The following is a 57,671-nucleotide window of genomic DNA, read 5'->3' as shown; positions in this document are numbered from 1 at the left end:
GTTGGTTAGTTGAAGGAATAAACAGCGTAAATTGTGCTGCGCATTTTGTAGCGGTAAGTTCTAATATTGAACAAGCAGAGGGATTTGGAATTGCAAAGGAAAACATTTTTCCCATGTGGGATTATGTTGGTGGACGATTTTCGCTGTGGAGTGCAGTAGGTTTATCGATCAGCTTGGCGGTGGGCTATGATCATTTTGAAAGACTTTTGAAGGGGGCGAACCAAATGGATCAACATCTTAGAACAGCGCCTTTAGAAGAGAATATTCCAGTCATCATGGCTATGCTGAGCATTTGGTATAATAATTTCTATGGATACCAAACGGAAGCATTAGTACCTTATTGCCAGTTTCTAGAGAAATTTCCAGCTCATTTACAACAAATGATTATGGAGAGTAACGGTAAAAACCGAAACAGAGAGGGGTATCCAGTCAATTATCAAACCGGTACCATTATCTGGGGCGAGGTGGGTGTCAATGCACAACATGCCTTCTTTCAGTTGTTTCACCAAGGTACGAAAATTATACCGGTAGATTTTATCGGATTTGTTAAACCGTATTCTACTCAGAGGGAAAATCACGATGTATTGATGTCTAACTTTTTTGGCCAGACCGAAGCTTTACTCAATGGAAAGGTAGGAGCTAAATATCAAACGGCATCATCGGATGATCGACTACAGCCTTATAAAGAATTTGGCGGTAATAAACCGACCAACACTTTTCTGATTGAACAATTAACTCCCGAAAATCTTGGAAGTTTAATCGCGATGTATGAACATAAGGTCTTTGTGCAAGGTTTTATCTGGAATATTTTTAGTTTTGATCAATTTGGAGTGGAATATGGAAAAAAACTTGCCTGTAGTATACAATCTGAACTAGAACGCGGTGAAATCAACAACCACGATGGCTCAACGCAGTTTTTGCTGGAGTATTACTTATCCAAAAGATAAGAGAATCTTCCAAAAAGTGCAAATTGTCTTAAAAATTAAACTTCCCTTAACATGGATTGATTCTGTTTTTGTAATTTTGCAGTGAAAAATAAACTTATCACTTAATCAAAATGAAAAAATTGAAGAACTGGATGTTAATGGTTGTATTTATTTTTACTTCCATATCCGCACTTTCACAAAATCAAATTACAGGGAGTGTAATTGATGGAGCTCTTAATGAAGCATTACCCGGAGCGAGTATTGTTCTAAAAGGTTCCACCAACGGTACCTCCTCAGATGTTGACGGTAAATTCACACTAAGTACTGCTGCAGAGTCAGGGCATTTGGTGATTAGTTTTGTCGGATACACTACAAGAACGATTCCTTTTTCCTTTACTGCAGGAAAAACACTAAACTTAGGTAAGGTGGCTTTAGCAGAAGATGGAAATGTATTGGGAGACATTGTTATCATGGGTGTAGCCGATGTAGCAAAAGATCGTAAAACACCGGTTGCGGTTTCTACCATTAAAGCTGCTGAAATCCAAGAAAAATTAGGATCTCAAGAATTTCCAGAGATCTTAAACACTACCCCATCTGTTTTCGCTACTAAAGGTGGTGGTGGATATGGAGATTCAAAGATTAATATCCGTGGATTTGATCAAAAAAACATTGCAGTGATGATTAATGGTATGCCTATCAACGATATGGAGGGTGGTAGTGTATATTGGTCAAACTGGTCTGGATTGGCAGATGTTACTTCTGCTATGCAAGTACAAAGAGGATTGGGATCATCCAAATTAGCGATTTCTTCTGTTGGAGGTACGATAAACGTTTTAACAAGAACTGCGGATGCCAAAGAAGGTGCTGTAATTTCTACGGGTGTAGGTAACAACGACTATTTTAAAGCTTCGGCTTCTTATTCTACTGGATTATTAGATAATGGACTTTCAGCCTCCGTATTATTGTCTCAAACTATGGGAGATGGGTATGTGGATGGAACCAAATTTGAAGGGACTAATTATTATTTAGGTTTAGGATATAGAACCAAAGATGCACGTCATAACTTTCAGTTCACTTTTACTGGAGCTACACAATGGCATGATCAAAGATCGACCAACAGTAGTATCAACGACTATTTACAATACGGTTCAGATGGAGAGCCAAATCGCAGATATAATGCAGATTCAGGTTATTTAAACGGAAAAGAGTTTTCTTGGAAGAGAAACTATTACCACAAACCAGTTGCCTCTTTAAACTGGGATTTTAAGATTAACGACATCATGAAGTTGAGTTCTGTATTTTATGGATCTTGGGGTCGCGGGGGAGGAACAGGAGCCATTGGACAAATCAACAAAGTTAGTGGAGAACGTTCGGCTACTTTTAGAGATGCAAATGGAAATGTTCGTTTTGACGATATCGTAGCATGGAATCAAGGGAGTCATATAGCTGATTTTGGAGCTGATAAAGTTATCAATAATGGTGAAAACCTGAATTCATCTTCGAATGGACTTTCTAGAAGATCCAATATTAATTCACACGATTGGTATGGTGCCGTGATTAATTTGAATACCAAAATTTCCAATACCTTAACATGGGATATTGGACTTGATGCAAGAACCTATAAAGGATACCACTATCAAGTCTTAACAGACTTATTAGGTGCTGATGGTTATGAAGATAAAAGCAATAAAAATTATCCAGGAAGTACTTACGTTTACCAAACGTATAATGCTAAACCAAGCTTCAACCCATTCGAAAGTATGAGTGGTAGAGAAAAAATCGGTTTTGATAACGACGGTGAGGTAAACTGGATTGGTGGATTTACTCAATTAGAGTACTCTAAAGACAATTTAACCGCTTTTATTCAAGGTGCTGTTTCTAATCAATCTTTTAGAAGATTGGATTACTTTAGTTATAATCAAGCGAACCCAAAACCAAATGAGCCAAACTATATCACCGACTGGAAAGATATCGTTGGTGGAAATGTTAAGGGGGGAGTTAACTACAACATCAATGAATACCACAATGTATTCGCTAATGCAGGGTATTACTCGAGACAACCTTATATGAACGGTGGCGTTTATTTAAACAACAAAAATGATGTCAATCCAGATTTAAAAAATGAAAAAATCATTGGGATTGAAGCTGGATACGGATTGAGAACAAATAAATTCAATGCCAATGTGAACTTATATAGAACAACTTGGAAAGATAGAATTTTAAGAACTAAAGCTACGTTTACAGATCTTATTGATAATAAGAAAACAATTTTCGGATTTGCTAATATGTACGGTGTTGAACAAGTACATATGGGTGCAGAGGTTGATTTTGTTTATTATGCTACAGATTGGGCTACCATTACCGGTTCATTCTCTTACGGAGACTGGAAATACAAAGGTAATGTAACGGCAACTTATTTGGATGAACAAGACAATCAAGCGATTGTAGATATAGATGGTAATCCTTTACAAAACACCTTGTATTTAGACGGAGTTAGAGTAGGTGAAGCCCCACAAACATCAATGAATATCGGAGCTGTTATTAAAGTGACTGGTGGTTTAAAAGTGGATGGTAACTTTAGATACAACGACCGTTACTATGCAAACATCAACCCAGAGAATTTTACAAAACCAGACCATAAAGGATCGTTAAGATTACCAGCTTTCGGATTGTTAGATGCTGGGGTTTCTTATAGAATGGATGTAGGTAAAGCAAAACAAAATGCCTTTACTATGCGTTTAAACGTAAACAATGTTTTGGATAGAGTATATGTTTCGGAATCAAGAACAAACAATATCGCTTTGACAGAAGCAGAGTTTAAAGGTCTTGTAGATTCTAAAACCAAATTACCAACAGGTCAAAATAAAACTTATAATGAAGATTATCAAAGCTATTTAGCTAATGGTTTTTATAAAGGCTTAGATAAAACGAATGAAGTATACTTCGGAGTTGGAAGAACTTGGAACTTTACGATGCGTTTCGAATTCTAATTCGACATTAGAATATATTAAAAAGGAGTTGTCTATGGCAACTCCTTTTTTTTTGAGCGAAACTCAATTTGTGATCAACGCGTATCGCTAATTACTAGCCATAATGAAATCTAAAGAGGTGCTGTTAACAATAGTACCTCTTTTTATTAATACTCTGATCTATATGGTTTTTTCTTTTTACGAGAATTCTTGAAAAACCAATAGACTGCAATCACTACAGCTAATACAACAAAGTGTGGAATATAATCATCAATCGGTACCGGTGGTGTATCTGGTTCACCAGTGGGATAGCCGGGTTGGGCAAAAACATTGAAAGTTGTAGCGGTAACAAAAAGTAGTAGGACTATTTTTTTTGGGTAGTTTTTCATAGGGTTGTATTTTAAAAACCCGCGGTAGCAAAGTACAACGGGTGTGGATTTAGTTTTTAATTTTTTTGTATAAGGTTTGATTCTCCATTGTTTGGAGTTTGATAATCAAAATTTGTTGATTATTGATGAGTGGTAATACATAATTTTTAGCATTGATTTTTGGAGATTTAAACAATCGTTTTCCCAACATATCATAAACTTCAACATATTGTATGTCAAAACCAATACTCTCAATTTGTAAGAGGTCACCTTTTTTATAAGCCAGCCAATCGTTAATATCTACATCTTTTGGTTTCTCAGTGGCCAGTTTCTGCGAATTGTAAACAATCTCAAAACGTTGATTATATAAACCACTTTCACTGGTAAACAGGTAGTCTCCCTGGATCAGATCATGTTCTATATTCAATAATTTATCAATTAAGATGATAGGCTGATCTTGTTCGAATAAGCCGTCGCTTTTATTGATTTTTATCGTGAAATTCCCCGTTTCTACAGCCTTAAATCCAAGTGTTACTTTGTCGGTAGAGACAAAAGGTAAACCCTTACCTTGAATGATATAGCCGGTTTGATCATGGTCAATTAAAGAATATAAAGTAGTTCCGTCATGACCCAATAACTTAGCGTCTTTTCCATCGTCAAAACCGCTGGTAGCGCCTTGTAAATAGCCGACCAATATCTGGTTGTATAATAGTTTGGTTTTAGTATCTACAAGGTCGATCCAATACCTGTGACGCTCTATGATATTGGGTTTCATCATAGCTCCACCGGTGTTTACACGCATGCTATTGTTGAATTCTATAGCAGAAGTTGGTGTTTCAATTATAAAGCCTTGTCCCTTTTGTACCACTCCTGTAGGAACTATTCCATTGCCTGAACTCGTTGCACCAGTGCTGTTATAGCTGGCATAATTATTACCCGCATACGCTCCGTTGATATATTCGTAAGAGTTGGTATAGAAATATACCGTTGCACTATAATTTGTCACGATATCAGATAGATCTAAAGCAGACGGATAGGGGTTTCCTACAGAGGTAAACTGTGAACCATAAGTATTCACCACTAATGCGCCGTTATTTAAAACCCCTCGAAACTTCCCTTCGTATACTGCTGAATTTGGCAATTGGGAATGGTACGTATTGGGTGCTCTAAAGAAATATCCATAACCAATTTCCATAACTGATTGGTTAGATAATAGCGTACTGTTTATCGGAGACTGATTCACGGTTTGTAAATTCCCTTTATAAGTAAATATACGGGAGCTTACGGTTTCTGGTGAAAAGTCAAATACATTTTGACTGGAAACTGAAGACGACCAGATGGTGTAATCCAACCATTTCATCGGTGAACTTCGACTGATTACGGTTGCCATACCCGAATTGGTGTTGTCTTGTATTTGCAAGAGATTGGCTTGATCTTCTATGATTAAATCGGCGCCTACTTCAATAGCTACTTCGTGATTAACGGTCAGGGTATTTCCTGACTTTATAACAACTTTGGCGTTGTTCTCCACAGAAATGGAGCATGCTTTTATGTTTGTATCAATAATAAAGTCGGCTTGAAAGATAGCACGAGTATCCAAAGAATTCGGGCTTCCGTTACTCCATGAAGTTCCATTCCACAACGTGATAACGGTCTCTGAAATAATGACTATGTCCTGAGTTGCAGTACAACCTTTCGCATCCGTGACCTGCACGGTATAAGTTCCCAAAGTGAGGTCGATTGCTTGGTTTAGCACAGCGTTAGGAGTAGTCCAAATATATGTATATGGAGCGCTACCACCAGTGGTTTCTATGGTTGCCGTTCCATAAGGATTACCACTACAACTGATATTGGTTTGTGTGCTAGTGATAACCAAAGGTTCTGGTTGTGCAATAGTAAAGGATTCGGTGGTTGTACATCCTTTTGCGTCGGTAATTGTAACGGCATATTGTCCTGCTTGAAGTCCTGTAGCAGTTGATTCAGATCCACCAATTGGCGCCCAAGAGTACGTATAGCCGGAAGCTCCCCCACTTACAACGACTGTGGCTGATCCTGTAAATGATCCATAACAAATAACATCTGTCTGAGATGTAACGACTTCCATTTTTGGATATTGAAGAATGTTAAATTCTTTAGTTATACTACAGCCTTTTGCATCTGTAATAACAAGCTGGTGATCGCCCATGCTCAATCCAGTTACTCCTTGCGTTGTTGCGCCGTTTGACCATTTGAAGCTGTATGGAGCAGTTCCACCTGTGGGTGTTGCAGAAGCAGAAGCAGTTGCGCTGCCAAAACAGGCTACATTTTGTTGGGATGTATTTGCATTTAAAGCTGTGGGTTCTGTTATCTCATAGGAATGATTGATCACACAACCTTTCGAATCCGTTACGGTAACCGTGTAGGTTCCTGCAGTTAATCCAGTAGCGGTTTGTGTCGTACCTCCTTTAGGTGACCAAGAGTAAGCATACGGGGCTGTTCCTCCACTAGCAGTTGCAGTGACTGTTCCGTTTGAAGCACCGTTACAAGTGACATTGCTTTGACTGTCTACGATCGTGATGGCTGAAGGTTTAATGATGTCGAAAATCTTGGTATTGATACATCCATTTGCATCTGTAATCACTACACTGTATGTAGCTGCAGTTAGATTGCTAATGCTGTCGCTCGTTTCCTTGTTGTTCCACAAATACGAATAAGGTGCCGTTCCTCCAGTTGTGCTTAGGGCAATTTTAGCTGTATTACCGCCTGAGCAGGAAAGTTCTGTGATTTCCGAATCAACGATTAAAGTAGGAATGCTTAGTAGTGCTGTTTGAGTAATTGTAGGTGCGGAACTTGCCGATAGAAATACGCGATATTTATAACCGTTCATAGCTATAGTAACGCCATTAATTGTCAGTGTAGCACTATTGGTTCCAACATAGCTGCTATTGTCTATTAGATCGTAATATCCTAGGCCTTCGTCGAGTTGCCATTGATAGTTTGTTACTCCTGTCGCTAGAACGCTTAACGAGGCATTGTTACCCGGGCAAGCCGTTATGTCTTGAGGTTGCTGTTGAATGAGGATACCCGATTGGACTGTTAACGCAGCGCTATCAGAATAACTGTCTTTACCGTTGTTGATTACTACTCGATACAAATAGCCGTTCATCGAAGCGTTTGCATGGTTAAGATTTAGTATTGAGGTCGTAGCTCCAGTATAAACACTTCCATCAGTAATTGGGTTAAAGGTTTTTCCTTCATCAGTACTGATTTGCCATTGATATGTCGGAGTGATTGCCGTAGTGATTACGCTAAACTCGGTAGATTGAGTAGCTAAAACGTTTTGATCAGTGGGTTGTTGAGTGATGGTTGGAGCTGCTGCAAGGAATTTCATCACAGTCATTTTTCCACCATAGGCTTGATCTGTATAAGCTACAAATGGGTTGGAATGGAGATCAAGCGCAATACGTGGATAATTTACCGCAGCTTGAGAGAAACTAGCTTCTCCCACAAGTACCCATTCATTTCCGTTCCATTTCATTACACTGGCTTGATTGGTGTTGTTTTTACCACTGTCAATAAAGGTCACATAAGGATCACCTAAGCGATCTATGATAAAAGTTAACATGGTGGAGGCGTTTTCCGAAAAATGTGGAGTTCCTACTGATTGCCAGCTAATTCCATCAAATTTCATGACATTTGCCTTGTTGCCATATTTTCCAACTCGAAACGCGACATAAGGTGTTCCAGTAGGGTCTAAGGCCAAATTCGCATCATTGATTCTTTCGGGATAGAATGCGGGACTACCCACTACGGTCCAGCTGTTGTTTATAAAGGTCATTACGGTGATATTCGGGTTTAAAAAATCCTTGGAATCCACATAACCTACATAAGGAACTCCCGATCCGTTAAAAGCCAAATTAAGGGAAGTGCATCCGCCATTTGAAAAACCGGAAGTTCCGAAAATCTGCCAAGTTGTTCCGTCAAATTTCATCACAGAGGCTTTGTTACCTACAGATCCATCGGAAAAGGCTAAGTATGGATGTTCCGTTTGATGGAAGGCCAAGGACAAATGATAAGCCTTGCCGGCAGAAAAACCAGCAGATCCGACATTTACCCATTGACTACCATCAAATTTCATGACTGTTGCCTTGCCCAAGTTTACATCATCCATAAAAGCGACGTATGGGACACCTAAAGGGGAGATTGCTATTTTGACATGATTGGCCATTCCTGCAGAGAAACCGGATAATCCTACTTTCTCCCAACTAGAACCATTCCATTTCATTACAGAAATTTTTCCCATTAAGCCATCCATGTAGGCGACGTAGGACGTGCCGTTTGGTGCAAATACGATATTTGCGTAACTCGCAGTGGGTTGCTCTGAAAAGCCCGCACTACCCTGTAAATCCCACTGCGCAGAGCTATTGGATGGAAATACATTTAGTATGGCTTGACGGGAAGTTAACGATTGCCCATTAACGACTGTAGTTAGCTGATAGAAATTCCCATTCATGGCAAGACTCGCTTTACCGATGTTAAGCGTTGTTGTTTTACTACCGCTATAGGTGTTGTCATCAGTAATTGATTTGTAAGTTAAACCGCCATCGCGACTAACTTGCCATTGGTATGCCGAGACAGTGCCGTTCACGACAACGTGGAATGATGCTGCTTGGCCATCATTTTTTGTCAACGTTGTGGGATGAGTCGTAATGCTCTGTGCCCAGGTTGAAAAAGTTATAAAGCACAGTAGTACTAGTGCGATAGGAACTTTGAATGGTGTTAATAAATAGTTTTTTTTCATAAGCCTGAATGCGGATTAAATAGTCGTTAGTAATTCACTACAAAACTGATTGATAAAAAAATAATATCATACAAGGGGAAACCCTATATTTTTAACAAAAACATATTTATTGGATAGAATAGGATACTTTTGTTTAAAAATAATAATTGATGTTTGTGAATAATAAAATAAGTATTGGTTTGCTGATGGCTTTGATATCGGTAATATTCTTGGGTAGCTGCCAACAATATAAAGATCAATCGATAATCTATAAAAAGGACCATTCGCAACAGTTTGACAGTATCACCACCTGGTTAGAAGAACCAAATAACTATCATCAAGAAAATTATCAGACAACCTTTTACAAGTATTACAATCAAAAAATTAGAGAGAAGAACTATAAAGATGCTGCTAAAGCTATGGAGTTTGTCAGTTTGAATAATTCGGGCTTCTTTTACTTTGACCAACTGTTTTTGGAAACCTTAACTTCTTTCGCGACGCTCTATAAAGACAAAGTGGCTCCGATCAACAGTACTTTTGTTTACACCTATTTAGGAGACTATTATTACGATAAAGGAGATTTTACTAAAGCCATTGAAAATTATCGACAGATCACCTTACTTGAAGCTACAGACTATCTGAGTTATTATAGAATTGGGGATTCTTACCGAACCATTTCGACTTGTTATTTTTGGATGGGAAATCAAAAACTAGCCTTGGAAAACAACTTTAAGGCCTTAGAGTACATCAGTAAAACAGATAATATATCGGCTTTATTGGGTATACATCTCAATTCGTCTAATATTTATATGGGATCCAATGACGCAGATAATGCGATTCGAAGCATTAATGCGGCTTTGAAATATGCTGTTTTAAACAGAAAAGTCAACCAAACAAATGTTTTTATCTGCCTTTTTAATAAGATTAATATCTACGATCACACCAAGCAATTCGATAAGATGTATCCCCTGATAGATTCCACTTATCGAGCCTTTAAACAAAGTGGTCTTAACGATACTTCTATAAAAGTGTCTTTAGCGTCGTACCACAACGTCAAATTGCTAGATGAAGGTAAATTTGAGGACGCGAAGTTGGTTTTAGATGAAATTAGACCCGAGATCATAGCCTTAGATTCCAAGATTGCTAATTTAGAATACGACGTGATGTTGGCCACCTATGAAATAAAAGTAAATAGGGGAATTAAAGATACCCAGTTTATCGAAAATATGATTCCAGGTTTTTTGGAAAAGCGGAACTTCTCCAAGGCACGCGACTTTTATGCCACCTTGTTAAATGATGCGATTGCGAAGAAAAATTTCGAAAAAGCCTTGGACTACCGGACCGATTTTGAGATGATGAAAGACAGCATCGGTAAAGAGGAAATGGTCAACAAGGTTGTTGAATTGAACGCTCAATATCAGACCGAGAAAAAAGAACAACAAATTGCTTTTCAACAAAAGAGCTTGATCAATAAAAACACGACGATTGCTTTATTGTTTTCGGCATTGATTGTTTTCGTACTTCTGGTTTTGGCGGTGATTTTAAGACAAAAACAAAGGAAGTTAAAAGTAGAAAAGGCACATGCGCAAATGTATACCAAGCAACTTTTGGAGAAAACAGAAGAAGAACGCAAGCGAATTGCCAGTGACCTTCACGATAGTGTGAGTCACGAGCTACTGAGTTTGAAAAATTCTATGGAACAAAAATCCAGTCAAACCGACCAAAAAATAGACAGTATCATTAATGACATCAGAAGTATAAGCAGAAATCTACATCCGATTATGTTTGATAAAGTAGGGCTTAAGGCGACGATCAATCAATTGGTAGAGCGAGCACAAACCACTAATGGATTTATGGTAACGGCTGAGATTGATTACCAAGCTACCTTATCCACGTCTGTGGAACTGCAGATATATCGAATCATTCAAGAAGCGCTATCCAATATCATTAAATATGCGGAGGCCGTTGCAGCTAAAATTTCTATTACTGAGGACAGAAATAGTATTTATATTGAAATTAAAGACAATGGTAAGGGATTTGATGTCAATGAGGTGTTGAACAATAGTAACTCTTTCGGACTACACAACATCATTGAACGAAGCCGGGTGATTGGTGGATCAGCTAAAATATATTCAGATAAGAAAGGAACTATAATCACTGTCGAAATAAAGAAAATCTAATGTATATACTGATCGCTGATGACCACCCGTTTACCTTACAAGGAACTAAGAGTTTTGTTGAATCCTATGGTTATAAGGTTTCGGATACTTGTTCTAATGGTATTGCCGCTTTAAATTTAATTAGATTACATCATCCAGATATCGCAATTTTGGATATTAATATGCCTGGATTAGACGGTTTAGATGTAGCAAAGAAAGTACAGGAAGCCAAATTGAAAACCAAGATCATTTTATTGACGATGCACAAGGAAATGACCGTATATAAAAAAGCAAAAGAATACGGCATATATGGTTATATTTTAAAAGAATATGCGCAGACCGAATTGCAAAAATGTTTGGATGAAGTAAAAATCGGAAATCGGTACTTAAGTGCTTTCTTAGAAGTTGATTTAATTGTTGACAACTCGAGGCTCGACCATGCTCTATTTGCATTAACGCTATCTGAACGTAAGATCATCGAGTTGATTAGCCAACAAAAAACCAGTAAGCAAATTGCAGAATTGCTTTTTTTGTCGGAAAAAACGGTAGAGGGCCATCGTTCCAATATTATTGAAAAGCTAGGATTGCCCAAAGAGAAAAACACCTTGCTAAAATGGGCACTTCAGAATAAATGATGACCAAGTTCGCGTAAAATTGATGTTTCGAACCAAAAAATTCGCAACGCTAAGTATGATCCAAAATTGTACTTAGATCGCTTTCGGCATGTAGCGGTATTCCAATCGATATTTATCAAAAATTACCATGAATATCCTTTTTAATAACTATTTTTGATAATCTTTTTATTAATCTATCAAATCTTTTTATGATAAAGAAATTACTGATAGTGGGATTATTATTTTCTGCATTTACGATACAAGCACAATTTAAAACAATTTCCACTAAAGACTCTAACGGTTATGTTTACGAGTCTGTTGAAAATGATCCGTCGAAAACGCGGATTTATACCTTGAGCAACGGATTAAAAGTTTATTTGGCACAGAATAAAGATGAGCCGCGTATACAAACTTATGTACCGGTTCGTACCGGTTCAAATAACGATCCTGAAGATAACACAGGATTAGCGCATTACCTTGAACACATGTTGTTTAAAGGCACCTCTAAAATGGCATCGAGTAACTGGGAAATGGAGAAAGTGCTTCTAAAACAGATTTCGGATTTGTATGAAGCCCATAAAAAAGAAACGGATCCGACTAAAAAAGTAGCGCTTTACAAACAAATTGACCAAGTTTCTAAGGAAGCCTCAAAATATGCGGTTGCTAATGAATACGATAAATTAGTCGCTTCTATTGGTGCTACCGGTACCAATGCCCATACTTGGTTTGATGAGACGGTCTATAAAAACAACATTCCATCTAACGAATTGGAGAAATGGTTGGTTGTTGAAAATGAGCGTTTTTCCGAATTGGTTTTGCGTTTGTTTCACACGGAATTAGAGGCGGTATACGAGGAGTTTAACCGCGGTCAGGACAATGATTATTGGGCAACTCACGAAGCCATGATGAAATTGTTGTTTCCAAAATCGCACTATGGAACTCAAACGACGATTGGAACTTCAGAACATTTGAAGAACCCATCGATGTTGGCGATTCACGATTATTTCCAAAAATACTATGTACCCAATAATATGGCTGTAGTCTTAGTAGGAGATTTGGAATTTGAGCCAACCATTCAATTGGTAGATCGTTATTTGGGTAAAATGAAAAAAGGGGTACAACCCGAGCAATATGTAGCTAAGGAACCTGCTTTGACAAAAGTGCAAACCAAAGATATATTTAGTCCGTCTTCAGAGCGTATTGAAATTGGCTATAGATTGGGCGGAGCAAACACAAAAGACGCACAATATTTGACTTTAATAGATATGTTGCTGAGCAACAGAACAGCGGGTCTAATCGACTTAAATATCAACCAAAAGCAAAAAGCATTGGGTGCACAAAGTTCGCCAATGATTATGAAGGATTTTTCCGTTCATCAATTGGGAGCTTATCCAAACGAAGGTCAATCTCTTGACGAATTAAAAACCCTGTTGATGGGGGAGTTGGATAAAATCAAGAAAGGACAGTTTGACGATTGGTTATTAGCTGCAGTGGTTAATGATTTAAAGAAACAGGCTATGAAGTCTTTGGAGAGTAATGATGCATTGGCTACTGAAATGTATGGTGCTTTTATACAGGGCAAGCCTTGGAATAAAGTAGTATCGGAAATTGATGAATTATCTAAGATCACCAAAGCTGAAATCGTTGATTTCGCCAATAAAAATTACAAAGATAATTATGTAGTTGTTTATAAAAAACAAGGAGAAAACAAAGAATTGGTTCGCGTAGAGAATCCGGGTATTACACCTATAGATTTAAATCGTGAAAATGAATCGCAATTTTACAAGGATTTCAAGAAAATCAAAGTAAAGGACATCGCGCCGGTATTTGTTGATTTTGACAAAGCGATTCAAAGAGAAACCATCGGTAAAAAAACACCCTTAGCGTTTATCAAGAACAACACGAATCAACTGTCTACGGTAATGTATATTACTGAGGTAGGGTCTAATCACGATAACAAGCTGGCTTTAGCCATCAACTATTTGGATTTCTTAGGTACGAATAAATACTCACCAGAAGACATCAAAAAAGAGTTTTACAAACTCGGAGTGGATTATGGTGTGAGTGCTGGTGAAGATAGAACTTATGTATACGTAAGTGGTTTACAAGAGAATATTCCTGCGGGTATCAAATTGTTTGAGCATTTAATTGCGGATGCTAAAGCAGATCAGCAGGCATATGATAATTATGTCGATCAAATCTTAAAAGAGAGAACAGACGCTAAAGCGAGTAAAAGTGGTATTCAACGCGCATTAAACAGTTATGTGATGTTTGGAGCTAACAGCAAATTTAGAGACATACTAAGTGAATCAACTCTAAAGACGATTAAACCAGAAGAATTAGTGAATATTATCCATGAGTTTTTTAACTTTGATCAACAAATATTCTATTACGGGACTGACTTAACAACTACTAAAAAAGCCTTGGTAGCGGACCATAACTTAGGAAAGGGAAAAACCATTCCGACACCGAAGAAATATGAAGAGCCTGCTACAGACGGAACGGTGTATTTTGCTCCCTATGATATGGTACAGGCGGAAATCTCTTTCCGTGCTAGAGAAGAAAAATTTAATAAGGAAAATCTGGTTTCTTCAGGAGTTTTTAATGAATATTTCGGATCAGGATTGTCTTCTATTGTCTTCCAGGAGATCAGAGAGTCCAAATCTTTAGCGTATTCGGCTTATTCTTATTATGCCGATGCTTCCAAGAAGGATAAATATAATTATGTAGTGGCTTATGTAGGAACTCAGGCAAATAAATTGCCACAAGCTGTTGATGCTATGATGGAATTGATGAATGACATGCCACAGGCAGAAAATCAATTTCAAAATGCTAAGGCATCTGCTTTAAAGAGATTGTCTACTAAGCGTTATAGTAAGTCCGATATTTTCTTTTATTGGTTGACCCTACAAGAGAAAGGATTTAATTACGATATCAATAAAGACTTATATCCGCAAACTCAAAAAATTGAGATGAAGGATTTAGCCAGTTTCTTTAATAAACACGTAAAAGGAAAAAAATTCAACGTGGGATTAATCGGTAAAAAAGACAATTTGGATTGGGAAGCCGTTAAGAAATTCGGTAACATCAAAGAATTGACATTAGAAGAATTGTTTGGATACTAAATTGATCGGAACATAATAATTAAGAAGAGCTGCCCTTTTTTTTGGGTGGCTCTTTTTTTATAGTAAAAGAAATTAATTAAGAATTAGATTAGTGCAGTGCTGACTAAATCATTATGAAAGGCATTCGAGAAATGGTATGGTATTAAGGTGTTTTAAAAACATCAAGGTGTAATAAGTTGTTTATTTAAGCCCTTAATTTGAGGAAAACCAATAATTTAACGTCTGAATTTAAGTATGCTTAAAAGCATAAAAAAGTTTTTTATTTTTAATCAAACCGTGTATTTTTGATCTTTTAACAGCATATTAAATAAAATTGTGATTCATATTTTTATGAAATAGCAATTTACATTATAGTATTGCTGTAAAAGTGAATTATTAAAGTATATAGTTAGAATTAAATTTTAAAGAGATGAATATTTGGTTGTGGCAATTATTTTTAGTGGCTATGTTTTGTTCCGTCGTTTATAGCCTGTACAAGCTTATCAGGGCTGAAGTGCCCATTGGAAAGAAAATTATTTGGTGCTTGATCATTTTATTTCTACCTGTTTTTGGTGGAGTATTCTATTTGTTACTGAATAATAAACTTAAATAGATGTTGTAAATGCCTTTCTTGTGTTTTTATAGGTGAATGATGATCGAACAAAGCTAGTTTTAGGGGCTTTAAAAGGATTCTTTAAAACAGTACAATGCTAGTGATTGAACTGTGAAATTTCGAAGTAAGCTTAAATTTTTATATGATTATAACTTTACCATATAAGTTTGGAAATGTAGAGGAAAAAAACAAAAGACCAAGTATACTGGTCTTTTGTTTTTTAATAGATTGTATTTGTGATTTTAGAAAAAAAACCTAGTTCTCTTTATAAATCTCTCTAAGGGTTTCTAAAAAGTAATCCTTTGATTGGGCTCCTTTAAGCGCGTATTTTTGGTTTACGATAAAGAAGGGTACGGAATTGACTCCGATGCTTCTGGCCATGGCCTCATCCTCTTCTACGGCACGGGTGTAGGCATCTGTAACCAAGATCTCGCGAATCTTGTCTGCTTCCAATCCGGCTTGAGTACCTATTTTAACCAATTCTTCGACATCGTCTATATTAATGGCATTGGAAAAATGCGCTTGAAACAAAGCTTCCTCTACTTCGTTTTGCAAACCTTTTGATTGTGCGTAATAAGACAATTGATGTGCCTTAAAACTGTTGGCGGTAATCGATTGTTCTAAATCCATAACCAAACCTTCTGCTTGAGCCATTTGAGTGACCTGTGCAAACATCTGATCAACCTGTTCCAGCGGCATACCCTTTTGTTGCGCCAAATACTCTTTGGTACTAACGGTTAAATCCGTTTTTATAGTCGGATCGAGTTCAAAAGCTTTCCAGTTAATCGTTACTTCACTACCGTGTTCGAACTCTGCAATAGCTTGCTCTAACCGCGTTTTGCCGATATAACAAAACGGGCAACGTATATCACTCCAAATATCTATAGTCATTTTTTATTTATTTGCTTATCGGCCTATTCGTGTAATTGGCCTAGTACTGATTATAAGTAAAGATAGAAAGAAAATATTAAAATTTCTAGGAATCAAAATGAATTTGACTACTGACCCAGGCGAATTAACGAATGGGCACATTGGCACATCGGTTTCAAAAAAAATTAAATCAATTGAATCAGCTCCAGCGCTTTATTGACGCTTTTTACATTTTCAAAAGTCAATAATAATCGCAAACCGTTTTTGGTTTCTTTTTCCTTCATCTTGCAGATATTTCCATGTTGCTGTACAAACAGTAAAACCTTTCTAAAACGCGGTGATTGGTAATAATCCGACTGTTGATTGCCCAAAAAGTAACCGACCATTTTTCCGTGTTTGAGCACTAATTTTTCGATACCAGCATTGGCGGCAAACCATTTGATGCGCAAACTGTTTAACAACGCCACGGCTTCTTTGGGTAAGGCTCCAAATCGGTCAATCAGTTTTTGTTCGTAGGCCAGTAACTCCGTTTCATCTTTGACATTGCTCAACTCGTTGTATAAGTTCAAACGTTCTGATACGCTATTGACGTAATTATCGGGAAACAGTATTTCGAAATCCGTATCGATTTGGGTTTCCTTGACAAAGGTTTTGGTCTCTATATTATTTTCGTCGGCATATAAATCTTTGAATTCGTTTTCCTTTAATTCATCGATGGCCTCATTCATGATTTTTTGATAGGTTTCAAAACCGATTTCATTGATAAATCCACTTTGTTCCCCACCGAGTATATCACCGGCACCGCGAATTTCCAAATCTTTCATCGCAATATTAAAACCACTGCCCAATTCGCTGAATTGTTCGAGGGCTTGAATTCGCTTGCGCGCTTCCTCGGTCATGGCCGAATAGGGTGGACATATGAAATAACAAAAAGCTTTTTTATTACTTCGGCCCACGCGCCCTCGCATTTGATGTAAGTCGGACAGCCCAAAGTTATTGGCATTATTGATTAAGATTGTATTGGCATTGGGTACATCTAAGCCGCTTTCGATGATGGTAGTAGCTACCAATACATCGAAATCGCCGTCCATAAACGCCAACATCAGTTCTTCGAGTTTTTTTCCTTCCATCTGACCGTGTCCAATCCCCACGCGGGCATTGGGAACCAAACGCTGAATCATTCCAGCGACCTCTTTGATGTTTTCAATGCGGTTGTTGATAAAATATACCTGACCGCCGCGTTCTACTTCATAGGCAATAGCATCGCGAATCACCTCTTCATTAAAACCGACAACATGGGTATCTATCGGATAACGATTCGGTGGAGGGGTGGTTATTACCGATAAATCTCGAGCGGCCATCAACGAAAACTGTAGGGTTCTCGGTATAGGCGTCGCTGTTAAGGTTAAGGTGTCAACATTTTGTGCTATCGTCTTTAACTTGTCTTTTACTGCAACACCAAATTTTTGCTCTTCATCGATGATTAGAAGTCCTAAGTCCTTAAAAATAACATTTTTACTGACCAACTGATGGGTTCCGATTAAGATGTCTAAACGTCCTTCACTTAAATCCTTGAGGGTTTCGCTTTTTTGTTTGGCCGTGCGAAAACGGTTGATATAATTAACGGTCACCGGCATGTCTTTCAGACGTTCGGTAAAGGTTTTGTAATGTTGAAAAGCCAATATAGTAGTAGGCACAAGTATGGCAACCTGTTTTCCGTTATCGACGGCCTTGAAGGCTGCGCGTATGGCTACCTCTGTTTTTCCAAATCCAACATCACCACAAACCAAGCGGTCCATAGGGCGTTCGCTCTCCATGTCGTTTTTAACGTCTTGAGTAGCGGTAATCTGATCTGGCGTATCTTCGTATATAAATGAACTCTCTAATTCTGCCTGCAAATAACTATCGGGCTGATATTGAAATCCTTTTTCCAAACGACGTTTGGCATAGAGTTGAATCAAATTAAACGCAATGTGTTTAACCCGAGCTTTGGTTTTTTGTTTTAAGTTTTTCCAAGCGCTGGAACCCAATTTGTATATTTTGGGGGCCGTACCGTCCTTGCCGTTGTACTTGGATATTTTGTGTAAGGAATGTATGCTGACATAAACGATATCGTTATCGGCATAGACCAATTTAATCGCTTCTTGCATTTTGCCTTCCACATCAATCTTTTGTAAACCTCCAAATTTTCCAATACCGTGATCGATATGTGTTACATAATCACCTACGGATAAAGTAGTCAATTCCTTTAAAGTGATGGTTTGCTTTTTGGAGTAACCATTTTTAATCGAAAACTTGTGATAGCGTTCAAAAATCTGATGATCGGTATAACAAACGATTTGATTCTCTTCATCAATAAAACCTTGGTAAAGAGGAAATACAACCGTCTTGAATTGCTTTACGGCTACTTCGTTATTTTGGTCTTTTAGACTTTCGAAGATCTCGTGAAAGCGCTTTGCCTGCCCCTCGTTGGCGCAGTATAAATAGTTTTTGTAACCGTCGTCGGCACGGTCGTTTAAATCTCGGGCCAACAGCTCAAACTGTTTGTTAAAAGAGGGTTGAGGTAAGATGTGAAAATCGATCACCGCAGGGGTTTCAAAATAAGATTGTTGTGCCAATTCTACATACGTAAACGTTTCTACGCGTTGCAAAAAGGATTTGCTGTCGAGAAATAAATCGCTCGGCACCTGATGTTTGATGTCTTTAGACAAGGTGTCGAAAACCGACAAAGCTTTGTCAAACGACTTGTCTAATTGGCTAACGACCATTGCGGTATTTTGAGAAAAAATAACCGTTTTCTCTGAAATATAATCCAAGAAACTCTCGCGATGTTCTTGCGAAAATTTATTTTCCACATTGGGTATGATCGAAATTTTCTTTTGTTTCTCTATAGATAATTGGGTTTCGACATCAAATGAACGGATGCTGTCTACCTCATTACCAAAAAACTCGATACGGTATGGATGGTCATTGGAAAAAGAAAACACATCGATAATCCCTCCACGCACTGAAAACTCTCCAGGTTCGGCTACAAAATCCACACGTTTAAAATGATATTCAAACAAAACTTCATTGATAAAATCAATCGAGATTTGATCGCCAACAGTTAGTTTTAAAGTGTTTTTATCCAATACTTTTTTGGTCACTACTTTTTCGAATAAGGCGTCGGCATAAGAAACGATAATCGCGGGTTTCTTACGGGAATTGATTCGATTCAAGACTTCTGCGCGCAGTAAAATATTGGCATTATCCGTTTCTTCAATCTGATAGGGACGTCGGTATGATCCGGGATAGAAAAGCACATCCTCCTTATTGATGAGGTTTTCCAAATCATTGAGGTAATAGGCGGCTTCCTCCTTGTCGTGAAAAAGCAATAGAAAAGGATGTTCCGATTTTTTAAAGGCACCTTGTATCAGAAAAGATAAAGATGATCCGATCAGTCCTTTTGCATGAATCTTTTGTCCTCTTTGCGTTAATGCTTCAGCGAGTTGATTGGTTTTACTCGCTTCTCGGTATAAAGTTTTAAGATCCATGCTCTATTGATTTTCGATGAGGGTAGGGTTGGCAAGTCTAAGGGTATCTAATGCTTTCAACATTTCGGCTTCACCGACTTCTTTTGGGATTGACTTTTTCACCACGACTTCTTCCATCTGATTGACTAACGACATTAGCGCGCTATTGATTTGAGGGATCAACCACAAAATCTTTTTTTCCGGAATTTTGTCAAGGGATATATACATTTCCAAATTACTCAAATGGGTATTGAGTACGGTGATTCTACTTTTAATATCGGGACGATTGAGGTTGGCCGGTATCTCATTAAAAAGATTCAGGGATGATTTACTCAACACTTCTGATTTTTTTTGAAAAGCACTGATAGACGATATCGGCTTAATACTGAGGTCGTTTTTAAACGTACTCCAAGCTTTCCAGTCAGCAAGTTCTGCCTGTAAAGCACTCGACTGATAGGGAATTTTAAAATTCCAAGTTTTGGTGAGTATGCTGAATACGGAATCGGTTTGTTTTTGAGCCTTCAGTTGATTTTCCTGTTGCTGGGTATCCACTTTCTTGCATGAAGTGAATAAACTGATCAAGACTATTCCGATAAGCAAAAAATGCCTCATAGTTAATTGTATTTAAGCAACAAATTTACGAATGTTATGTCGAATTTTCAGACAATTAAACCAGAAAGCAATAGAAACGTTTGATATTTCATCTTGCTTTTTGGATTTAAAGTTGAGTAAGGGCATGGATCTATTGGTATAGGGGTGAAAATCGGACCATTTGAAATCCGTATTCAGCTTATAGGGATTCAAATAATAGTTGGACTGGCAAATCGTTAAATGATCAAATCTTCAATTGATAATTCTTCCATATTACCTTGAATTAAGTATATTTGCCAATTAAAATATCGCACAATGAGTACTAAAATTTTAATTATAGGAGCCTGTGGTCAAATCGGTTCAGAATTGACTATAAAACTCCGTGAAATATATGGCAATGACAATGTTGTTGCTTCCGATATTCGTGAGGGAAAACCCGAATTAATGGCTTCTGGTCCTTTTGAAGTGGTCAACGCTATGGAGTTTGATCAGGTAGCAAATGCAGTGGAGAAACATCAAATAGACGAAGTTTATTTAATGGCTGCGATGTTATCGGCTACTGCTGAGAAGAATCCAGCTTTAGCATGGGACTTAAATATGAATTCTCTGTTTCACGTGCTTAATTTGGCGAAAGAAGGAAAAATAAAAAAAATATTTTGGCCATCGAGTATTGCGGTATTTGGACCGACAACTCCAAGGGTAAATACCCCACAATACACGGTTATGGAGCCTTCAACGGTTTACGGTATATCGAAACAAACTGGTGAGCGTTGGTGTGAATACTATCACGCTAAATTTGGTGTAGATGTTAGAAGTATCCGCTATCCAGGGTTGATTTCTTGGACTACGCCTCCGGGTGGAGGAACAACAGACTATGCCGTGGATATCTATTACAAAGCTTTGGAAGATAAAAAATACACTTGTTTTCTGTCTGAGCATACCGCTTTACCTATGATGTATATGGATGACGCCTTAGCTGCTACAGTGGCTATCATGCAAGCGCCTGCTGAAGATGTAAAAATACGTTCGTCATATAACTTAGGAGGGATTTCTTTTACGCCGGCAGAAATTGCAGCTGAGATTAAAACACATATTCCTGAATTTACAATTGATTACGCTCCGGATTTCCGACAAGCTATTGCCGATAGCTGGCCAGCAAGTATAGATGATACGGCTGCTCAAAAAGATTGGAACTGGAAACACCAGTATGATCTTAAGAGCATGACTCAAGTGATGCTGGATAATTTAGCAATTAGCTTAGGGAAGTAAGTCGTATTATAACGATTCTAGACAACATAAGATAAAAATGAAGCAAGGCCATCTCAAAAGAGATGGCCTTGCTTCATTTAGTGCTTACTCTGTCTATGCCGACTAGTTACCGATTACTGTTTACTGCTTGCTATGTATATTAAAAAGTTTGTTCTTTAAAGGTGGTATGCTATTATCGAGATATTTTAAATAATAAAAGTCTTAGTACTTGTATATTGTGTGGAGGAATGATATTTTCGTTTGAGTTTTAAGTAGTGATGCAAGATGGGTGCCTTTGGGTGTTTGTCTTTTTTTGTGATTGGATATAAATAGCGGGATTATTCGTTTTAATTAGTGGTTATGGAGCAGTTGGTTGATTTTTGGAAACAGGTTTCTTTTGTTGATGTTATCGAATTCTTGGGCACGTTTGCTTTTGCTATTAGCGGTATTCGTTTGGCATCTGCAAAAAAACTGGATTGGTTTGGTGCCTTTGTCGTGGGTTTTGTAACAGCTACTGGTGGAGGAACCTTGCGAGATCTTTTATTAGGTGTTGTGCCATTTTGGATGACATCAGGTGTATATGCTTGGTGTACAGTGCTCTCTCTGCTTTTTGTTATTGTTTTCCGTAAAAAATTAGTGCATTTGAATGGACCATTCTTATGGTTTGATAGTATCGGTTTGGGCTTGTTTGTCGTTGTCGGTGTGGAAAAGGCTTTGACTTTGGATTATTCCATAGGGGTAGTGGTAACCATGGGGACGATCACGGGAGTTGTTGGCGGAATGATTCGCGATATTTTGATCAATGAGATACCGGCTGTTTTTACGCAGGAATTATATGCGGTAGCCTGTATTTTGGGGGCTCTTCTTTATTATAGCTTCGATTTTATGGGGGTTTCTGCTCCAGTGACACAAATTTCTACTGCAATTTTTGTTTTTGTAATTCGCATAGCCGCAGCGCGTTACAAATGGAAGTTGCCAGTATTAAAAGGAGAGCAATAAAAAAGCAAAAAATTTCATTTGTTTTGTTTGGAAAGCCCTAAATAATTTCTATATTTGCAACCGCAATAAGGGTAATATACCTTCCTCCTTAGCTCAGTTGGTTAGAGCATCTGACTGTTAATCAGAGGGTCCTTGGTTCGAGCCCAAGAGGGGGAGCATTTAAAAAGTCTTTTAAACATTTTGTTTAAGAGACTTTTTTGTTTTTAGTGGTTTCGGATTTCTATTTTGTACCTTCTACCTTCTGTTTTCTACCTTCTGTTTTTTAGATCCTTAAATGCTCTTTTTACGTTTGGAAACCTATATTGTTGTTCGCTAAGAAAGCTATCTTTGGCAGATTAGAAGGTGGAGTTATGAGAAAAATAGGATTGTTTTTGCTGTTTATCGGTTTTGTTGTGGGTTCTTGTTCTAGTGATGATTCTTCGGAAGTAGGGAAGAATGATGTTAAGTTGAAATACGAAGACTTTGTCGATAAAAAAATGAATCAGCTGCTTACTGAAGATTTTGGGATGGATATTTATCCTGGTAATGCGCCTCCTATAATTGAGGGTTCATTCGTAGGGAGTCCGTTCTTTTGTAAAAAATCCAATTTTCCTGATTTTTCTGAAGGTATAGATTTTGGTAGTACAGATATTACTTTTTTTAATCAGAACAATTTAGTACAGCGTATTGATTTTAAAAGTCTATTGATTTACAATCCTGGTTTTACTGGCAAGTTAGAGCGTTGGGATGGTAAGGGGTGTTTTATCTCTGGTAGTAACAATAAATTTTCTGTAGTTTTTCATACTGAAGGATCTTTAGAGGAGGGAAATGGTATTTTGGCACTATATAAAAACTTGGTGGCGGTATCTGGAGAGTTGGTTGTTGATGAGCGGGGAAAGATTGAGGGGATTGCAAAGTTTCAGATGGCTTCAGTGATGTTGGATGACTTTGGAGACCCGCATGGTATATTGGTTGCTGTTGGTATGGGCCGATTATGGGCCGATGATTTTGCTGAGCATAAATAAGAAGTTTGTCGGTTCTTAAAGTGCATTGTGTCAAGAATGTTTTAGGCAGTCTTTTTTGTTTAATAGTATTGAAGATCTTTATCTTCCTAGACGTTAGGGGGTATTTAAGGGGGTTTTAAAGCATTTGCTTTGTTTGAGTGGCCTTGGTGTTGGGTGAATGTTTTTTGAGGCTTATAGTACCTCCTAATAAATAAAAAAGCTGTTTGAAAATTATTTCAAACAGCTTTTTATAATAAGGGTTGATCGTTTTTTTAGTTAACTAAAATATTGATCGTATTGTCATTCATTTCTAACGTTCCAGAAGTAATCGACAACCAATAAGTGGTGTCGTTAATTTTCTGAAATTTAGAAGCAAATTCTTTAGCTATTTTAATGTCGCTTCCTACGATCTTAATAGAGCCTTTCGCTAGAGCAGATACTATAGGAGCGTGATTGTTTAGCATTTGAAACTCTCCATTTAATCCAGGTACAGCTACTGAAGTAACTTCTCCTTTGAATAATGTGGCCTCTGGTGATACAATTTCTAGTTTCATGGGAATAGCGTTTAAATTAGATTATACTTCAGCAAGCATTTTTTCTCCAGCTTCGATTGCTTCTTCAATCGTACCTTTTAAGTTGAATGCAGCTTCCGGTAAATGATCTAATTCTCCGTCCATGATCATGTTGAATCCTTTGATCGTTTCTTTAATGTCTACAAGAACACCTTTCAAACCTGTAAATTGTTCCGCAACGTGGAACGGTTGAGATAAGAAACGTTGTACACGACGAGCTCTAGATACAGAAAGTTTATCTTCTTCAGAAAGCTCTTCCATACCAAGGATCGCGATGATATCTTGTAATTCTTTATATTTTTGTAGAATTTCTTTTACTCTTTGAGCACAAGCATAATGATCTTTTCCTAAAATTTCAGGAGTCAAAATTCTTGATGTAGAATCCAATGGATCTACTGCAGGGTAAATACCTAATTCGGCAATTTTACGTGATAATACTGTTGTAGCATCTAAGTGAGCAAACGTTGTTGCTGGTGCCGGGTCAGTTAAATCATCCGCAGGAACGTAAACCGCCTGAACTGAAGTAATAGATCCTTTTTTTGTTGAAGTAATACGCTCTTGCATAGCTCCCATCTCTGTAGCTAAGGTAGGTTGGTAACCTACTGCAGAAGGCATACGTCCAAGTAGTGCAGAAACTTCAGATCCCGCTTGTGTAAAACGGAAGATGTTGTCCACGAAGAAAAGTACGTCTTTTCCTTGGTCTTCTCCAGCTCCATCACGGAAGTATTCAGCGATAGAAAGTCCTGATAAAGCAACACGTGCACGTGCTCCTGGTGGCTCATTCATCTGTCCGAATACGAAAGTAGCTTTAGACTCTCTCATACCTGGTTTGTCAACTTTGGATAAATCCCAGCCTCCATTTTCCATAGAGTGCATGAAATCATCTCCGTATTTAATAATTCCAGATTCTAACATCTCGCGAAGTAAATCATTTCCTTCACGTGTACGTTCTCCAACACCTGCAAAAACCGAAAGTCCTCCGTGTCCTTTTGCGATGTTGTTGATCAATTCCTGAATTAATACGGTTTTTCCAACTCCAGCTCCTCCGAAAAGTCCAATTTTACCCCCTTTTGCATAAGGCTCAATTAAATCGATTACTTTAATTCCTGTGAACAATACTTCTGATGAAGTAGATAATTCTTCGAATTTAGGTGCGTTACGGTGAATTGGTAGACCATCTACTCCGGCTTTAGGTAAGTTACCAAGTCCGTCAATAGCATCTCCAATAACGTTAAACAAACGTCCAAACACGTCTTTTCCGATAGGCATTTGGATTGGAGCTCCAGTAGCGATAACTTCATAACCTCTACTCAAACCATCGGTTGAGTCCATTGAAATGGTTCGTACGGTATCTTCTCCGATGTGAGATTGTACTTCTAGTACAAGTATGGTACCATCTTCTCTTTTGATTTCTAATGAATCATAAATTCTTGGAAGTTCGGCGTTTTGTGTGTTGAACACTACGTCAACTACTGGTCCGATAACTTGTGCAACTTTTCCTGTGACTTTAGACATTGCTTATGTATTTATTTAACAGCTATTTACCTTTAATGAAAAAACACTCTTTTTCAGATTGCAAAGATAGTTTTTTTATCCGAAAATTAAAAAAGTTTGAAAATTAAATTTTCATCCCACTTTTAGATATGTGATCGTATTAACCTTCTCTGCTTTATAATTTTATATTTTTTGGAGTTTTCTATCGAACTAATAGTATTTGACGCGGATTATACCGTGATTTTTAAATGGAAAAACCCCTCTTTTGTTTTTGTTAAAAGAGAGGTCGTTGACCACTAAAACAACTGATAAGGATGATCTGAGCGTGCAGACGTCTTTAACTGTTGTGTGTTGCTGAAATTTTTAAGGTTGTGGCATGAATTTCTTAAGTTGCTCCATGTCGATTCCCAGTCCTCTGGCTACGCCCATGCCCAATGGTACGCTGGCTCTAAACCAATGACAAAGTTGTCTCATGATAATTTCATCTCTCTTAGGACCTTCTACACCGCTCATAGCTCCAACAATATTGTTAATAGTATGTGCTTTGGCTTCATCGTCCATTACTCGGTCGAATAATTCCCCGGGTTGCGTATAGTGATCGTCGTCGTTTTCATTTCTGTCGAAATAAGCGACTGTTGCGGAATCCAATTCATACGGTTGACCTTTTGCGGCGGAATCTTCGTAATTTCCATCAAAACTGTTCGGGAAATAATTTGGAGCGCTTCCGTTGTTTCCATCAAATCGCATAGCACCATCTCGATGATAGTTGTTGGTCATAAATGGACAGGCATTTACTGGTAGACTTTGATAGTTGGCGCCAATTCTATATCGTTGCGCATCTGGGTACGACAAGATACGTCCTTGTAACATTTTATCTGGTGAAAAGCCAATTCCGTCAACAAGATTGGTTGGGGCAAATGCAGCCTGTTCGACCTCGGCAAAATAGTTGTTGGGGATTTTGTTGAGTTCGATATAGCCGACTTCGATTAACGGATATTCCTTTTGCGACCAAACTTTAGTTAGGTCAAATGGATTCCATCTGAAGTTTTTGGCTTGTTCCAAAGACATGACTTGAATCGAAAAAGTATATCTCGGAAATTCGCCTCTCGAAATGGTGTCTACGAGTGATTTTTGTGCAAAATCGGGGTCTATTCCTCGCATTTCTTGTGCTTCTGCTCCTGATAAAGTTCTGTTTCCCTGTTGGGTTTTGTAATGAAATTTCACATAATTCCATTCATTGTTGGCGTTGACCATCGAAAAAGTGTGGCTTCCATATCCGTTCATGTGTTGATATCCATCTGGAGTTCCGCGATCAGACATCAAGATCAAGACTTGGTGCAAACTCTCAGGATTGAGCGACCAAAAATCCCAAACCATCGTAGGGCTTTTTAAATTGGTATGCGGATCGCGTTTCTGGGTGTGTATAAAATCGGGAAATTTTTTGGCGTCTTTGATAAAAAATACCGGAGTGTTGTTTCCAACCAAATCCCAGTTTCCGTCTTCGGTATAAAATTTAAGAGCGAATCCCCTTGGGTCTCTCTCGCTATCAGCCGAGCCCTTTTCACCTCCAACAGTAGAAAAACGTACAAACATATCGGTTTGCTTTCCAATTTCTGAAAAGAGTTTTGCACGGGTGTACTGGGTGATATCATGAGTGACTACAAATTTACCATAGGCACCGGTACCTTTGGCATGTACGATACGTTCTGGAATTCGTTCTCTATTGAACTGTGCCAGCTTTTCATGAAGAAAATAATCCTGTAGTAATACCGGACCACGAGCTCCGACTGTTTGCGAATCTTCATAATGTCCTACCGCAGCTCCCGCATTGGTGGTAATCTTGCTGTTCGTGTGTGTGTCTTTGTTAGATTTGTTTTCCATAATATAATCGTTTTAAGTATTGTACTTTTCTATAGTGTAAAGATATGGGGGTTTGTTTATTGATAAAAACGAATGTTTAGATAGTTGTATTGATGTGATAGATAGTTGTTATATTTGTATAAATTTTGGGTACCATGAATTTACAACAATTAGAGTATGTTTTAGCAGTTTACGAAGAAACTAATTTCAGCTTTGCCGCGGATAAGTGTTTTGTGTCGCAATCTACTTTGAGTACGATGATTATCAAGTTAGAGGAGGAGTTGGGTATCAAGATATTTGACAGAAGGAGTAAGCCGGTTGGTGTGACTGAGGAGGGGGCGGTGCTGATCGATAAGATAAAGATGATTTTGGCGAGTGTCTACGATTTACAGGAGGTGGCAAAGGAGATGAAAGGAGATTTGTCTGGAGAAATTCGCATTGGAGTGATTCCGACGGTGGCTCCGTATTTGATGCCGTTATTTTTAAGTCGGTTTGTACAGCAGTTTCCGAAGATCCATCTTATTGTGCAGGAGTTAATAACAGACAGCGTTTTAGAGCGAATAGAAAATCGAACTTTAGATTTCGGAATTGCTTCGACACCTATTCCTTCGAAATTTGGGAATGTGGTCAGTATACCGCTTTATCAGGAACCGTTTTTGTTGTTTGATTATACGGAACAGTTAGGTGCGATGCCCATTGATGTTCATGATATCAATACGGAAAAACTATGGTTGCTGGCAGAGGGGCACTGTTTGCGGGAGCAGATTCAGGGCTTGTGTCAACAGAATCAAGAACAGAAGAGTTGGGGTAATTTAGATTATCAAGCTGGGGGATTGGATACTTTGATAAGATTGGTTAAGAAGACTGGCGGTTTAACGCTTTTGCCGTTTTTAGCAACTTTGGATTTTGGTGAGGATGATCGTTCCAGACTTCATCAATTTAAAAACCCCAATCCAAGCAGGGAAATTTGTTTGTTAGTACATAAGAATTTTGTAAAAAAGGGAATATTAGATGTATTTAAAAGTGGGATTTTAGAAGTGGTGAATCCGCTTCTAAAAGAAGCTAAAATTTAATAACCTTATAAAAAAAGCCGGATTTGTTTTATCAAATCCGGCTTTTAATATTTATATCAGTATGTTGTTATTCTACAGTTACCGATTTAGCTAAATTTCTCGGTTGATCAACGTTGCAATTTCTCAACACAGCAATGTGGTAAGAAAGCAGTTGTAAAGGAATAGTGGTGATAATTGGTGAAAGTGCTTCAGAGATATAAGGAACCTCTATAACATGATCGGCCAAAGAACGTACTTGTTCGTCACCTTTGGTAACTACTGCAATGATTTTACCGTTTCTCGCTTTGATTTCTTGAATGTTGCTGACGATTTTATCGTAGTGATTTTGTTGTTGAGCAACAACAATCACCGGCATGTGTTCGTCGATTAAAGCGATCGGGCCGTGTTTCATTTCAGCAGCAGGATACCCTTCTGCGTGTATATAGGATATTTCTTTTAATTTCAAGGCACCTTCAAGAGCTACGGGATAATTGTATCCACGTCCCAGATACAAACAGTTGGTCGCATCTTGATATACTTTAGCAATTTTAAGAATTTCCTCATTCATTTTTAGGGCTTCTTCAACTCTTTCCGGAACCATCTCCATTTCCAACAGATAACGTTGGTAATCGGAATTGTTCATAGTTCCTTTTGCTTTAGCTAAGCGTAATGCGATTAGCGTTAAAACGGTAATCTGAGTGGTGAAAGCTTTAGTTGATGCTACTCCAATTTCTGGACCAGCATGGGTATAGGCTCCAGCATGTGTTTCTCTTGAAATAGAAGATCCAACTACGTTGCATACGCCAAAAACGAAAGCACCACGTTGTTTGGCCAATTTGATCGCTGCTAAGGTATCTGCCGTTTCTCCTGATTGAGAAATAGCAATAACGATATCATTAGGGTAGATAATAGGATTTCTGTATCTAAATTCAGAAGCGTATTCAACTTCTACAGGGATTCTTGCAAATTCTTCGAAGATGTACTCGGCTACTAATCCCGCGTGCCATGATGTTCCACAAGCGATGATGATGATTCGGTCTGCATTGAGAAATTTCTCCAAGTTATCTTCTACACCAGCCATTTTAATTAAACCGCGATCAGAGAGTAATCGACCTCTGTAGGTATCCTTGATTACATTGGGTTGCTCGTGAATTTCCTTAAGCATAAAGTGGTCGTAACCGTCTTTCTCAATTTGTTCCAAATTAAGTTGTAGTTCTTGCACATAAGGAGTTACCAAAGAATCGTCTTTGATTTTTCTTAACTTTAAGGGTTTGTGTAATCGGATGATAGCCATTTCTTCATCTTCTAAATAGATGGCGTTATTGGTGTACTCAATAAAAGGAGAGGCATCTGAAGTAACGAAATACTCATTTTCTCCGATTCCAATCGCCAAAGGGCTTCCTAATCTTGCCGCGACGATTTCATTGGGTTTTTTGATGTCAAAGACAGCGATAGCGTAAGCTCCCACAACCTGGTTAAGCGCGATTTGAACGGCTTTACCCAGTTTGAGGTTATTGGTTTTTTGTATATCCTCAATGAGGTTAATTAATACTTCTGTATCGGTTTCCGATTTGAAGGTATAGCCTCTATTGATTAATTCCTTTTTTAAAGAATCGTAATTCTCTATAATTCCGTTGTGAATAATTACTAATTCACCAGAATTGGAGTAGTGAGGGTGAGAGTTAATGTCATTGGGTATGCCGTGGGTAGCCCAACGGGTATGTCCAATTCCTACTTTCCCAACTTTAACAGCGTCAGTAGCAATAGCTTCTAGGTCAGAAACTTTTCCTTTGGTTTTACAAAGATTGATTTTCTCACCGTCAAATACGGCTAATCCAGCACTATCATAACCTCTGTACTCTAAACGTGTCAAACCCTTAATAATTACCGGGTAAGCATCACGATGTCCTATATATCCAACAATTCCACACATGGTTTTTAATTTTTAGGATTTGTGTAAAAAATTTCAAGTTTCATTCTCTTCCCTTCGTCAGAACTGTTGTTTCCGTATAAAACGGTACCAAGAGGGCTCATTATCGATGAAGTTGGTATGGTTTTTATTGCTTTTGGAGAATTGTTTATGGCTGTTTTTAATCGTTTGATTGACACATTGTTGATGTCATAACTTACGGCTAATCCCAGCTTTACATTGGTTGAGTCTTTGTTGATCAAGTTGTTGATGTGGTCAGCAACCTTTATTCGATATCTAATCCCTTTTTTATCACCAGTGGTTTCGCGCTCTAGTACACCGCCATAAATCGCTTTAGCATATAAAGCATTTTGAGGAGTATTATCGGTAGCGTAATCCTTGATAATTATGTTGTTGTCTAAATCATACAAATAGATTCGTGTAGGTTCAATTTGTTGACCGTCAGCTAATGTAGCTTTATCTACATAGAAAGAAAGTCGAGCATCGTTAATCATCCATTTGTTTTTTCTCAAATACTCTAACTCTTCAGAAACACCTTGGCTGTTTTTCTTGAACAACTCAATTATTGCAAAAGAACCGCTACCGCCTTTTAAATACAGTTTTTCGTCTCCTTGTACTTTATTTGGATTTTGTATGTTTTGTAGATACTTCGCACTATAATCATTGGTAAAGTAATTAGCTGTTATTAGTGAGCTTTCATTTGGTACTGCGGCTGTGAGATCACTGCTGATGGCAAATCTTAACTCTCTTCTTACGCGTTCATCACCCTCTTTTTCACCATCCTGATGGTAAATAACTACCAGTTTTGCATCAGTACTTCCAAAATTCATCACTCCAATAGCTCCTCGGTTACCTGTTTTAGTAGCTTTGAAGTAGAGTCCTCTAAAGAAATTTTTGAACAAGTTATTGTTGGTTAAGTTTTCTTGGTTTTCCGGCGAAAACAAAAGTTTTTCGAAATGAGCTTTGTTTAAATCGGCATACAATCCCGGTTTAAGAGTCTCTTTGACTAAAGGTTTACCTGTGGTTTCGTCGGTTTGAATCGAGCCGTCTTTCTTGTATTTAAAATGCTTGATTACCGTGTTTTTAAAGATAAAGTTGGAGTTTTGAGCAATGTTTGGAGAATCGTTTAAAGGTACTCCTTTTACGAAGCTCTCTATTTTAGATTTTTCGTTAGAATAGATCCTGTTTGGATTATTAGGGTCTGGACTAAAGTTACTTAAAAAGTAACCGTTCTCATAAACTTGTAAATTAAAAGTTCCCTTTCCGTAAGTGGAAGGTAATTCGTATTGAAGCTCTTCATTAATTGTTTCAGAAGTACCTGTTAAATAAGGAATATAAACATATACCGAATCTATCTTAGGGTTTTTACCTAGTGTTAAAAGCGGATTTGATGTTGGTAAAGATATTTGTGTAACAAAACTAGCTTCTGTGTCTCCAAAAACCGGATCAACAAATGCCCCTAAAGCATTGTAAGGTAAATAACCGGTTTCTACGGGTCCTGGTTGGTTTCCTTCTCCAGTTACTTGATTGTATGCGATGATATCAGTGGCGGTATATTTATCCATATTGAAATTCTCATCCCCAATAACTCCCGATCCAATAGTGTTGAAATCTTTATCACAAGATTGGATAGTTAGGATCCCAATAGACAGTAATAAACCTTTTAATAATGCTTTTCTATTCATGTGTTTTTTTCCAAATTAGGATTATACTTGTTTTTTATAAAAATCAGTATATGCTTCAGCAAATTTTTCTTTCGTTGTGAAAGGTAAAAAAGGTTTTTTTGAAGATTCTATAAATTTTGTTAAACTTGAAGACACGTTTTCTGATGCAATAATAACCCCGTCGGAGTGAAGTATTGCATTCTTCATGATGTTTTCATAAGTTGGATCTGTTAAGTCTACAATGGTTTCTTCTGGCAATTCGTCAAAAGCAACTTTGCTCTTCATGTTTTCGCCTAGAGGACCGTCAAAAGACTGACTAAATACCGAAGTAATAATCTTTGTTTCGGAAAATATAGCTTCGTCTTTGTAGAAGTTTTTTAAATATACAGGCAATAATGATGCCAACCATCCTTGAACGTGGATGATATCGGGAACCCAATTTAATTTCTTAACGGTCTCAATTACCCCTTTTGTAAAGAAGATGGCACGCTCGTCATTGTCAGTAAATAATTTCCCGTCTTCGTCTGTGAAGGTAGACTTTCTCTTAAAATATTCGTCGTTGTCAATAAAGTAAACTTGAATGCGTTCTTTGGGGATAGAAGCCACCTTGATGATCAAGGGCATATCCATGTCGTTAACTACCAGATTCATACCTGATAAGCGTATCACCTCATGTAATTGATGTCTTCTCTCGTTAATGCTTCCGTATCTTGGCATGAAGATTCTGATTTGACCTCCTTGGTCATTGATCATCTTTGGGGCGTCATAGGACATTAATGAAACCTCATTTTCTGCTAAATACGGTACCACTTCAGATGATACATACAATATCCTCTTATCTTCCATCTTGAATTTTGATTTTATGTTCGTTATAAAAAACGTTGCAAATTTACAAAAATTTAGTGAGTTATTTGGTAATTAACTAATTTTGCAGTCATTTTAAATCTAAATGAGATGTTTATTTATACCACAAAAACGAGTTTAGAGCGTCATTTAAAAGCGTTTAGAGACCAAAACAAAACCATTGGCTTGGTGCCAACCATGGGTGCAATACACGACGGACACCTATCTCTGCTTGAGAAATCGCTGCTGGACAACGATTGTACGGTAGTCAGTATCTTTGTAAATCCAACGCAGTTTAACAACGCAGAAGACTTGGAGAAATACCCCCGTAATCTAGAGCGCGATGTAAAAACTATTGAGTCGCTTTCCGATCAAATTGTCATTTTTGCTCCTTCCGTAACGGAGATTTATCAGAATAATACCGTTTCGGAATCGTTTTCTTATGATGGTTTAGAGTTTGAAATGGAGGGTGCGCAGCGCCCAGGGCATTTTGATGGTGTAGGTACCGTAGTTAAGAAGCTCTTTGAAATTATTCGTCCAAATCAGGCTTATTTTGGTGAAAAAGACTTCCAACAATTGCAGATTGTGAAAAAAATGGTTGAAAAAACCGGATTAAATGTTAAAGTTGTCGGGGTTTCTATTCATCGCGAATTGTCTGGTTTGGCCATGAGTTCCCGTAATGAAAGGCTATCAGCCCAAGGATTAGAGCAAGCGACTTATTTGTATCAAGTATTATTAGAGGCTAAAAAAAGATTCGATTCGGAAAATCCCGTTAAAGTTCAACAATTTGTTGAGAGTGAATTTAAAAATAATCCTAACTTTGACCTCGAATATTTTACTATAGCTGACGAAGCAACTTTAAAATCTGTCACAGAAAAAGAAGCGGGTCACAAATATCGAGGGTTTCTTGTTGCTCATTTGGAAGGAGTTCGCTTGATAGATAACATATCTTTAAATTAATTAATATTGTCTGATGCAAATAGAAGTTGTAAAATCTAAAATTCATCGTGTTACGGTAACTGGGGCTGATCTGCACTATATTGGCAGTATCACCATCGATGAGGCGCTATTGGAAGCTTCCAATATCGTTGAAGGTGAAAAAGTAGCCATTGTTAATATCAATAATGGGGAACGCTTTGAGACTTACGCGATTCCGGGACCTCGTAATAGTGGGGAGATTACCCTTAACGGGCCTGCGGCTCGTAAAGTACATCAAGGTGATGTAATCATTATTATCGCTTACGGTATCATAGATGCTGAAGAAGCAAAAACATTTAAACCTTCTATCGTTTTTCCTAATGAAAAGGACAATACGCTAACGTAATATGTCTAAACTAAAAATAGGTAAAATAGCCAATATTGTACTGCCTCTTTTTTTGGGCGCTTTTTTGGTGTATTACGCTTATAATAAGTTTAGTCCAGATCAAATAGAAGAGATGAAAGGCTATTTTAAAAATGCCAATTATAATTATATAATCCTCTCTTCTGTTTTTTCTATAATCAGCTTGGCTTCTAGGGCTTATCGCTGGAATTTTGCTTTGGAGTATCTCGGTTATAAATCCAAGTTTACCACCAATTTCATGGCCATCTCCATCGGCTATCTACTGAATCTGACCTTACCCCGTTCTGGGGAGTTTTCGAGAGCCTTAATCTTGCAGAAATATGAAAAAGTACCGTTTGACAAGGGATTTGGTACCATTATTTCCGAGCGGGTTATCGATTTGATTTGCCTATTGTTGTGTGTATTCCTCGCATTGGTTTTTCAATATGAAATTCTAAAACAATTTCTGCTTGAAAAAATCCCTGTTGAAAAACTCGTGATCTTAGGGCTTATTGGTTTGTTTTTTCTGCTGGGACTTATCGCTTTGTTTCGTTATTCAACATGGAAATTTATTTTGCTGATAAAAGCTAAAATAGCCGGTCTAATTGAAGGCGTAACCAGCATCTATAAATTGCCAAAAAGAGGCGCTTTCCTGTTTCATACTTTGGTCATTTGGATCACGTATATCCTAACTTTCTATTTTGGAGTTCTCGCTTTAGCAGAAACCAGTCACATGACGGCAGGAATGGTATTGTCATCCTTCGTAGCGGGTAGTTTTGCTGTGACTTTTACCAACGGTGGTTTTGGAGCATTCCCACTAATCGTTTCTGAATTGTTGGTTTTTTATCATATCCCTCAAACTGCTGGAACGGCTTTCGGTTGGATATTGTGGACTTCACAAACGGCTTTAGTCGTTGTTTTGGGAGCTCTATCCTTTTTGTTCTTACCGCTTATTTATAAGAAAGTTACTCGGGTTTAGTAATCAGCGATCAGTAGTTCCCTACGGATTTAAATACCACTTAAAATCTTCAGTTGAATCCGAAGCGAATAAACGAATTCGCGAATCGGCAAATAATCGTACTTTTACCCTATTAAAGTAAAAAGTATGGCAAAGGTAAAAACGGCATTTTTCTGTCAGAGTTGTGGGGCACAATCACCGAAATGGATGGGACAATGCCCTTCTTGTAAAGAGTGGAATACCTTGATAGAAGAGGTGGTTCAGAAAGAAGAAAAAACAGCTTGGGCAGTAGCGAGTTCAAGTACAGGTACCAAACGAGTTTCAAAACCGCTGCGCGTCAAAGAAATTGACAGTACAGAGGAAATTCGGATGAATACTTTGGACGGCGAACTAAATCGCGTATTGGGCGGTGGAATCGTGCCGGGATCCATGATTCTACTTGGAGGAGAACCCGGAATTGGAAAAAGCACACTACTGCTGCAAATATCATTAAAACTACCTTACAAAACCTTATATGTTTCCGGTGAAGAAAGTCAGAAGCAAATCAAAATGCGCGCTGAAAGGATTAATCCAAGCAGTGAAAACTGTTATATTTTAACCGAAACCAATACTCAGAATATTTTTCGTCAAATCGAAGCCATCGAACCCGATGTCTTGATTATCGACTCCATACAAACCTTACATACGGATTATATCGAATCCTCGGCAGGTAGTATTTCTCAGATTAAGGAAACTACGGCTGAGCTTATAAAATTTGCCAAAGAAACCAATACACCCGTGATTATCATCGGGCACATCACTAAAGATGGAAATATTGCTGGTCCAAAAATTTTGGAACATATGGTTGATACGGTACTTCAATTTGAAGGCGATCGCAATCACGTTTATCGAATTTTACGATCGTTAAAAAATCGTTTTGGATCTACTGCTGAACTGGGAATCTATGAAATGCAGGGAAATGGCTTACGTGAAGTGTCCAATCCTTCCGAAATATTGATTTCTCATAAAGAAGAGGAGTTGTCGGGAACGGCAATTTCTGCAACCTTAGAGGGCATGCGTACCTTGATGGTAGAGATTCAGGCCTTGGTTAGTACAGCGGTATATGGAACACCACAGCGCAGTGCTACGGGATACAACCTAAAGCGACTCAATATGATTTTGGCTGTTTTAGAAAAAAGAGCCGGTTTTCGTTTGGGAGCCAAAGATGTTTTCTTAAATATTACCGGCGGAATCTCTGTCGACGACCCGGCTATTGATTTAGCTGTAGTTGCAGCGATATTATCGTCGAATGAAGATATAGCAGTGCCAAAAGAGTTTTGTTTTGCTGGTGAAGTTGGATTGTCTGGAGAAATTCGCCCGATTAATCGGGTCGATCAACGCATTCAGGAAGCGGAGAAATTAGGGTTTACCTCGATGTTTGTCTCTAAATACAACAAGATTTCCTATAAGGGAACAGGCATAAAAATCATTTTGGTATCGAAGATTGAAGATGTCGTGGAATATCTTTTTGGATAATTGGCAAGGTATTGGATAATTGGTCATAACGTGTCTTGACTTACGAGTGTAATTTTGTAGACTAGTGCGGAATGAAATGACTTGAAACTCTAAAGGTATCTTTGTAGGGATGGGTTGTCTAAAGACCCTAAATCCAACTGAAAAAAGTATCATTAAAATGAATTACGATATGAAAAAATTAATTGCCCTTATGGCTCTGACGGTATTTTCGTCATCGAGTTGGGCGCAAAAAGCTTTGTTTACACAAGCAAAATTAGAATCTGCACGGGTTTATTACAACGGTGCTGAATTAACGCAAAATGCTGTAGTCAATTTGCCTAAGGGTATGTCAGAAGTAGTGATTACAAATGTCGCCAATGCGCTTAATGAGAACACGATACAGGTGGGGTCTACAGCTGATGTTACGGTCATGTCGGTGCAGTTTTCCAATGCATATTTGGAGGAATACGACAATGCTCAGAATTCGCCCTTAACAAAGCCCTTACGAGATAGTATTGCTAACCTTGAGGTTAAGTTGGAAATGATGAAAAATGAAATCAATGCCGATTTAAGAACCGTGCAATTGTTGGACAATAGCGCTTATGGAGAGCCTAAAAAGGAATTTTCTACAGTAGAAATGTCCAAATGGGTAGATTACTACAAATCCAAACGCCAAGAATTGGAAAACGGTATTTATAAGAAAAAGAAGGAAAAGGAGAAAATAGAGCTTCAGTGGAATAACCTGAAATCCAAATTGAGTTTTGGCGTTGATAAATCAGAAAAAACGAGCAATGGAAAGCTGATTCTTCAAGTGATGAGTAACAAAGCAGCGAATACGCCTTTCCAGGTGAATTATGTAACCAATAATGCTCAATGGGTACCTTTTTACGACCTTCGAATTGACAAGATCAATCAGCCGATCAAAGTGATGTATAAAGCGCAAGTGGTTCAAACGTCTGGTGTCGATTGGAGAAATGTGAGATTAAGCCTAACTTCTGGAGTAGTCAATCAAAACAACAGTACGCCAGTATGGAATACGTGGTTTGTAGATTATGTTCCAGAATATAGCGCCAATGAAGTAGTGACTATGGGGTATTCGACCAGTAAAAGAGCGATGGCCGGTTCGGTTTCTCGTGACTCGGAGTCCTATAAGCCAAGTCCTCCAGTGCTAGAAGAAGTATCCTATGCTGATCGACAAACGATAGCAGAATATACTCAGGTTAATATCAGTCAACTCAACGTTACTTTTGATATCGATATTCCATATACGGTATTGACGAACGGTAAAAGACATAGTGTCGATTTAAAGAATTTTGAATTGCCTGCAACTTATTTGTATTACAGTGCTCCTAAAATGGATCTGAATGCTTATTTAGTTGCAACCATTAAGGATTATGGAAGTTTTAATTTATTACCGGGGGAGGCCAACGTGATTTTTGACGGTATGCATGTGGGTAAAACGCAACTCAATACCGAAAACACCGAGGAGGAGTTGAAGTTAAACTTAGGTAAGGATACTAAAATTGGTTTAACCCGAGTTTTAATTGCGGACAAATCGGGAACAAAAACCTTGTCTTCTAAGAAAACACAGAATTTTGTTTATGAAATTACGGTGCGCAACAATAAACAAGAGAGTGTTGAGATCAAAGTTGAGGATCAATTTCCGATTAGCTCTAATAAAGAAATTGAGATAGAACTGACGGATAAAGACGGGGCAACCGTTGACAATGAAAAAGGTTTATTGACTTGGACTCTTAAATTAAAACCCAACGAAACCAAGAAAATTAGATTTGGATATCAAATCCGTTCCAATAAAGACAAGTCCATTATGGGATTTTAGCATAAATAATTAAAAGTGATTAAAAACCAGAGCCAAGCGCTCTGGTTTTTTTATTATATTAGATACAAATACAATTGATTATGAATGCTTATCTGGAGATCGTTTTGCGTAGTGCAACGGTTTATTTTTTTATGATTATCGCACTGCGGATTTTTGGAAAGAAAGAATTGTCGCAACTGAATACCGCTGATGTAATTTTAATCTTATTAATCAGTAACTCGGTTCAAAATGCTATGGTCGGCAGTGATTCCAGTCTGAGTGGAGGATTGGTAGCAGCTTCAGTGTTGTTTGTGGTTAATTACGGTTTAAAAAAGTGGATGTTCAAAAGTGATAAACTGCGCAATTTTTTACAGCAGAAACCCGAAATTTTGATTCACGACGGTAAGGTTGACTTTGCAATGGCTACGAAATTGGGGATTACATCCGATGAATTAACCGAAGCTATGCATGAACACGGTGTGGAATATTTTAAGGAAGTGAAATTAGCTATGCTGGAAATAGACGGTAATATCAGTATTATAACAGGGGATAAAAACCTGAGGCAAACCCATTTCAAACGAAAGCATTTACGGAAAAATTTGATTGGAGGGAATTAGAAAGTTGCTGTATTTTGCTTATCGAATGGCGTTGGAAGTTTCAACTATAATTGCAAAAAAAAGACCGCCTGTTAAACGAGGCGGTCTTTCTTAATTTGTATTGGAGCTTACTGGTATCCATTTTTAGGATGCATTTATAAAGTATCGAACTACGATTTTAAACTTCTCAAATCGTCAGAAGCAGGTAATTCAAATACTTCTAATTTAAAGAATTTGATGGAAGCTAACAGGTGATCAAACATATCTGACATGATCATCTCATAGTTGGTCCAAACAATATCATTGGTAAACATATACAATTCTATGGGTAAGCCGTGCTCGGTAGGATGAAGTTGACGTACCATCAAGGTCATTTCCTTGTGTATACCCGGATTTCGTTCGGCATAGCGCGTGATGTAAGCCCTAAATAGGCCTACATTGGTTATTTTACGTCCGTTTACAGGCATAGAAGGGTCTGCATGAGTTTCTTTGTTGTATTGTTCGATTTCGGCGGTTCGTTGCTCGATATACGGAGCGAGAATTTGAATCTTCTTTAGTTCTTCGATCTCCTCAGGTTCTAAAAAGCGAATGGAGGATATTTTTACATTGATGGATCGCTTTATTCGTCGTCCACCGGAAACTTGCATCCCTCTATAGTTTTTAAATGAATCGCTAATCAGCAAGTGGGTCGGAATAGTGGTGATGGTTTTATCAAAATTCTGAACCTTTACCGTATTCAAATTGATCTGAGTAACGGTTCCGTCTGCTCCGAATTTGCTCATTTCAATCCAGTCTCCAACGCGGACCATATCGTTGGATGAAACTTGTATACTCGCAACAAATCCCATAATGGTATCTTTAAATACCAACATGAGGATAGCAGAGGCCGCTCCTAATGAAACTAGAAATGCCCAGGGTGATTTGCCCGTTAACATCGAAAAGATAATGATACCAGCTACAAAGTATAGAAAGATACTGACTACTTGGAAATAACTGTCTAGAGGTTTGTCCTCCATCGATTTCATCGTCCTTGCAAAATCTCGACTACTTTTGACTAGCGAGCGAATAAGCAATATAATCGCTACCACTAAAAAGATATCTGTTGTCTTTAGGGTAAATGATGTTAGGTTCGGAAAACCGAGAAAAATAATCGGAAACAATATTTTAGCTAGGATCAGCGGGATGATATGTGTAAAATAGTCAAAGACTTTATTGTGAACCAAAATATCATCGATATTGGTTTTGCTTTTAAGTATATAGGTTTTGACCAATTTCAGCAAAATATTGCGAATGACATAGTCCGTAATATACAATACTAGAGATACAGCGACTAACAAGGCCACTGCTGTGATCATGTGGGTGTAATAGTTATCGAAACCCAATGAATTGAACAAGTTGAAAGTTCCTTCGTAAATGGAATTTATAGCTTCGGAGTCAATGATTTCTATAGGTAAGGTTGTCGGTGTTTTTTGGCTCATAGTCGGTGTTTTTAGGTGTATAAAAAAAGAGTGAAAAAGAAGGTCTTTTCCACTCTATATGAATTGGGGTAGATTATAAGTCGTTTAACATCTTGGAGATCTCATCTAATTTCGGTGATAAAATCACTTCGATTCGTCTGTTCTTTGATTTTCCTTCGGTAGTACTATTGCTGGCTAATGGGGCATATTCGCTCCGACCGGCAGCAGTCAAGTTTTTCTTGTCAATTTTGTTATTCTCTGCAAGTAAATTGACAATGGATGTAGCGCGTTTGGTGGATAAGTCCCAATTGTTTTCTATTCCTCCGCCTAGGGATCCCAAAATCTTATCATTGTCGGTATGTCCTTCAATCAATACGGATATATCTGGATTGTCAGCCAATACTTTGCCTAAGGCATCCACAGCATTCTTACCTTCGGGGTTTACTGCCCAGCTGCCAGACTTGAAGAGTAATTTGTTTTCCATAGAAACATAAACCTTTCCGTTTTTATGTTCGATGGTTAAGCCTTTGCCTTCAAAATTATTTAAAGCTCTTGACAATTTATCTTTCAGGCCTTTCATATGTGATTCCTGAGCCGCTATCTTTCCTTCGAGTTCAGCAACTCTGTTAGAACGTTCTTGTAATTCTGATTTTAATTTATTTAAACGCTCGGCTTCTGCTTTCAAGGCTTCTGCACTGCTTTTTTCTAAAGAAGAATAGGAATTGGTGAGGGTACTCAAGGTTCCTTGAGCAGCGCTGATTTCAGCATTGAGTTGATTGCGTTCTTCTTCAAGCTGGGCTAATTGCGCTTGTAGTTTCTCGCGTTCTTTTTCTAAAGTAGAACGATCGCCGCTTAAGGTTTCTAATTCATCGGATAACCGATCATTTTCTTGAACAGCCGTTTCGTATTGACCATTGAGTTCATTGTACAGTCTTCTCGATACACAAGAACTCAATAGGGAAACGCTAAGTAGGCCTAAGGCTATTTTTTTAATCATATTTTTTCGAATTTTTTAAGATTCAATCTCTATTAATATCGGACAATGGTCTGAATGTTTTGCTTCGGGTAATATACACGCTCTTGTGACGCGTTCGCTTAGCGGTTTTGTAACTAAGTGGTAATCGATCCTCCATCCTTTATTGTTGTTACGGGCATTCGCTCTGTAACTCCACCAACTGTAATGATGCGGGTCTTTATTAAACATTCTAAAACTATCTACAAAACCATTTTTCATAAAAGTATCCAACCACAAGCGTTCTTCGGGAAGAAAGCCTGAAACTTTTGCATTGCGAATCGGATCATGGATGTCAATAGCCTCATGACAAATGTTGTAATCACCACAGATAAGCAAGTTGGGAATGTCTTGAACCAATTGGGAAATATAGATTTGAAAATCATCCATAAATTGAAACTTATGGCCCAATCGATCTATGTTGGTTCCCGATGGCAAGTACAAAGACATGATGGAAAGACCGTCGTAATCTACTCGAAGATTTCTACCTTCAAAGTCCATATACTCAATACCCGTGCCATAAACGACGTTTTTAGGTTCGGTTTTGCATAAAATAGCCACTCCACTATATCCCTTCTTTTGAGCAGGGTAATAGTATTGATAAGGGTAGCCTGCGGCAGTGATATCTTCTGTAGGAATCTGTGACTCCATGGCTTTGATTTCTTGTAAACAGATAACATCTGGATCAGCCGCTTGTAACCAATCTAAAAATCCTTTAGTAATGGCCGCACGGATCCCATTTACGTTGTAAGAAATGATCTTCATTTTAAAATTTTTTATTCCATCAAAAATAGAAAAAAAAACACAGTTGTTTCCTATATTAGCTTTTTTGACAATATTAATGTAGTTTTAAAAATTATGTGAAAGGATTTTAGATAAATTACTACTTTAGTTTTTTAAAACAAAAATGCTTAAACAAAGAATTAGTATATTTGCTTGGATTAATAATATAATGGATGGGGCTAGTTACAGCGAAGGAAGTTGCAAAAGTAATAAAGGTTGATAAATATGGTTTTTTAGGTACTTTTTCAGGTTGGTTATTGATGAAAGTGCTTAAAATATCAACGTTAAATGATATCTATGATAGAAATAAACATTTGTCTGATGTTGCTTTTTTAAATGCCATTTTAGATGAGTTTAAGATTGAATTCGAAATTAATCCTGAAGAATTAAAGAGGCTTCCAAAAGAAGGGCCTTATATTACTATATCGAATCATCCTCTAGGTGGGATTGATGGGATATTATTATTGAAGTTAATGTTAGAGCGTGATCCTGATTTTAAGATCATTGCAAATTTTTTATTGGAGCGAATTGAGCCTTTAAAACCCTTTGTAATGCCAGTCAATCCGTTTGAAAACCATAAGGAGGCAAAGTCTAGTATGTTGGGAGTCAAAGAAACTTTAAAACATTTAAGTGAGGGTAAACCTCTGGGAATGTTTCCTGCAGGAGAAGTTTCTACGTATAAAGACGATCGTTTATTAGTTGATAAACCGTGGGAGGAAGGAGCGATAAAGCTTATCAAAAAAGCCAATGTTCCGGTGGTACCCATTTATTTTCATGCTAAAAACAGCAGGTTATTCTATTTTCTTTCGAAAATTAACCCAACGCTAAGAACAGCCAAATTACCTTCGGAGCTTTTAACACAGAAGGATCGTGTTATCAAAGTTAGAATCGGAAAACCCATAACGGTTGCCGAACAAAATGAACACAAAGAAATTGCTGACTATGGTAATTTTTTAAGACATAAAACGTATTTGTTGGCTAACGCCTATAAAAACGATACGATGAAATTATTAAATGTTTCGTCATTCAAATTACCTAAAACACCGAAAGAAATTGCTAATCCTGTCAGACAAGATAGTATACTGAAAGAAATTGAAGTATTAAGAAAGGATGATTGCCGATTGTTGCAAAGCAAAAACTATGAAGTGTTTTTGGTTACCGCAGATAAAATTCCACAGATTCTACATGAATTAGGCCGTCTACGAGAAATTACTTTTAGAGAAGTAGGAGAGGGAACGAATAATTCTTTAGATCTCGATAAATATGATTTGTATTATCACCATATGTTTCTATGGGATGAACAAGCCCAGCAAATTGCAGGTGCTTATAGAATGGGGTTGGGATCAGAGATTTTTCCAAAACATGGCATATCGGGATTCTACCTTCATGAGCTCTTCCGTTTTGAATCGGAACTGCACGAAATGATGTCAAAATCCATTGAGATGGGGCGAGCTTTCATTATTAAAGAATATCAACAGAAACCCATGCCGCTATTCTTATTGTGGAAGGGAATAGTACATACCACTTTACGTTATCCAGATCACAAATATCTAATTGGTGGTGTGAGTATTAGTAATCAGTTTTCAGACTTTTCAAAATCGCTGATGATTGAGTTTATGAAATCTCATTATTACGATCCGTATGTAGCGCAATATATTTCACCGAAAATGGAATATAAGGTTAAATTGAAAGATGCAGATAAGGATTTTGTATTCAATGAAACGGAAGCGGATTTGAATAAATTTGATCGTATCATTGATGATGTGGAGCCAGGGAACTTGAGATTACCGGTATTAATCAAAAAATATATCAAACAAAATGCTCGAGTTGTAGCTTTTAATGTGGATCCGCTCTTCAATAATGCCGTTGATGGATTGATGTATATCCGAATTGCCGATTTACCTGAGAGTACGGTGAAGCCAGTGATGGAAGAATTTCAGGCCGAACTGGAACGGAAATTATTAGATAAAAACGAATACTAAGAAAAAAAAGAAAGGGAGAATACCATTTTAGTATTCTCCCTTTCTTTTTTTAATAGAACTCGAAATAAACTAGGTTCGAATTAAGTTACTGTTATAATAGTCGAAGAATCATTAAAGCGGTAAAAAATTAGCGGGTAAAGCAATGATTTTGTCGGTAATTATCTGAGCTAGTTTTTCTTTACTTTCGATGGTCCATCCTGCAATATGAGGGGATAGCATCACGCGATTGGACTGAATAAGGTATTGTAAAGGTTCCGGTAGAAAGGCTTCTTGAAAAAGGTTTTCAAAAGAAGATTTTTCATATTCCAGTACGTCTAAACCCGCTCCTAAAACTTTATTAGATTCCATGGCCTGCACAAGATCTGCTGTGTTAACAGATTTACCTCTTGCCGTATTGATCAGAAAGATTGGTTTCGCTAAAGCAGCAAGGAATTTTTCATCGATGAGGTTGATGGTAAGGGGGGTTTCTGGAATGTGCAAACTAAGAATATCGATTTCGCGTTGTAGTTCTTCTAAAGTAACTTGTGTGGCGTTTTCGTCACCAACAGCTTCTTTGATGTCGTAACAGATTACCTTGCAATTAAAGCCTTTTAAACGTTGTGCAAAAGACTTACCCATATGCCCATATCCAATAATGCCTACGGTCTTACCTTCAATCTCTAGACCTCTATTCGCTTCGCGGATCCAGTGACCGTTACGCACTTCCTGGTCTACGAGCGATAGTTTGTTCATTAAAGACAACAACATTCCCATGGCGTGCTCGCCAACGGCCGAACTGTTGCCTTCTGGTGCTGCAATTAAGGAGATGTTTTTTGATAAGGCGTATTCACAATCGATGTTTTCAAGTCCTGCACCTACACGGGCAATAAAGCGTAAGCGCGGTGAAGCATCAATAAAAGTTTTATCGATTTTAAAACGACTTCTGATTACAATTCCATCATAGTCTTCCATTTTCATTTCAATGACTTGTTTCGAGGAAACATAGTCATAATCATTGATAAATCCAGCTTGATCCAGTTGTTCCATCATCAAAGGATGATTGCTGTCAAGGTGTAGAATCTTGGAATTGCGCAGTGTACTCATAAAACTTAAATTTAGAACTAATGGATTGCTTCAATTGATCGGTCTAACAATATTAGAAACCCAGAATTACTTTTGCAATTGAAAAGTAAATCAAAATACCAAAAATATCATTGCTAGTCGTAATAAATGGACCTGTGGCCAAGGCCGGATCTATACCGTATTTATTTAAAAGTATGGGAACAAAAGTGCCAATTAAACTAGCGATTACGATTACGCTAATCAAGGCGATTGATACGGTTATTCCGATAATATAATCAACATTTAGTAAAAAGTGGCTACCGAGCATTAGAAGTATGGCGAGTAAAAAACCATTAAACAAACTCAAGGTAACTTCTTTTAGTAGACGCCTCCAAATTGATCCGGTGATCGTATTGTTGGCTAATCCTTGGACGATAATCGCTGACGATTGAACACCGACGTTACCTGCCATAGCGGCAATTAGGGGGGTGAAAAAGAATAAAATTCGAAACTTTTCCATAGCACCTTCAAAACTTCTGGTGACATTGACAGCCACAAAACCGCCGATCATTGCTAAAATTAACCAAGGAATGCGCGCTCGGGTCAATACCAGTATACTGTCATTGGCTTCCACGTCTTGAGAAATACCCGCAGCCAACTGATAATCTTTATCAGCCTCTTCTTTGATCACGTCTAAAACGTCATCAATCGTAATTCTACCTAACAAACGACCCATTTCATCAACGACAGGAATCGCTTCCAAATCGTATTTCTGCATAATACGGGCTACTTCAACATCTTTGGTGTTAACATTTACCGAATCGACTTTAGGTATATATACATCACTGATATGACTGGTGGTGGAGGTTGTCAACAAATCTTTTAAAGAAAGTCGCCCTTTTAACCGGTTTTCATCATCAACGACGTAAATAGAATGTACTCGCGATACGTGTTCCGCTTGTTTGCGCATTTCTTTTACGCATGTTAAAACCGACCAGTTTTCATTGACTGATACCAACTCCTTACCCATTAATCCACCTGCAGTATCCTCGTCATATCGAAGTAAATCGACAATATCTTTCGCGTGCTCTAAGTCTTCCAACTCAGAGATAACCTCTTGTTTTTTGTCTGCGGATAACTCAGAGATAATATCTACTGCATCATCCGTATCAAGTTCATCTAACTCTTCCGCAATTTCTTTTGCAGAAAGGTTGCTTAAAATCTTTTCACGAACTTCCTCATCAAGCTCTAAAAGAATCTCAGAAGTGACTTCGCTATCTAAAATATTAAAGATATAACTAGCACTTTCCTGAGAAAGCTCGTTCATGATTTCGGCAATATCAGCATAGTGGATCTCTTTTAGCTGATCTAAAAGTTCCTGTTCTCTTCCTTCGGAAATTAAATTTTCAATTTCCTGGATAGATTCTTTACTGATTTTAAATTCCATCGGCAGTTATTTTCTGGGTAAGGTATATAAATTGTTCTACATCAAGTTGCTCTGGTCGTAGATTGAAAATTTCGTCAGCACGTAATTCCTCTGAAAGATTTAACGATTTTAAGCTGTTTCTCAGCGTCTTTCTACGTTGGTTAAAAGCAGTTTTTACTACGGTAAAAAAGCGTTTTTCGTCACACGGCAAGCTGTAGTTCTCTTTCCTTTTCATTCTCAATACTCCTGACTTCACTTTTGGAGGTGGACTGAAGACCGTTTCTGAAACCGTAAATAAATATTCTGTTTCATAGAAAGCTTGAGTTAATACAGAAAGTATACCATAAGCCTTAGTGCCCTTTTTCTCGCAAATACGCTGTGCAACTTCTTTTTGAAACATACCCGAAAACTCCGGTATAAATGCACGCAACTCCAGGGTTTTAAATACAATTTGAGTTGATATATTATATGGAAAATTTCCGATGATGGCAAACTGTTCCTGATTCATAGCAGAGGTAATGTCAAAACGCAAAAAATCTTCACTAAAAATATGATTGTGAAGTTTGGGATAATGCGTGTTCAAAAACACTACAGAGTCTCTGTCGATTTCCACTACAAAGGTTTCGACGGGTTTGTCTAGTAAATATTTAGTCAACATTCCCATTCCTGGACCGATCTCTAATATTTTATTATATCCTTCTAGACGTAAGGTGTCAGCAATTTGTTTTGCAATGCTCTCGTCAATCAAAAAATGCTGGCCTAAATGTTTCTTGGCTCTTACTTTGTCCATAATGTGAGGAATTTAATGTTCACTAATAATCTCTAATTCGGTTTTGAACGTCAACATTTTATCGCCGTATAAGCTTTGCGCTTCCTGTTCTAATTTCGCTGCATCTTCTAAGTAAAAGCGGTCTAAGGTTTCTTTGTCTTTACTGGTAAATTGAACCGAATAGGTTACTCCACCCATTTCTTCGTTTACAAGAACCTTGACCAAGCGTGCAGATTCAAATTTGCCCGTAGCTAAGATATCCGTAATGTGTTTGGTTTGCATCCAATGTATCCATTGATCATGAACGCTTTCGTGGATGTTTATTGTCAGATTGTATACAATCATAAGGAAAAGTATTATCGAGTATGCGAGAGTATGGCGAATATATAAGTGAACCTATCGAAATAGGTCATCCCCACAAAAATGCACTCGTATTTATAAAGACCAAAGCATCATTGATAAAAAAATGATGCTTTGGTTTATTTTTATCTTAGTCAATCAGGTCGAAACCGGTGTATCGACGTAACACTTCTGGAATCACAATTCCATCTGCGGTTTGATAATTTTCTAGTATCCCTGCTAATACACGAGGTAATGCCAAAGAACTTCCATTGAGCGTATGAGCCAAATGGTTTTTACCGTCTTGATCTCTAAATCTCAATTTTAAACGATTGGATTGAAAGGTTTCAAAATTCGATACAGAACTGATCTCTAACCAACGGTCTTGAGCAGTAGAGAAAACTTCAAAATCATAGGTCAAGGCTGATGTAAAGCCCATATCACCTCCGCATAATCTTAAAATACGGTAGGGAAGTTTTAATTCGTCTAGAATTTCTTTTATATGTTCTACCATGCCTTCTAAGGCTTGGTAAGAATTATCAGGATGTTCGATACGTACTAATTCTACCTTGTCAAATTGATGTAAACGGTTGAGCCCTCTTACGTGCGCTCCATAAGAACCCGCTTCTCTTCTAAAACAAGGGGTGTATGCTGTGCAACGTATCGGTAGTTCGCTCTCTTGAAGGATCACGTCCCTAAACATATTCGTTACAGGAACTTCAGCCGTTGGAATTAAGTATAAATCATCAACTCCTGCATGATACATCTGGCCTTCTTTGTCTGGTAATTGTCCCGTTCCAACCCCAGAAGCCTCATTAATTAAATGAGGAACTTGATATTCGCGGTATCCAGCGTCCGTGTTTTTATCTAGAAAATAAGAGATTAAGGCCCGTTGTAACTTGGCTCCTTTACCTTTATAAACAGGGAAACCAGCTCCGGTGATTTTGACACCCAGTTCAAAATCAATAATATCGTATTTTTTAGCCAATTCCCAATGTGGAACAGCGCCCTCATGTAAGGTTGGGATCTCTCCTTTTTCGAATATGTTGATGTTATCATCAGCGCCCTTTCCTTCAGGAACAGTTTCATGAGGAAGGTTCGGAAGTAAGTATAACTTCTGTTGCAATTGTTCTGTAGTTACACTTAAAACCTCTGTCAACTCTTTACTCTGTTCTTTATATTGAGCGGTCTTTTGTTTTAAGATCTCTACCTTAGCCTTTTCACCACCTTTCATTAACTCACCAATGCTTTTCGATAGTTTATTCGATTCTGCTAATACGGTGTCTAATTCCACTTGTGTGCTGCGGCGTTTTTCGTCTAAACCGACCACTTCGTTCACCAAATCGGCAACATCAAGATTTCGCTTAGCCAAAGCTTTTACGACCTGTTCTTGATTTTCTCTGATATAAGCTATCTGTAACATGATTAAATAAATTAGTTAATGTCAGCAAATTTAGAAAATACTTTTCTAATCAGCGAGCATTAATGCCCTTACTTCGAATTAACCTATTGGTTTTTTTTAAAATTGACTGATTTTCGTTGCAAATTGCGTTTCTTTATAGCTATTATGACGAATTGAAAAATATCTTCTTTTACTATTTTTATTTCAAATCACCGTTTTATGAAAAAAATTACTTTCCTTTTTACCTGTTTGTTTTCTATTCTGGTCTCGGCACAACAGACCGACGCTGATGAACGGGCACAGCTGATTCTTAGAGAACAAAAGAGTGCGCAAGCGATATTGGAATTTAAAGCAAATCCAAATACACAGAATTACGACATCCTCTATCAAAAGCTCGATCTCAAAGTGGATCCGGAAAAATATTATATAAAAGGAGTGGTTGAAGCAAAATTTAAAGCCTTGCAACCGATGACTACGGTTGTGTTCGATCTGTCAAAAGATTTAAAAGTGGCATCAGTGAAAGAAGGGAGTAACCTTTTAACCTTTACACAGAATCAGTCGGACGAATTGGTTATTCAGTTAAAGTCTTCTTTAGGTGTTGGTCAAGAGAGGAGTGTCATCATCACTTACGAAGGGGCTCCTCCGAAAAATCAAGAAGCCTTTACAACCAGTGTGCATTTTGGAACACCGATATTATGGACACTTTCGCAACCCTTTGGCGCTAGTGATTGGTGGCCGTGCAAGCAAGACTTAGCGGATAAAGTGGATAAAATTGATGTTTACATCACTGCACCAGCGGTTTATAAATCTGTAGCCAACGGTTTAGAAATAAGCCAAATTAGCAATAACGATGGAACAGCTACGACCCACTTTCACCACGGATATCCAATTCCAGCTTATCTGGTAGCCATCGCGGTCACTAATTATCAGGTCTATCTACAGAGTGCAGGAACTGCTCCGCATCAGTTTCCGATTGTCAATTACATTTATCCTGAATACTATACTAGTGTGGTGCCGCAGTTGCAACAAACCGTGCCGATTATGAATTTGTTTGAATCGTGGTTTGGGACCTATCCCTATGCTGATGAAAAATATGGGCATGCTCAGTTTGGCTGGGGTGGAGGTATGGAGCATAGTACGGTCTCGTTTATGGGCGCGTTTACTCAGGGTTTGATCGCTCATGAATTGGCACATCAATGGTTTGGTAATAAAGTGACCTGTGGTACGTGGCAGGATATTTGGCTTAATGAAGGGTTTTCTGAGTATGCGGCAGGACTCGTGGTTCAAAATATACAAGGCGAAAATCAGTTTCAAATGTGGAAGCAAAACTTGGTCAATAGTGTGACTTCTCAGAATGGGGGTAATCTATATCTTACGCCTATTCAAGCCTTAAATTCAGATCGGATATTCAGCAGTAGAATTACCTACAATAAGGGAGCTATGGTGGTACATATGTTGCGTTATATTTTGGGTGATCAGGCGTTTTTTGCGGGAGTAAAAACATATCTAAGTGATGCTAATTTAGCCTATAAACACGCTTATACACCGGATATCAAGGCACATCTAGAAACGGCTTCAGGAAAAAATTTAACCGCTTTTTTTGATCAATGGATTTATGGTGAAGGTTATCCTATATACGATGTAGTCGCTGAACAAGTAGGCAAAAAGGTTACTTTAACAGTAAAACAAACGACATCATCGAGTACGGTTGATTTTTTTGAGATGCCTTTAGAGATCAAATTAGTTGGTACTAAAGGGGCTACAAAGGTAATTGTACTGCAAAACACGCAACCGAGCCAGAGCTTCGAGGTCGAAGTTGATTTTCCAATACAGTCCATAGAGATAGATCCCAATAGAAATATCATTACAACTAGCAATACAGGTACTTTGTCTGTGGAAAGTCTGCCAGTTAAAAATGAACAAATTTCTGTTTACCCAAACCCGACTTTTACAGAGATCAACATCGATATGAGTAATGAGCAGGTATTGACTAAAGTCGACCTTTTTGATGATAAAGGGGCTTTAGTAGGTACCTTTAGGGAAAAGCAATTCTCAATAGCTCATTTATCCAAAGGGAAGTATGTGTTGGAAATAGCTACTAACACAGGCTTTTTTCATAAATCTATTATAAAACTGTAGTGTAATTTAAAATAAGTGCAATTAGTAAAACTAATATTTTACTTTTGTCAGAATATTATCGAATTTAAAAACTGAAAATGGAAATAGTAATTAAGCTTTCTCAATTCTTATTGAGCTTATCTCTTTTAATTGTATTGCATGAATTGGGACATTTTATTCCCGCTAAAATATTTAAAACAAGAGTAGAGAAATTCTACTTGTTTTTTGATGTAAAGTTTTCTTTGTTTAAGAAAAAGATTGGTGACACAGTCTATGGTATTGGTTGGTTACCCTTAGGTGGCTACGTGAAAATATCGGGCATGATTGATGAGAGCATGGATAGCGATCAGATGAAACAGGAGCCACAGCCATGGGAATTTCGTTCCAAACCGGCATGGCAACGATTGATCATCATGTTAGGAGGGGTTACAGTAAATTTTATCTTAGCGTTCGTTATATATATCGGAATGACTTACTACTATGGAGAGTTGTTTATTAAGAACGAGAATATCAAGAAAGGAGTTTGGGTAGTTTCACCTGCCTTGGAAAAAGCAGGAGTACAAACTGGAGATAAGATTGTTGCCGTTGACGGTAAGAAGATTGAAACTTATAATGAAATCAACGGGAAACTGTTGATGGGAAAAGAGGTGCTTGTTGAAAGAGATGGTCAGCAGAAAACGGTAAGGTTTCCTGTTGATTTTATCGATCAAATTATGCAAAACAAAACTCAGGGCTTAGTAGCTCTTAGAATTCCTTTTATTATTGCAGGAGCGCCGGCGGATAGTGAAAATGCTAAGGTTTTTGAACTCAAAGATCAGGTGACTTCGATTGCGGGGCAACCCATTGAATTTGCAGATCAAGTTCAGAGTGTATTAGATCAACACAAAGGTGAGACCGTAGCAGCTACGGTTTTGAGAAATGGTGAAAACAAAGATTTGACGGTAAAAGTAAATGAAGAAGGGAAATTGAACATGGTTTTTGCTGGAGGATTAACCTATGCTAATCTTGAACAGTTGGGACTATATGAATTTAATAAAGAACAATATGGACTTTTAGAATCCATTCCAATTGGACTAAATAAAGGAAAAGAGAAATTGGTGGATTATGGAAAGCAGTTGAAAATGATTGCTTCTCCTGAAACTGGAGCCTATAAGGGAGTCGGTGGCTTTAAAGCTATTTTTGATATTTTTCCAAGTTTTTGGAGCTGGGAAGCATTTTGGAGTATTACTGCTGTTTTGTCAATTATGCTTGGAGTAATGAATTTATTGCCAATTCCGGCACTAGATGGAGGTCATGTTATGTTTTTATTATATGAAATTATTACGGGTCGTAAACCCAGCGATAAGTTTATGGAGAATGCACAAATGGTTGGCTTCTTTATACTTATCGGTTTGTTGTTGTTTGCCAACGGTAACGATATTTACAAGGCTATATTTAAGTAAATAAAAAAGTACGAAATTTTCAGAAAACCATTTGTGTTTTCTGAAAATTCGTTCTATATTTGCATCGCAATAAAGGTAACACACCTTCCTCCTTAGCTCAGTTGGTTAGAGCATCTGACTGTTAATCAGAGGGTCCTTGGTTCGAGCCCAAGAGGGGGAGCAAAATAAGAAAGCTAGACGAGAGTCTAGCTTTTTTTTTGTAGGTATTTCTCGTTATGAAAATATCTTGTTGCGAATACTTCTTGATATTGTATGTAATTCAAACGTGGTATTGTATCTCTTTCTGTGGCTTCTTAAAGAATAGCCAATGGTGTATGTGATTGGAAGCTTTTGATTAGAAAGGTTTATTCTTATTTATGGTTCATGCAATAATCCTTACTTAATTAAGCGCAATTTAGATTTTAATAGTAGAGTACTTACTTTTTGATATTTAAAAAGTAAAACTTAGTGCAATTATTTATACATAAGTTTTTAGTTAGGACATTATAAAAATAAAAAGAGGCCTACTGGATATTTTATCTAGTAGGCCTCTTGTGTTTACTAATGGAATTAGTAGTTGGTTACTTAGCTAATTTGTAGCCTCTAGTTGTATTGGCTGGTGCGATTTGCACGTTAATACAATCTCCTGCTGCATTAAAAACAGCTACAGCTACACTCATGTTGGCAGCATCTTTCCCTTTATATGTAAAAGCTAGGTTGCTGAAAGTAGCGATTTTTCCTTTTTTAGAATTTTCTGATGCGATAGCTTCTCCTTTGATTTCCTTAGAAGCAGCTAGTACTACATGATTGTGAACAAAATTAGTTATATTTCCTTTTCCAGTGTAGTAATCTGTGTAGTTAGCTTGCTTAGCGATGAGCCCACTTTCTAGGATGAAAACTACATAAGAAACGTTTTCCATATCTTCACTAAAAGCGATATTCGCTTCTACAGATGCATTGGTATTGGTTACTACGGAGCTGAATCTAATTCCGATATTTGAACTTTCTTGTTTTAGTTTCTTTGGGTCGTCTAGGAAACTTGGCTCTGGATACGTCCAAGTTTGTTTCCTGTTAATAGTACAAAAAGGGTATCCTCTTTCGTTTGCTGGGATTGAAAACTTATTCCATAATGCATTTGCTAAAACGGATTGCGGTTTGTATTCCATGTTGTCTCCATTATGTAATGCAATCGCAACGAAGCTTTCAGGATAAAGTTTTTCAGATTCTTCGATTGCATGTGCAACTCTTGGGCACCATCCGCACCAAGTTCCTGTAAAATCTTCTACTAATACTTTGTGTTCGTATTTCGAATCGGCGGTCGGTTTTACGTCATCTTCGCCTGGTTCTGGAATAACTACAACCGGTGGTGTAGGTGGTGGTGGTGGTGTATCATCACTGCTACTGCTGCACGATGTATTTACTGAGCACATTGCTAAAAATAATGCTATAAAGCCTAGAAATCGTTTGTTTTTCATAATATAAATTTTATAATTTTTTTTTGCTCGATAAAAATAAGATTAATTTTTTAATAAATTTACGTTAAAGCAAAAATTAATAAATATATTTGTTGATCTAAAATATAAGATTTGTTTTTATGAGAAAAATTGTAGGGTTATTTGTTTTGTTGTTTTCTATGCAAGGAATTGCTCAGACAACGCTTCCAAACATTGAACTGAAAAACATGGATGGCAAGAAGGTTCTAATTTCGGATTATGCGAAAAAAGACAATCCTGTAATTATAAGTTTCTGGGCTACTTGGTGTGGACCTTGTTTAAAGGAGTTGAATGCTATTAATGACGTATATTCAGATTGGCAAAAAGAAACCGGTGTTGAATTAGTTGCTGTTTCAATTGATGATGCAAAAACAAGCAAAAGAGTTAAGCCTTTAGTGAAAGGAAAAAATTGGGAATATGAAATTCTTATGGATGATAATCAAGCGCTAAAAAGGGCTATGAATGTTGCTAATGTACCGTTTACGATTGTGGTTTACAAGGGTAAAATTGTTTACAAACATTTGAGTTACGCTCCTGGAGTTGAAAAGGAAATGTATGCTAAAATTAAATCTCTAGTAAAGTAAATTCTAATGATAAAAAAAATATTTTTTTGTACTACTGTTCTTTTGTTGTCTGTAAAATCATTTTCTCAGATTAGAGTAGGGTTAGAGTCAAATAGTCAGTGGTATATTGATGATAAAAAAGTTAAGATTGATGAAGTGGATGCTGAGGAGAGATTTAGATCGAATACCTATTTAAAGTTTGATTATAGTTATAAAAATTGGGAGCTTGGTGCGCAATTAGAGGCGTATGCGCCGAAACCAATTTTAAATTATTCGCCAGATTTCAAAAAATTTGATGTGGGGACTGTTTTTGCTAGATATAATAATACCGAATCGGGTGTGGATGTCACTTTAGGACATTTCTATGAGCAGTTTGGAAGCGGCTTGGTTCTAAGGTCTTGGGAAGATCGTCAAATTGGTATTAATAATGCAATTTTTGGAGCACGTGCAAAATTGAGAATGGCTCCAGGTGCGGACATAACTTTTCTAGGGGGAAAGCAACGTATCGGGATGGGTTTTGATTTATCAGATTCCTATTTATATGGAGCGAATGTCGAAGTGGATTTGGCGGAAGTAACAGGTAATGAAGAGTCAGGTTTTAAGGTTGGTGCTAGTTATGTAGGTAGATACCAAGATCAAAAAGAATTGTATCCTTTGCTGTCGAAGACATTAGATTTGTTTTCAGGACGTGTAGATTATACAGGAGATGCTTTTTATTTTGGGGCTGAATATGTGTATAAAGCGAAGGATGCATTAGTTGAGAATTATAAAGTTTTCGAAAATATAGAAAAAGACGGTAATGCATTGTTGGTGAATACTGGTTTTTCGGCTGAAGGTTTAGGTTTGAATGTTACTTTAAGGAGGATGGAGAATATGACGTTTTATTCGGAACGTAATTTCGCTGGTAACATTTATAATAAGGGAGTTGGGAATTATGTTCCTGCTTTGACTAAACAGTATGATTATTCTTTACAGAACATTTACGTGTATCAAGCACAACCGGGCTTCTCTTATTATCAAAATCCGAAATTGGGTGAAATAGGAGGGCAATTTGATTTTTACTATAACTTTAAAAAGGGATCTACTATCGGTGGTGAATATGGTACAAGTGTAATTGTTAATGGTTCTTACTGGGCAGGTTTGAAGTTAAAGGATGCTGATGTGTCGAAAGATGAATTATTGGAGGCAGATTATTTTGCAATGGGAGATAAGTACTATTCTGATTTAGGCTTAGAGATTCGTAAGAAATGGTCGAGTAATTGGTCCTCTATATTTATGTATTTAAACCAATACTATAATAAAGAAAAGGTCGAGGATACTTATGGTTTGGTTAAGACAAATATGGTAAGTGCAGAAACTACTTATCAATTTGCGGGAACTAAATCAATTCGATTAGAGATGCAACATCTTTGGGCAGATTCAGATAAGAAGAATTGGGCTGGAGCTACCTTGGAGTTTGCGGCAAATGCAAATTGGGGTTTCTTTGTTACGGATATTTATAATTATGGAAATGACGAAGTGGATGAGCAAATTCATTATTATAATGGAGGAGTTAGTTATACTAAAGGTGTGACTCGTATAGCTGCAAGTTATGGTCGTCAACGTGGAGGGTTATTATGTGTAGGAGGAGTTTGTAGAATGGTTTCTGAAGCAGCAGGACTGACAGTGGGAATTTCGACTTCTTTTTAATGTAGTACACTTTTATACTATAGTGAAAACCCAATGATTTGTGTCATTGGGTTTTTTCGTTATAGGATTTCGCATATAGGTTATGTATTGATTCTTGTGAATTGAAAATTGTATCAGTAATCGGTTGTCACTAATCAGTGTGGTCGTGAATTGTAATTCTTGAGTCGTCAACTACTGTAAATTTTCTACTCCTTTTATATAGGTGGCTTTTCGTAAACGCAAACCCTCGACTCCCGACTTTCGACTTTCGACTCATGCTGCCCTCTAGTCACTCTTTACTAATTAGTGATTCGTTAGTCTAAAATCGAGATTCGTCGGCTAGTGTAAATTTCTCACTCCTCATATATAGGTAACTTTTCATAATCGAGAACACTTGACTCCCGGCTTTCGACTCCCGATGATGCTAGTCACTGATTACTGTTTACTGATCACTATAATAATTGACTTTTCACAAACGTTAACCTTCGACTCCCGAATCCCGACTTTCGATTCACGAAATAATAAAAGAGGTAAAACAACGGATACTAGTCAGTTAAGAAAAGAGCGTGAGAAATACCTAAAATAAAACAACAAAAGATTAGGAATGCTGGTAAAAAGCCCTACTTTTGCACTCGCATTACCGCAGAAGTTCTTTGAGAAACGGAGTTAAAAGATAAGAAACAAGAATAAAGAGTTCGCTCTTTAAAATTTTACAAAAATTAAATTTGTTTCTTAAATAATTAAAGTTGTATCTTTGCCATCCGCAAGGAAACAACGCTCTGACACATTATTGACAAGTAAATAAAAAGAAATTTTTTTCTAACAAAAAGCTTGCCATTTAAAAAAGAAGTTGTAGTTTTGCATCCGCTTTGAGAGACA

41 protein-coding genes and 2 tRNA genes (1 of these 43 running past the window's edge) are annotated in these 57,671 nt (G+C 37.5%); 23 read left to right on the top strand and 20 right to left on the bottom strand.

What is annotated here, in order from left to right; translation table 11 throughout:
- Window positions 1-947: the 3' portion of a glucose-6-phosphate isomerase gene (gene pgi, locus L1275_RS14470; RefSeq protein WP_253474892.1), read on the top strand. 670 nt of this gene lie to the left of the window's left edge; 947 of the gene's 1,617 nt are visible here — the last part of the coding sequence; its start codon lies off the left edge, out of view; it ends in the stop codon at window positions 945-947.
- A 110-nt stretch (window positions 948-1,057) separates the two neighbouring features.
- Window positions 1,058-3,916, top strand: a complete 2,859-nt coding sequence (locus L1275_RS14465) for a TonB-dependent receptor domain-containing protein (protein ID WP_253474889.1) — start codon at window positions 1,058-1,060, stop codon at window positions 3,914-3,916.
- Window positions 3,917-4,062: 146 nt separating this feature from the next.
- Here L1275_RS14465 and L1275_RS14460 read toward each other — a convergent pair whose 3' ends face one another.
- Both L1275_RS14460 and L1275_RS14455 read right to left on the bottom strand, forming a co-directional pair.
- Window positions 4,063-4,284: a hypothetical protein gene (locus L1275_RS14460; RefSeq protein ID WP_253474887.1), complete on the bottom strand. Its 222-nt coding sequence runs from the start codon at window positions 4,282-4,284 to the stop codon at window positions 4,063-4,065.
- Window positions 4,285-4,333: 49 nt separating this feature from the next.
- Window positions 4,334-9,043, bottom strand: a complete 4,710-nt coding sequence (locus L1275_RS14455; protein ID WP_253474885.1) for a hypothetical protein — start codon at window positions 9,041-9,043, stop codon at window positions 4,334-4,336.
- Window positions 9,044-9,192: 149 nt separating this feature from the next.
- Here L1275_RS14455 and L1275_RS14450 point away from each other — a divergent pair, with 149 nt between their 5' ends.
- The 4 genes from L1275_RS14450 to L1275_RS16615 all read left to right on the top strand — a co-directional run bounded on the left by L1275_RS14450 (window position 9,193) and on the right by L1275_RS16615 (window position 15,512).
- Window positions 9,193-11,202 carry an ATP-binding protein gene (locus L1275_RS14450; RefSeq protein ID WP_253474883.1) on the top strand — a complete coding sequence of 670 codons (2,010 nt, stop codon included), beginning with the start codon at window positions 9,193-9,195 and terminating at the stop codon, window positions 11,200-11,202.
- Window positions 11,202-11,816, top strand: coding sequence for a response regulator transcription factor (locus L1275_RS14445; RefSeq protein ID WP_253474881.1), 615 nt, complete (start codon window positions 11,202-11,204; stop codon window positions 11,814-11,816). Before L1275_RS14450 ends, L1275_RS14445 begins: the two co-directional genes overlap by 1 nt.
- 188 nt (window positions 11,817-12,004) lie before the next feature.
- Window positions 12,005-14,920 (top strand): pitrilysin family protein, encoded by a 2,916-nt coding sequence (locus tag L1275_RS14440; RefSeq protein ID WP_253474879.1) that lies wholly within the window; start codon window positions 12,005-12,007, stop codon window positions 14,918-14,920.
- 409 nt (window positions 14,921-15,329) lie between these two features.
- On the top strand, window positions 15,330-15,512 hold the full coding sequence (locus L1275_RS16615; protein WP_371923495.1) for a PLDc N-terminal domain-containing protein: 183 nt from the start codon (window positions 15,330-15,332) through the stop codon (window positions 15,510-15,512).
- Between the two features lie 255 nt (window positions 15,513-15,767).
- Here the strand turns inward: L1275_RS16615 and L1275_RS14435 are convergent, their stop codons facing one another.
- From L1275_RS14435 to L1275_RS14425, 3 genes are all read right to left on the bottom strand, one after another.
- The gene (locus L1275_RS14435; protein WP_253474877.1) at window positions 15,768-16,403 is read right to left on the bottom strand and encodes a DsbA family oxidoreductase; all 636 of its coding nucleotides are present in this window, start codon (window positions 16,401-16,403) and stop codon (window positions 15,768-15,770) included.
- A 164-nt stretch (window positions 16,404-16,567) separates the two neighbouring features.
- Window positions 16,568-19,915 (bottom strand): transcription-repair coupling factor, encoded by a 3,348-nt coding sequence (mfd, locus tag L1275_RS14430; protein ID WP_253474875.1) that lies wholly within the window; start codon window positions 19,913-19,915, stop codon window positions 16,568-16,570.
- Between the two features lie 3 nt (window positions 19,916-19,918).
- Window positions 19,919-20,506 (bottom strand): hypothetical protein, encoded by a 588-nt coding sequence (locus tag L1275_RS14425; protein WP_253474873.1) that lies wholly within the window; start codon window positions 20,504-20,506, stop codon window positions 19,919-19,921.
- Window positions 20,507-20,800: 294 nt separating this feature from the next.
- Here L1275_RS14425 and L1275_RS14420 point away from each other — a divergent pair, with 294 nt between their 5' ends.
- From L1275_RS14420 to L1275_RS14405, 4 genes are all read left to right on the top strand, one after another.
- Entirely contained in the window at window positions 20,801-21,754 is a 954-nt protein-coding gene (locus tag L1275_RS14420) for an NAD-dependent epimerase/dehydratase family protein (protein ID WP_253474871.1), read from the top strand.
- Between the two features lie 339 nt (window positions 21,755-22,093).
- The gene (locus L1275_RS14415) at window positions 22,094-22,732 is read left to right on the top strand and encodes a trimeric intracellular cation channel family protein (RefSeq protein ID WP_253474869.1); all 639 of its coding nucleotides are present in this window, start codon (window positions 22,094-22,096) and stop codon (window positions 22,730-22,732) included.
- Between the two features lie 82 nt (window positions 22,733-22,814).
- A tRNA-Asn gene (locus L1275_RS14410) sits at window positions 22,815-22,888 on the top strand.
- 194 nt (window positions 22,889-23,082) lie between these two features.
- Complete coding sequence (locus L1275_RS14405; protein ID WP_253474867.1) at window positions 23,083-23,736, top strand: hypothetical protein; 654 nt, start codon at window positions 23,083-23,085, stop codon at window positions 23,734-23,736.
- Window positions 23,737-23,987: 251 nt separating this feature from the next.
- Here L1275_RS14405 and L1275_RS14400 read toward each other — a convergent pair whose 3' ends face one another.
- The 3 genes from L1275_RS14400 to L1275_RS14390 all read right to left on the bottom strand — a co-directional run bounded on the left by L1275_RS14400 (window position 23,988) and on the right by L1275_RS14390 (window position 27,662).
- The gene (locus L1275_RS14400; RefSeq protein WP_253474865.1) at window positions 23,988-24,269 is read right to left on the bottom strand and encodes a F0F1 ATP synthase subunit epsilon; all 282 of its coding nucleotides are present in this window, start codon (window positions 24,267-24,269) and stop codon (window positions 23,988-23,990) included.
- A 21-nt stretch (window positions 24,270-24,290) separates the two neighbouring features.
- Complete coding sequence (atpD, locus tag L1275_RS14395) at window positions 24,291-25,802, bottom strand: F0F1 ATP synthase subunit beta (protein WP_253474863.1); 1,512 nt, start codon at window positions 25,800-25,802, stop codon at window positions 24,291-24,293.
- A gap of 342 nt (window positions 25,803-26,144) precedes the next feature.
- The gene (locus L1275_RS14390) at window positions 26,145-27,662 is read right to left on the bottom strand and encodes a catalase (protein ID WP_253474861.1); all 1,518 of its coding nucleotides are present in this window, start codon (window positions 27,660-27,662) and stop codon (window positions 26,145-26,147) included.
- A 134-nt stretch (window positions 27,663-27,796) separates the two neighbouring features.
- Between L1275_RS14390 and L1275_RS14385 the strand changes: the two genes are divergently transcribed.
- On the top strand, window positions 27,797-28,714 hold the full coding sequence (locus L1275_RS14385) for a LysR substrate-binding domain-containing protein (protein WP_253474859.1): 918 nt from the start codon (window positions 27,797-27,799) through the stop codon (window positions 28,712-28,714).
- Between the two features lie 67 nt (window positions 28,715-28,781).
- On the opposite strand, the gene glmS is transcribed toward L1275_RS14385, so the two are convergent.
- Genes glmS through L1275_RS14370 form a run of 3 tightly spaced genes read right to left on the bottom strand, consistent with a single transcriptional unit; the run spans window position 28,782 to window position 33,133 of the window.
- Window positions 28,782-30,626 (bottom strand): glutamine--fructose-6-phosphate transaminase (isomerizing), encoded by a 1,845-nt coding sequence (gene glmS / locus L1275_RS14380; protein ID WP_253474857.1) that lies wholly within the window; start codon window positions 30,624-30,626, stop codon window positions 28,782-28,784.
- 5 nt (window positions 30,627-30,631) lie between these two features.
- Complete coding sequence (locus L1275_RS14375) at window positions 30,632-32,308, bottom strand: DUF4270 domain-containing protein (protein WP_253474855.1); 1,677 nt, start codon at window positions 32,306-32,308, stop codon at window positions 30,632-30,634.
- 21 nt (window positions 32,309-32,329) lie between these two features.
- Entirely contained in the window at window positions 32,330-33,133 is an 804-nt protein-coding gene (locus L1275_RS14370; RefSeq protein WP_253474853.1) for a glycogen/starch synthase, read from the bottom strand.
- A gap of 108 nt (window positions 33,134-33,241) precedes the next feature.
- Here L1275_RS14370 and panC point away from each other — a divergent pair, with 108 nt between their 5' ends.
- From panC to L1275_RS14340, 6 genes are all read left to right on the top strand, one after another.
- Complete coding sequence (gene panC / locus L1275_RS14365; RefSeq protein WP_253474852.1) at window positions 33,242-34,090, top strand: pantoate--beta-alanine ligase; 849 nt, start codon at window positions 33,242-33,244, stop codon at window positions 34,088-34,090.
- A 13-nt stretch (window positions 34,091-34,103) separates the two neighbouring features.
- Entirely contained in the window at window positions 34,104-34,454 is a 351-nt protein-coding gene (gene panD, locus L1275_RS14360; protein ID WP_253474850.1) for an aspartate 1-decarboxylase, read from the top strand.
- Between the two features lies 1 nt (window position 34,455).
- Window positions 34,456-35,430, top strand: a complete 975-nt coding sequence (locus L1275_RS14355; protein ID WP_253474848.1) for a lysylphosphatidylglycerol synthase transmembrane domain-containing protein — start codon at window positions 34,456-34,458, stop codon at window positions 35,428-35,430.
- A gap of 126 nt (window positions 35,431-35,556) precedes the next feature.
- Entirely contained in the window at window positions 35,557-36,924 is a 1,368-nt protein-coding gene (radA, locus tag L1275_RS14350) for a DNA repair protein RadA (protein WP_253474846.1), read from the top strand.
- 169 nt (window positions 36,925-37,093) lie between these two features.
- Window positions 37,094-38,743, top strand: a complete 1,650-nt coding sequence (locus L1275_RS14345; RefSeq protein WP_253474844.1) for a DUF4139 domain-containing protein — start codon at window positions 37,094-37,096, stop codon at window positions 38,741-38,743.
- 80 nt (window positions 38,744-38,823) lie between these two features.
- Window positions 38,824-39,339 (top strand): DUF421 domain-containing protein, encoded by a 516-nt coding sequence (locus L1275_RS14340; RefSeq protein WP_253474842.1) that lies wholly within the window; start codon window positions 38,824-38,826, stop codon window positions 39,337-39,339.
- Window positions 39,340-39,488: 149 nt separating this feature from the next.
- Here the strand turns inward: L1275_RS14340 and L1275_RS14335 are convergent, their stop codons facing one another.
- The 3 genes from L1275_RS14335 to L1275_RS14325 all read right to left on the bottom strand — a co-directional run bounded on the left by L1275_RS14335 (window position 39,489) and on the right by L1275_RS14325 (window position 42,552).
- The gene (locus tag L1275_RS14335) at window positions 39,489-40,796 is read right to left on the bottom strand and encodes a mechanosensitive ion channel family protein (protein ID WP_253474840.1); all 1,308 of its coding nucleotides are present in this window, start codon (window positions 40,794-40,796) and stop codon (window positions 39,489-39,491) included.
- Window positions 40,797-40,869: 73 nt separating this feature from the next.
- Entirely contained in the window at window positions 40,870-41,772 is a 903-nt protein-coding gene (locus L1275_RS14330) for an OmpA family protein (protein WP_253474838.1), read from the bottom strand.
- 15 nt (window positions 41,773-41,787) lie between these two features.
- Entirely contained in the window at window positions 41,788-42,552 is a 765-nt protein-coding gene (locus L1275_RS14325; RefSeq protein ID WP_253474836.1) for an exodeoxyribonuclease III, read from the bottom strand.
- 191 nt (window positions 42,553-42,743) lie between these two features.
- On the opposite strand from L1275_RS14325, the gene L1275_RS14320 reads away from it, so the two are divergent.
- A complete protein-coding gene (locus tag L1275_RS14320; RefSeq protein WP_253474833.1) occupies window positions 42,744-44,552 on the top strand; it encodes a GNAT family N-acyltransferase in 1,809 nt (602 codons plus the stop codon).
- A 111-nt stretch (window positions 44,553-44,663) separates the two neighbouring features.
- On the opposite strand, the gene L1275_RS14315 is transcribed toward L1275_RS14320, so the two are convergent.
- The 5 genes from L1275_RS14315 to serS all read right to left on the bottom strand — a co-directional run bounded on the left by L1275_RS14315 (window position 44,664) and on the right by serS (window position 49,550).
- Complete coding sequence (locus tag L1275_RS14315) at window positions 44,664-45,635, bottom strand: 2-hydroxyacid dehydrogenase (protein ID WP_253474831.1); 972 nt, start codon at window positions 45,633-45,635, stop codon at window positions 44,664-44,666.
- 52 nt (window positions 45,636-45,687) lie between these two features.
- Window positions 45,688-47,040, bottom strand: coding sequence for a magnesium transporter (mgtE, locus tag L1275_RS14310; RefSeq protein ID WP_253474827.1), 1,353 nt, complete (start codon window positions 47,038-47,040; stop codon window positions 45,688-45,690).
- The gene (gene rsmA / locus L1275_RS14305; protein ID WP_253474823.1) at window positions 47,030-47,809 is read right to left on the bottom strand and encodes a 16S rRNA (adenine(1518)-N(6)/adenine(1519)-N(6))-dimethyltransferase RsmA; all 780 of its coding nucleotides are present in this window, start codon (window positions 47,807-47,809) and stop codon (window positions 47,030-47,032) included. Before rsmA ends, mgtE begins: the two co-directional genes overlap by 11 nt.
- A 12-nt stretch (window positions 47,810-47,821) precedes the next feature.
- Entirely contained in the window at window positions 47,822-48,133 is a 312-nt protein-coding gene (locus tag L1275_RS14300) for a DUF4286 family protein (protein WP_253474803.1), read from the bottom strand.
- Between the two features lie 145 nt (window positions 48,134-48,278).
- Window positions 48,279-49,550, bottom strand: coding sequence for a serine--tRNA ligase (gene serS, locus L1275_RS14295; RefSeq protein ID WP_253474800.1), 1,272 nt, complete (start codon window positions 49,548-49,550; stop codon window positions 48,279-48,281).
- A gap of 198 nt (window positions 49,551-49,748) precedes the next feature.
- Here serS and L1275_RS14290 point away from each other — a divergent pair, with 198 nt between their 5' ends.
- The 3 genes from L1275_RS14290 (at window position 49,749) to L1275_RS14280 (ending at window position 53,249) form a co-directional block, all read left to right on the top strand.
- Window positions 49,749-51,668 carry a M1 family aminopeptidase gene (locus tag L1275_RS14290; RefSeq protein ID WP_253474797.1) on the top strand — a complete coding sequence of 640 codons (1,920 nt, stop codon included), beginning with the start codon at window positions 49,749-49,751 and terminating at the stop codon, window positions 51,666-51,668.
- A gap of 77 nt (window positions 51,669-51,745) precedes the next feature.
- Window positions 51,746-53,089, top strand: coding sequence for an RIP metalloprotease RseP (gene rseP / locus L1275_RS14285; RefSeq protein ID WP_253474794.1), 1,344 nt, complete (start codon window positions 51,746-51,748; stop codon window positions 53,087-53,089).
- Window positions 53,090-53,175: 86 nt separating this feature from the next.
- Window positions 53,176-53,249: transfer RNA gene (locus tag L1275_RS14280), tRNA-Asn, on the top strand.
- A 400-nt stretch (window positions 53,250-53,649) separates the two neighbouring features.
- Here the strand turns inward: L1275_RS14280 and L1275_RS14275 are convergent.
- Window positions 53,650-54,543, bottom strand: coding sequence for an Omp28-related outer membrane protein (locus tag L1275_RS14275; RefSeq protein WP_253474791.1), 894 nt, complete (start codon window positions 54,541-54,543; stop codon window positions 53,650-53,652).
- Between the two features lie 119 nt (window positions 54,544-54,662).
- Here L1275_RS14275 and L1275_RS14270 point away from each other — a divergent pair, with 119 nt between their 5' ends.
- On the top strand, window positions 54,663-55,145 hold the full coding sequence (locus L1275_RS14270) for a TlpA disulfide reductase family protein (protein ID WP_253474788.1): 483 nt from the start codon (window positions 54,663-54,665) through the stop codon (window positions 55,143-55,145).
- A gap of 6 nt (window positions 55,146-55,151) precedes the next feature.
- Window positions 55,152-56,813, top strand: a complete 1,662-nt coding sequence (locus L1275_RS14265; RefSeq protein ID WP_253474785.1) for a DUF6029 family protein — start codon at window positions 55,152-55,154, stop codon at window positions 56,811-56,813.
- Window positions 56,814-57,671 lie beyond the last annotated feature (858 nt).

This window comes from Flavobacterium sp. HSC-61S13 (assembly GCF_024171535.1).
GTDB lineage: Bacteria > Bacteroidota > Bacteroidia > Flavobacteriales > Flavobacteriaceae > Flavobacterium.
Note: the sequence above shows the minus strand (reverse complement) of the source record. Positions and strands in the feature narration are given on the sequence as shown.

Coding starts and splice junctions, on each gene's coding strand:
- L1275_RS14425 (WP_253474873.1), bottom strand. CDS start 20,506: ATGAGGCATTTTTTGCTTATCGGAATAGTCTTGATCAGTTTATTCACT.
- L1275_RS14405 (WP_253474867.1), top strand. CDS start 23,083: ATGAGAAAAATAGGATTGTTTTTGCTGTTTATCGGTTTTGTTGTGGGT.
- L1275_RS14450 (WP_253474883.1), top strand. CDS start 9,193: ATGTTTGTGAATAATAAAATAAGTATTGGTTTGCTGATGGCTTTGATA.
- L1275_RS14460 (WP_253474887.1), bottom strand. CDS start 4,284: ATGAAAAACTACCCAAAAAAAATAGTCCTACTACTTTTTGTTACCGCT.
- L1275_RS14355 (WP_253474848.1), top strand. CDS start 34,456: ATGTCTAAACTAAAAATAGGTAAAATAGCCAATATTGTACTGCCTCTT.
- rsmA (WP_253474823.1), bottom strand. CDS start 47,809: ATGGACAAAGTAAGAGCCAAGAAACATTTAGGCCAGCATTTTTTGATT.
- L1275_RS14465 (WP_253474889.1), top strand. CDS start 1,058: ATGAAAAAATTGAAGAACTGGATGTTAATGGTTGTATTTATTTTTACT.
- L1275_RS14315 (WP_253474831.1), bottom strand. CDS start 45,635: ATGAGTACACTGCGCAATTCCAAGATTCTACACCTTGACAGCAATCAT.
- L1275_RS14385 (WP_253474859.1), top strand. CDS start 27,797: ATGAATTTACAACAATTAGAGTATGTTTTAGCAGTTTACGAAGAAACT.
- atpD (WP_253474863.1), bottom strand. CDS start 25,802: ATGTCTAAAGTCACAGGAAAAGTTGCACAAGTTATCGGACCAGTAGTT.
- L1275_RS14415 (WP_253474869.1), top strand. CDS start 22,094: ATGGAGCAGTTGGTTGATTTTTGGAAACAGGTTTCTTTTGTTGATGTT.
- L1275_RS14330 (WP_253474838.1), bottom strand. CDS start 41,772: ATGATTAAAAAAATAGCCTTAGGCCTACTTAGCGTTTCCCTATTGAGT.
- serS (WP_253474800.1), bottom strand. CDS start 49,550: ATGTTACAGATAGCTTATATCAGAGAAAATCAAGAACAGGTCGTAAAA.
- L1275_RS14345 (WP_253474844.1), top strand. CDS start 37,094: ATGAAAAAATTAATTGCCCTTATGGCTCTGACGGTATTTTCGTCATCG.
- L1275_RS14370 (WP_253474853.1), bottom strand. CDS start 33,133: ATGGAAGATAAGAGGATATTGTATGTATCATCTGAAGTGGTACCGTAT.
- rseP (WP_253474794.1), top strand. CDS start 51,746: ATGGAAATAGTAATTAAGCTTTCTCAATTCTTATTGAGCTTATCTCTT.
- L1275_RS14445 (WP_253474881.1), top strand. CDS start 11,202: ATGTATATACTGATCGCTGATGACCACCCGTTTACCTTACAAGGAACT.
- L1275_RS14320 (WP_253474833.1), top strand. CDS start 42,744: ATGGGGCTAGTTACAGCGAAGGAAGTTGCAAAAGTAATAAAGGTTGAT.
- glmS (WP_253474857.1), bottom strand. CDS start 30,626: ATGTGTGGAATTGTTGGATATATAGGACATCGTGATGCTTACCCGGTA.
- radA (WP_253474846.1), top strand. CDS start 35,557: ATGGCAAAGGTAAAAACGGCATTTTTCTGTCAGAGTTGTGGGGCACAA.
- L1275_RS14265 (WP_253474785.1), top strand. CDS start 55,152: ATGATAAAAAAAATATTTTTTTGTACTACTGTTCTTTTGTTGTCTGTA.
- L1275_RS14300 (WP_253474803.1), bottom strand. CDS start 48,133: ATGATTGTATACAATCTGACAATAAACATCCACGAAAGCGTTCATGAT.
- L1275_RS14440 (WP_253474879.1), top strand. CDS start 12,005: ATGATAAAGAAATTACTGATAGTGGGATTATTATTTTCTGCATTTACG.
- panC (WP_253474852.1), top strand. CDS start 33,242: ATGTTTATTTATACCACAAAAACGAGTTTAGAGCGTCATTTAAAAGCG.
- L1275_RS14400 (WP_253474865.1), bottom strand. CDS start 24,269: ATGAAACTAGAAATTGTATCACCAGAGGCCACATTATTCAAAGGAGAA.
- L1275_RS14270 (WP_253474788.1), top strand. CDS start 54,663: ATGAGAAAAATTGTAGGGTTATTTGTTTTGTTGTTTTCTATGCAAGGA.
- L1275_RS14275 (WP_253474791.1), bottom strand. CDS start 54,543: ATGAAAAACAAACGATTTCTAGGCTTTATAGCATTATTTTTAGCAATG.
- L1275_RS14340 (WP_253474842.1), top strand. CDS start 38,824: ATGAATGCTTATCTGGAGATCGTTTTGCGTAGTGCAACGGTTTATTTT.
- L1275_RS16615 (WP_371923495.1), top strand. CDS start 15,330: ATGAATATTTGGTTGTGGCAATTATTTTTAGTGGCTATGTTTTGTTCC.
- mfd (WP_253474875.1), bottom strand. CDS start 19,915: ATGGATCTTAAAACTTTATACCGAGAAGCGAGTAAAACCAATCAACTC.
- L1275_RS14435 (WP_253474877.1), bottom strand. CDS start 16,403: ATGACTATAGATATTTGGAGTGATATACGTTGCCCGTTTTGTTATATC.
- L1275_RS14375 (WP_253474855.1), bottom strand. CDS start 32,308: ATGAATAGAAAAGCATTATTAAAAGGTTTATTACTGTCTATTGGGATC.
- L1275_RS14290 (WP_253474797.1), top strand. CDS start 49,749: ATGAAAAAAATTACTTTCCTTTTTACCTGTTTGTTTTCTATTCTGGTC.
- mgtE (WP_253474827.1), bottom strand. CDS start 47,040: ATGGAATTTAAAATCAGTAAAGAATCTATCCAGGAAATTGAAAATTTA.
- L1275_RS14390 (WP_253474861.1), bottom strand. CDS start 27,662: ATGGAAAACAAATCTAACAAAGACACACACACGAACAGCAAGATTACC.
- L1275_RS14455 (WP_253474885.1), bottom strand. CDS start 9,043: ATGAAAAAAAACTATTTATTAACACCATTCAAAGTTCCTATCGCACTA.
- L1275_RS14420 (WP_253474871.1), top strand. CDS start 20,801: ATGAGTACTAAAATTTTAATTATAGGAGCCTGTGGTCAAATCGGTTCA.
- panD (WP_253474850.1), top strand. CDS start 34,104: ATGCAAATAGAAGTTGTAAAATCTAAAATTCATCGTGTTACGGTAACT.
- L1275_RS14335 (WP_253474840.1), bottom strand. CDS start 40,796: ATGAGCCAAAAAACACCGACAACCTTACCTATAGAAATCATTGACTCC.
- L1275_RS14325 (WP_253474836.1), bottom strand. CDS start 42,552: ATGAAGATCATTTCTTACAACGTAAATGGGATCCGTGCGGCCATTACT.